This window comes from Parapusillimonas sp. JC17 (assembly GCF_052180245.1).
GTDB lineage: Bacteria > Pseudomonadota > Gammaproteobacteria > Burkholderiales > Burkholderiaceae_B > Parapusillimonas.
In genome coordinates, this window is sequence record NZ_CP197474.1 from 3,562,278 (window position 1) to 3,618,094 (window position 55,817).

The 55,817-nt window shown below is 63.6% G+C and carries 54 protein-coding genes, 3 tRNA genes and 1 pseudogene (2 of these 58 cut by a window edge); 16 read left to right on the forward strand and 42 right to left on the reverse strand.

Annotated features, from left to right (window positions below; translation table 11 throughout):
- The 4 genes from ACSBPU_RS17195 to tkt form a co-directional block, all read right to left on the reverse strand.
- Positions 1–661, reverse strand: partial view of an aldehyde dehydrogenase family protein gene (locus tag ACSBPU_RS17195; protein ID WP_442593102.1) — the beginning only. It extends 773 nt beyond the left edge of the window; the window shows 661 of its 1,434 coding nt (coding positions 1–661); the start codon lies at positions 659–661; its stop codon lies beyond the left edge, outside the window.
- A 161-nt stretch (positions 662–822) separates the two neighbouring features.
- Entirely contained in the window at positions 823–2,013 is a 1,191-nt protein-coding gene (locus ACSBPU_RS17200) for a phosphoglycerate kinase (RefSeq protein WP_442593103.1), read from the reverse strand.
- 75 nt (positions 2,014–2,088) lie between these two features.
- The gene (gene gap / locus ACSBPU_RS17205; RefSeq protein WP_442593104.1) at positions 2,089–3,102 is read right to left on the reverse strand and encodes a type I glyceraldehyde-3-phosphate dehydrogenase; all 1,014 of its coding nucleotides are present in this window, start codon (positions 3,100–3,102) and stop codon (positions 2,089–2,091) included.
- Positions 3,103–3,114: 12 nt separating this feature from the next.
- On the reverse strand, positions 3,115–5,160 hold the full coding sequence (gene tkt, locus ACSBPU_RS17210; protein WP_442593105.1) for a transketolase: 2,046 nt from the start codon (positions 5,158–5,160) through the stop codon (positions 3,115–3,117).
- Between the two features lie 139 nt (positions 5,161–5,299).
- Here tkt and ACSBPU_RS17215 point away from each other — a divergent pair, with 139 nt between their 5' ends.
- Positions 5,300–6,031 (forward strand): 16S rRNA (uracil(1498)-N(3))-methyltransferase, encoded by a 732-nt coding sequence (locus tag ACSBPU_RS17215; protein WP_442593106.1) that lies wholly within the window; start codon positions 5,300–5,302, stop codon positions 6,029–6,031.
- Between the two features lie 161 nt (positions 6,032–6,192).
- On the opposite strand, the gene ACSBPU_RS17220 is transcribed toward ACSBPU_RS17215, so the two are convergent.
- The 4 genes from ACSBPU_RS17220 to ACSBPU_RS17235 all read right to left on the reverse strand — a co-directional run bounded on the left by ACSBPU_RS17220 (position 6,193) and on the right by ACSBPU_RS17235 (position 11,155).
- Positions 6,193–6,657 carry a barstar family protein gene (locus ACSBPU_RS17220; RefSeq protein ID WP_180066566.1) on the reverse strand — a complete coding sequence of 155 codons (465 nt, stop codon included), beginning with the start codon at positions 6,655–6,657 and terminating at the stop codon, positions 6,193–6,195.
- Complete coding sequence (locus tag ACSBPU_RS17225) at positions 6,654–7,877, reverse strand: patatin-like phospholipase family protein (protein WP_442593107.1); 1,224 nt, start codon at positions 7,875–7,877, stop codon at positions 6,654–6,656. Before ACSBPU_RS17225 ends, ACSBPU_RS17220 begins: the two co-directional genes overlap by 4 nt.
- Positions 7,855–10,146 (reverse strand): NADP-dependent malic enzyme, encoded by a 2,292-nt coding sequence (locus ACSBPU_RS17230; protein ID WP_180066570.1) that lies wholly within the window; start codon positions 10,144–10,146, stop codon positions 7,855–7,857. Before ACSBPU_RS17230 ends, ACSBPU_RS17225 begins: the two co-directional genes overlap by 23 nt.
- 82 nt (positions 10,147–10,228) lie before the next feature.
- Positions 10,229–11,155 carry a hypothetical protein gene (locus ACSBPU_RS17235; RefSeq protein ID WP_442593108.1) on the reverse strand — a complete coding sequence of 309 codons (927 nt, stop codon included), beginning with the start codon at positions 11,153–11,155 and terminating at the stop codon, positions 10,229–10,231.
- Between the two features lie 86 nt (positions 11,156–11,241).
- Here ACSBPU_RS17235 and ACSBPU_RS17240 point away from each other — a divergent pair, with 86 nt between their 5' ends.
- Positions 11,242–12,402, forward strand: coding sequence for a pyridoxal phosphate-dependent aminotransferase (locus tag ACSBPU_RS17240; RefSeq protein ID WP_442593109.1), 1,161 nt, complete (start codon positions 11,242–11,244; stop codon positions 12,400–12,402).
- Here ACSBPU_RS17240 and ACSBPU_RS17245 read toward each other — a convergent pair.
- Complete coding sequence (locus ACSBPU_RS17245) at positions 12,399–13,253, reverse strand: transglycosylase SLT domain-containing protein (protein WP_442593110.1); 855 nt, start codon at positions 13,251–13,253, stop codon at positions 12,399–12,401. The genes ACSBPU_RS17240 and ACSBPU_RS17245 overlap by 4 nt on opposite strands.
- 79 nt (positions 13,254–13,332) lie before the next feature.
- Between ACSBPU_RS17245 and ACSBPU_RS17250 the strand changes: the two genes are divergently transcribed.
- Positions 13,333–14,877 (forward strand): UbiD family decarboxylase, encoded by a 1,545-nt coding sequence (locus tag ACSBPU_RS17250; protein WP_442593111.1) that lies wholly within the window; start codon positions 13,333–13,335, stop codon positions 14,875–14,877.
- Between the two features lie 84 nt (positions 14,878–14,961).
- Here ACSBPU_RS17250 and ACSBPU_RS17255 read toward each other — a convergent pair whose 3' ends face one another.
- From ACSBPU_RS17255 to dacB, 6 genes are all read right to left on the reverse strand, one after another.
- Positions 14,962–15,342, reverse strand: a complete 381-nt coding sequence (locus ACSBPU_RS17255; protein WP_180066578.1) for a hypothetical protein — start codon at positions 15,340–15,342, stop codon at positions 14,962–14,964.
- Complete coding sequence (locus tag ACSBPU_RS17260; protein WP_180066580.1) at positions 15,339–15,764, reverse strand: phage holin family protein; 426 nt, start codon at positions 15,762–15,764, stop codon at positions 15,339–15,341. The genes ACSBPU_RS17255 and ACSBPU_RS17260 overlap by 4 nt, the downstream gene beginning before the upstream one ends.
- 53 nt (positions 15,765–15,817) lie before the next feature.
- Complete coding sequence (locus ACSBPU_RS17265) at positions 15,818–16,135, reverse strand: DUF883 family protein (RefSeq protein WP_180066582.1); 318 nt, start codon at positions 16,133–16,135, stop codon at positions 15,818–15,820.
- 43 nt (positions 16,136–16,178) lie between these two features.
- A complete protein-coding gene (locus ACSBPU_RS17270) occupies positions 16,179–16,898 on the reverse strand; it encodes a hypothetical protein (RefSeq protein WP_442593112.1) in 720 nt (239 codons plus the stop codon).
- Between the two features lie 220 nt (positions 16,899–17,118).
- A complete protein-coding gene (gene upp / locus ACSBPU_RS17275) occupies positions 17,119–17,757 on the reverse strand; it encodes a uracil phosphoribosyltransferase (RefSeq protein ID WP_180066586.1) in 639 nt (212 codons plus the stop codon).
- Between the two features lie 35 nt (positions 17,758–17,792).
- Entirely contained in the window at positions 17,793–19,256 is a 1,464-nt protein-coding gene (gene dacB / locus ACSBPU_RS17280) for a D-alanyl-D-alanine carboxypeptidase/D-alanyl-D-alanine endopeptidase (RefSeq protein ID WP_442593113.1), read from the reverse strand.
- 149 nt (positions 19,257–19,405) lie between these two features.
- Here dacB and queA point away from each other — a divergent pair, with 149 nt between their 5' ends.
- The 5 genes from queA to secF are packed head-to-tail and all read left to right on the forward strand — an operon-like array spanning position 19,406 to position 24,906.
- Positions 19,406–20,443: a tRNA preQ1(34) S-adenosylmethionine ribosyltransferase-isomerase QueA gene (gene queA, locus ACSBPU_RS17285; protein ID WP_442593114.1), complete on the forward strand. Its 1,038-nt coding sequence runs from the start codon at positions 19,406–19,408 to the stop codon at positions 20,441–20,443.
- Positions 20,440–21,579, forward strand: a complete 1,140-nt coding sequence (gene tgt / locus ACSBPU_RS17290; RefSeq protein WP_442593115.1) for a tRNA guanosine(34) transglycosylase Tgt — start codon at positions 20,440–20,442, stop codon at positions 21,577–21,579. The genes queA and tgt overlap by 4 nt, the downstream gene beginning before the upstream one ends.
- 54 nt (positions 21,580–21,633) lie before the next feature.
- The gene (yajC, locus tag ACSBPU_RS17295) at positions 21,634–21,978 is read left to right on the forward strand and encodes a preprotein translocase subunit YajC (RefSeq protein WP_180066595.1); all 345 of its coding nucleotides are present in this window, start codon (positions 21,634–21,636) and stop codon (positions 21,976–21,978) included.
- A 60-nt stretch (positions 21,979–22,038) separates the two neighbouring features.
- A complete protein-coding gene (gene secD / locus ACSBPU_RS17300) occupies positions 22,039–23,913 on the forward strand; it encodes a protein translocase subunit SecD (protein ID WP_442593116.1) in 1,875 nt (624 codons plus the stop codon).
- Positions 23,914–23,967: 54 nt separating this feature from the next.
- Positions 23,968–24,906 (forward strand): protein translocase subunit SecF, encoded by a 939-nt coding sequence (secF, locus tag ACSBPU_RS17305; protein ID WP_180066600.1) that lies wholly within the window; start codon positions 23,968–23,970, stop codon positions 24,904–24,906.
- A 98-nt stretch (positions 24,907–25,004) separates the two neighbouring features.
- Here the strand turns inward: secF and sorU are convergent, their stop codons facing one another.
- Together sorU and sorT are read right to left on the reverse strand one after the other, a co-directional pair.
- The gene (sorU, locus tag ACSBPU_RS17310) at positions 25,005–25,343 is read right to left on the reverse strand and encodes a SorU family sulfite dehydrogenase c-type cytochrome subunit (RefSeq protein ID WP_442593117.1); all 339 of its coding nucleotides are present in this window, start codon (positions 25,341–25,343) and stop codon (positions 25,005–25,007) included.
- 10 nt (positions 25,344–25,353) lie between these two features.
- Positions 25,354–26,586 (reverse strand): SorT family sulfite dehydrogenase catalytic subunit, encoded by a 1,233-nt coding sequence (gene sorT / locus ACSBPU_RS17315; RefSeq protein ID WP_442593118.1) that lies wholly within the window; start codon positions 26,584–26,586, stop codon positions 25,354–25,356.
- Between the two features lie 198 nt (positions 26,587–26,784).
- Here sorT and miaB point away from each other — a divergent pair, with 198 nt between their 5' ends.
- The 8 genes from miaB to ACSBPU_RS17355 all read left to right on the forward strand — a co-directional run bounded on the left by miaB (position 26,785) and on the right by ACSBPU_RS17355 (position 32,720).
- Positions 26,785–28,215: a tRNA (N6-isopentenyl adenosine(37)-C2)-methylthiotransferase MiaB gene (gene miaB / locus ACSBPU_RS17320; protein ID WP_442593119.1), complete on the forward strand. Its 1,431-nt coding sequence runs from the start codon at positions 26,785–26,787 to the stop codon at positions 28,213–28,215.
- Positions 28,212–29,225 carry a PhoH family protein gene (locus ACSBPU_RS17325; protein WP_442593120.1) on the forward strand — a complete coding sequence of 338 codons (1,014 nt, stop codon included), beginning with the start codon at positions 28,212–28,214 and terminating at the stop codon, positions 29,223–29,225. The genes miaB and ACSBPU_RS17325 overlap by 4 nt, the downstream gene beginning before the upstream one ends.
- Complete coding sequence (gene ybeY / locus ACSBPU_RS17330) at positions 29,215–29,706, forward strand: rRNA maturation RNase YbeY (protein WP_442593121.1); 492 nt, start codon at positions 29,215–29,217, stop codon at positions 29,704–29,706. The genes ACSBPU_RS17325 and ybeY overlap by 11 nt, the downstream gene beginning before the upstream one ends.
- Positions 29,707–29,800: 94 nt before the next feature.
- Entirely contained in the window at positions 29,801–30,685 is an 885-nt protein-coding gene (locus ACSBPU_RS17335; RefSeq protein ID WP_442593122.1) for an HlyC/CorC family transporter, read from the forward strand.
- The gene (lnt, locus tag ACSBPU_RS17340) at positions 30,682–32,316 is read left to right on the forward strand and encodes an apolipoprotein N-acyltransferase (RefSeq protein WP_442593123.1); all 1,635 of its coding nucleotides are present in this window, start codon (positions 30,682–30,684) and stop codon (positions 32,314–32,316) included. Before ACSBPU_RS17335 ends, lnt begins: the two co-directional genes overlap by 4 nt.
- Positions 32,317–32,394: 78 nt before the next feature.
- A tRNA-Ala gene (locus ACSBPU_RS17345) sits at positions 32,395–32,470 on the forward strand.
- A gap of 68 nt (positions 32,471–32,538) precedes the next feature.
- Positions 32,539–32,614 (forward strand) — tRNA-Glu (locus tag ACSBPU_RS17350).
- Between the two features lie 29 nt (positions 32,615–32,643).
- A tRNA-Asp gene (locus ACSBPU_RS17355) sits at positions 32,644–32,720 on the forward strand.
- On the opposite strand, the gene ACSBPU_RS17360 is transcribed toward ACSBPU_RS17355, so the two are convergent.
- The 25 genes and pseudogenes from ACSBPU_RS17360 to ACSBPU_RS17480 form a co-directional block, all read right to left on the reverse strand.
- A complete protein-coding gene (locus ACSBPU_RS17360) occupies positions 32,679–34,337 on the reverse strand; it encodes a recombinase family protein (protein WP_442598395.1) in 1,659 nt (552 codons plus the stop codon). The genes ACSBPU_RS17355 and ACSBPU_RS17360 overlap by 42 nt on opposite strands.
- Entirely contained in the window at positions 34,334–34,723 is a 390-nt protein-coding gene (locus ACSBPU_RS17365; protein ID WP_051231117.1) for an HVO_A0114 family putative DNA-binding protein, read from the reverse strand. The genes ACSBPU_RS17360 and ACSBPU_RS17365 overlap by 4 nt, the downstream gene beginning before the upstream one ends.
- A complete protein-coding gene (locus ACSBPU_RS17370; protein WP_029074223.1) occupies positions 34,720–35,073 on the reverse strand; it encodes a toxin-antitoxin system TumE family protein in 354 nt (117 codons plus the stop codon). Before ACSBPU_RS17370 ends, ACSBPU_RS17365 begins: the two co-directional genes overlap by 4 nt.
- Positions 35,070–35,390 carry a hypothetical protein gene (locus ACSBPU_RS17375; protein WP_029074222.1) on the reverse strand — a complete coding sequence of 107 codons (321 nt, stop codon included), beginning with the start codon at positions 35,388–35,390 and terminating at the stop codon, positions 35,070–35,072. Before ACSBPU_RS17375 ends, ACSBPU_RS17370 begins: the two co-directional genes overlap by 4 nt.
- A 135-nt stretch (positions 35,391–35,525) precedes the next feature.
- Complete coding sequence (locus tag ACSBPU_RS17380; protein ID WP_029074221.1) at positions 35,526–35,747, reverse strand: DUF2274 domain-containing protein; 222 nt, start codon at positions 35,745–35,747, stop codon at positions 35,526–35,528.
- 2 nt (positions 35,748–35,749) lie between these two features.
- The gene (locus tag ACSBPU_RS17385; RefSeq protein ID WP_029074220.1) at positions 35,750–36,886 is read right to left on the reverse strand and encodes a TrbI/VirB10 family protein; all 1,137 of its coding nucleotides are present in this window, start codon (positions 36,884–36,886) and stop codon (positions 35,750–35,752) included.
- The gene (gene trbG, locus ACSBPU_RS17390; RefSeq protein ID WP_029074219.1) at positions 36,883–37,884 is read right to left on the reverse strand and encodes a P-type conjugative transfer protein TrbG; all 1,002 of its coding nucleotides are present in this window, start codon (positions 37,882–37,884) and stop codon (positions 36,883–36,885) included. The genes ACSBPU_RS17385 and trbG overlap by 4 nt, the downstream gene beginning before the upstream one ends.
- Complete coding sequence (trbF, locus tag ACSBPU_RS17395; protein WP_029074218.1) at positions 37,881–38,570, reverse strand: conjugal transfer protein TrbF; 690 nt, start codon at positions 38,568–38,570, stop codon at positions 37,881–37,883. The genes trbG and trbF overlap by 4 nt, the downstream gene beginning before the upstream one ends.
- Positions 38,567–39,928 (reverse strand): P-type conjugative transfer protein TrbL, encoded by a 1,362-nt coding sequence (gene trbL / locus ACSBPU_RS17400; protein ID WP_029074217.1) that lies wholly within the window; start codon positions 39,926–39,928, stop codon positions 38,567–38,569. Before trbL ends, trbF begins: the two co-directional genes overlap by 4 nt.
- Before the next feature lie 2 nt (positions 39,929–39,930).
- The gene (trbK-alt, locus tag ACSBPU_RS17405; protein WP_029074216.1) at positions 39,931–40,197 is read right to left on the reverse strand and encodes a putative entry exclusion protein TrbK-alt; all 267 of its coding nucleotides are present in this window, start codon (positions 40,195–40,197) and stop codon (positions 39,931–39,933) included.
- Positions 40,198–40,211: 14 nt separating this feature from the next.
- Complete coding sequence (trbJ, locus tag ACSBPU_RS17410) at positions 40,212–40,988, reverse strand: P-type conjugative transfer protein TrbJ (protein ID WP_029074215.1); 777 nt, start codon at positions 40,986–40,988, stop codon at positions 40,212–40,214.
- Entirely contained in the window at positions 40,985–43,477 is a 2,493-nt protein-coding gene (trbE, locus tag ACSBPU_RS17415; protein ID WP_029074214.1) for a conjugal transfer protein TrbE, read from the reverse strand. The genes trbJ and trbE overlap by 4 nt, the downstream gene beginning before the upstream one ends.
- A gap of 13 nt (positions 43,478–43,490) precedes the next feature.
- On the reverse strand, positions 43,491–43,772 hold the full coding sequence (locus tag ACSBPU_RS17420; RefSeq protein WP_029074213.1) for a VirB3 family type IV secretion system protein: 282 nt from the start codon (positions 43,770–43,772) through the stop codon (positions 43,491–43,493).
- Positions 43,772–44,035 carry a TrbC/VirB2 family protein gene (locus ACSBPU_RS17425; RefSeq protein WP_442598397.1) on the reverse strand — a complete coding sequence of 88 codons (264 nt, stop codon included), beginning with the start codon at positions 44,033–44,035 and terminating at the stop codon, positions 43,772–43,774. Before ACSBPU_RS17425 ends, ACSBPU_RS17420 begins: the two co-directional genes overlap by 1 nt.
- Positions 44,036–44,100: 65 nt before the next feature.
- Positions 44,101–45,096: a P-type conjugative transfer ATPase TrbB gene (gene trbB / locus ACSBPU_RS17430; protein WP_029074211.1), complete on the reverse strand. Its 996-nt coding sequence runs from the start codon at positions 45,094–45,096 to the stop codon at positions 44,101–44,103.
- 146 nt (positions 45,097–45,242) lie between these two features.
- The gene (locus ACSBPU_RS17435) at positions 45,243–45,722 is read right to left on the reverse strand and encodes a hypothetical protein (protein WP_029074210.1); all 480 of its coding nucleotides are present in this window, start codon (positions 45,720–45,722) and stop codon (positions 45,243–45,245) included.
- Between the two features lie 10 nt (positions 45,723–45,732).
- The gene (locus ACSBPU_RS17440) at positions 45,733–47,721 is read right to left on the reverse strand and encodes a conjugal transfer protein TraG (RefSeq protein ID WP_029074209.1); all 1,989 of its coding nucleotides are present in this window, start codon (positions 47,719–47,721) and stop codon (positions 45,733–45,735) included.
- A 131-nt stretch (positions 47,722–47,852) separates the two neighbouring features.
- Positions 47,853–48,836 carry a LysR family transcriptional regulator gene (locus ACSBPU_RS17445; RefSeq protein WP_051231116.1) on the reverse strand — a complete coding sequence of 328 codons (984 nt, stop codon included), beginning with the start codon at positions 48,834–48,836 and terminating at the stop codon, positions 47,853–47,855.
- A 27-nt stretch (positions 48,837–48,863) separates the two neighbouring features.
- A complete protein-coding gene (floR, locus tag ACSBPU_RS17450) occupies positions 48,864–50,078 on the reverse strand; it encodes a chloramphenicol/florfenicol efflux MFS transporter FloR (protein WP_029074208.1) in 1,215 nt (404 codons plus the stop codon).
- A gap of 315 nt (positions 50,079–50,393) precedes the next feature.
- Positions 50,394–51,356 (reverse strand): LysR family transcriptional regulator, encoded by a 963-nt coding sequence (locus ACSBPU_RS17455; protein ID WP_029074207.1) that lies wholly within the window; start codon positions 51,354–51,356, stop codon positions 50,394–50,396.
- 12 nt (positions 51,357–51,368) lie between these two features.
- The gene (gene rlmN, locus ACSBPU_RS17460) at positions 51,369–52,442 is read right to left on the reverse strand and encodes a 23S rRNA (adenine(2503)-C(2))-methyltransferase RlmN (RefSeq protein ID WP_051231115.1); all 1,074 of its coding nucleotides are present in this window, start codon (positions 52,440–52,442) and stop codon (positions 51,369–51,371) included.
- Positions 52,443–52,535: 93 nt separating this feature from the next.
- Positions 52,536–53,105: a TetR/AcrR family transcriptional regulator gene (locus tag ACSBPU_RS17465; protein WP_442593124.1), complete on the reverse strand. Its 570-nt coding sequence runs from the start codon at positions 53,103–53,105 to the stop codon at positions 52,536–52,538.
- Positions 53,106–53,209: 104 nt separating this feature from the next.
- On the reverse strand, positions 53,210–54,607 hold the full coding sequence (locus tag ACSBPU_RS17470) for a DUF3363 domain-containing protein (RefSeq protein ID WP_371413031.1): 1,398 nt from the start codon (positions 54,605–54,607) through the stop codon (positions 53,210–53,212).
- Positions 54,608–54,664: 57 nt separating this feature from the next.
- Positions 54,665–55,264, reverse strand: a pseudogene (locus ACSBPU_RS17475) (type VI secretion protein); the annotation flags it as partial.
- A gap of 313 nt (positions 55,265–55,577) precedes the next feature.
- Positions 55,578–55,817 carry the 3' end of a lytic transglycosylase domain-containing protein gene (locus tag ACSBPU_RS17480; RefSeq protein WP_125902098.1) on the reverse strand. It continues 693 nt past the right edge of the window, so 240 of the gene's 933 nt are visible here — the last part of the coding sequence; the start codon falls outside the window, past its right edge; the stop codon is at positions 55,578–55,580.

Here is a 55,817-nt window from a genome sequence, read left to right on the forward strand (position 1 = left end):
CGTGGTCGATGCCGGCATGCTCGGCCAGGGCTGCGCCCGCCTCGATGCCCAGCCCGGTGCAGATATTGAGCGCGCCCGAGGGCAATCCCGCGGCCATCGCGATTTCGGCAACCTTCAGCAACGAAAGGCAGGCGTCTTCCGCAGGCTTGACGACACACGCGTTGCCTGCGGCCAGTGCCGCACCCACGCTGCGCCCGAATATCTGCAGCGGATAATTCCAGGGCACGATATGCCCCGTCACACCATGCGGCTCGCGCACCGTGAAAACGGTATAGCCGTCGGGATAGGGAATCGTCTGCCCATGCAGCTTGTCGACCGCGCCGGCATAGAACTCGAAATAGCGCGCCACGGCCGCCGCATCCGCGCGTGCCTGCTTCATGGGCTTGCCCGTATCTTTCGACTCGATGGCGGCAAGCTCGTCACGCTGCGCCAACAACGCCTGGCTGATGCGCCAGAGCAGGCGGCTGCGGTCGGCCGGCGCCATGCGCCCCCATTCGCCCTCGTAGGCACTGCGGGCCGCACGGACGGCGACATCGATGTCGGCCGCGCCGGAACGGGCGATTTCAGCGAACATCTCGCCGTTCGACGGATCGTATACCGGCAGCGTCTGGCCGGCCAGCGCGGACATCCACTGGTTGGCGATGAAATTCTTGTGAATCATGGTTTTCGTCTCCTGGGGTCAGACCCCGTTTGGGGTCTGACCCCGTGTCGAATGCGGCTTCATTGTGGTGGGGTCAGACCCCGCATGGGGTCTGACCCCGGCCCAGTAACCCCGGCCAGTACAGAGTGGAAGTAAGACCCCGCATGGGGTCTGACCCCGCGTCAACCTCCGCGCTGCTGCAGCGCCTCGACCGCAGGCAGGGTCTTGCCTTCCAGGAATTCCAGGAAAGCGCCGCCGCCCGTCGAGATATAGCCGATGCGGTCTTCGATGCCATACTTGGCAATCGCCGCCAGCGTATCGCCGCCGCCCGCGATCGAGAAGCCCTTGGAGTCGGCGATGGCCTGTGCAATCACTTTCGTTCCATTGCCAAAGGCATCGAATTCGAACACGCCGACCGGACCATTCCAGACGATGGTCCCGGCCTGTTTGAGAATTTCAGCCAGCTGGCTTGCGGTCTCGGGGCCGATATCGAGAATCATGTCGTTCTCGGCAACGTCGGCGGCCTTCTTGACCGTGGCTTGCGCGTCGGCGCTGAAAGTTTCCGCGCATACGACATCCACCGGAATCGGGACATCCGCACCGCGTTTTTTCATGATGTCGATGACAGCCCGCGCCTGATCGACCTGTTCGGCTTCCACCAGCGACTTGCCCACCGGCAAGCCTTCGGCGAGCATGAAAGTGTTGGCGATACCGCCGCCCACCACCAGCTTGTCCACCTTGCCCGCCAGCGCTTGCAGAATCGAGAGCTTGGTCGACACTTTGGAGCCCGCGACGATGGCCACCATGGGATGGGCCGGGTTTTCGAGGGCGCGGCCCAGGGCCTCGAGCTCGGCTTCGAGCAAGGGGCCGGCGCATGCCACCGGCGCATGGAGCGCCATGCCGTGCGTCGTCGCTTCGGCGCGGTGTGCCGTCCCGAACGCATCATTCACGTAGACGTCGCACAGTGCGGCCATCTTGCGCGCCAGCCCGTCGTCGTTCTTCTTTTCGCCCACATTGCAGCGGCAGTTTTCAAGCAGAACAACCCGGCCCGCATCGACCTTGACGCCGTCGACCCAATCGGTGCGCAGTTCGACCGGCTGGCCGAGAAGCTCCGACAGGCGCCGCGCGACCGGCGCGAGAGAGTCTTCGGGGCGCACGGAGCCTTCCGTGGGGCGCCCCAGGTGCGAAGTGACCATGACGGCCGCACCTGCGTCCAAGGCCATGCGGATGGCCGGGACCGACGCGCGCACCCGCGTGTCCTCGGTGATTTCGCCGTCTTTCAACGGCACGTTCAAATCGCTGCGAATGAACACCCGCTTTCCGGCGAGGGCACCGGACTTCGCCAGAGACGAAAGGGTATGTATCTTGGACATATTCAATGACTTCCTTTCGGTCGATCATACACGGCAAGGGCGGGTTGCCCCGCCCTTGCATGGATGACGCCGTTCTTATTTGGCCGTCATCAATGCGACCGTGGTGTCGAGCATGCGATTGGAGAATCCCCATTCGTTGTCGTACCAGGAAGACACTTTGACCAGCGAACCCGAAACCTTGGTCAACCCGGCATCGACCGTGCTGGATGCGGGATCATGGTTGTAGTCGACAGAAACCAGCGGCTCGTCGTTGTACTGCAGAATGCCCTTGAGCGGACCGGATTCGGCGGCCGCCTTCAGGATGCCGTTGACCTCTTCGACCGATGTGTCGCGCGCCGCCACGAAGGACAGGTCGACGATGGACACGTTGATGGTCGGAACGCGGATGGCGTAGCCGTCCAGCTTGCCGTTGAGCTCGGGCAGCACCAGGCCGACCGCCGACGCGGCGCCGGTTTTGGTGGGAATCATGCTGTGCGTCGCCGAGCGCGCGCGGCGCAGGTCTTCGTGATAGACGTCGGTGAGCACCTGATCGTTCGTGTAGGCGTGGATCGTGGTCATCAGGCCACTGACCACGCCCAGTTTTTCGTGCAGGGGCTTGACCAGCGGAGCCAGGCAGTTGGTGGTGCACGATGCGTTGGAAATGACCGTGTCGCTGGCCTTCAGGACGTCATGGTTCACGCCGTAAACGACGGTGGCGTCGACATCTTTGCCGCCTGGCGCGGAAATGATGACCTTCTTGGCGCCGCCCTTGAGGTGGGCGCCGGCCTTTTCCTTGCTGGTGAAGAAACCTGTGCATTCGAGGACCACGTCGACGCCCAGTTCGCCCCAGGGCAAGGCGGAAGGATCACGGTTCGCCAGTACGCGGATCCGGTCGCCGTTCACGACCATGTAATCGCCGTCGACCGTTACCGTACCGGGAAACTTGCCGTGCGCGGTGTCGAAACGGGTCAGATGGGCGTTGGTGTTGGGATTGCCCAGGTCGTTGATGGCCACGATCTCGATATCGTGCTTCTTGCCGTCTTCGTAGTGGGCACGCAGAATATTACGGCCGATGCGGCCATAGCCATTGATCGCCACACGTATGGTCATTGCAAATCTCCTTTATAGAACTCGTTCGACGGCCGCGGCAACATGCTCGGCAGTCAAGCCAAAATACTTGAACAACGCGGCGGCCGGGGCAGATTCGCCGTAGGTGTCGAGACCGACCACGGCGCCTTCCAGGCCAACGTATTTGTACCAGCCCGCGGTTGCGCCGGCCTCCACCGCCACGCGCGGCAAGCCCTTGGTCAGCACCGAGGCCTTCCAGGCGTCGTCCTGGGCATCGAAGACGTTCGTGCAGGGCATGGAGACCACGCGCACGGCAATGCCTCGCGCCGCCAATTGCTCTTGCGCGCCAAGCGCCAGCGAGACTTCGGAGCCCGTCGCGATGATGATGGCCTTGGCATCGCCCGCATCGCGCAGCACGTAGCCGCCCCGGCGGATGCCGTCGATGGCGGCCTCGTCGCGCGGTACGAAAGGCAGGTTCTGGCGCGACAGCAGCAGCGCGCTGGGCCCGCCGTCACGGACCTTCATGCCGACACTGGCCGGGCGCTCCAGCGCCGCTATCCATGCCACTGCCGTTTCAGTCGTGTCGCAAGGCCTCCAGACATGGAGATTGGGAATCAGGCGCAGGCTGGCGGCATGCTCGACCGACTGGTGGGTGGGGCCGTCTTCACCCAGCCCGATCGAATCGTGCGTGAACACGTGTACTACGCGCTGCTTCATGAGCGCGGCCATGCGTATGGCGTTGCGCGAATAATCGGAGAATGTGAGGAAAGTGCCGCCGAAAGGCAGGTAGCCGCCATGCAGCGCCACGCCGTTCATGATGGCCGCCATGCCGAATTCGCGTACGCCGTAATTGATGTGGCGGCCGAAGTGCAGGTGTTTTTCACCCGCGCGCACGGGTTCGACGCCCTTCCAGTCGGTCAGGTTGGAGCCGGTAAGGTCTGCGGAACCGCCCAGCATTTCGGGCAGCGTGTCGACCAGCGCGGCGATCGCCAGTTGCGACGCTTTGCGCGTGGCGACGGTTTCCGCCTTCTGGTTGCTGGCGTCGATGAGCGCCTGCGCGCTGGCCGGGAAGCCGGCCGGCAGTTCGCCCGCGAGGCGGCGGACCAGTTCAGCCGCCTCGGCGGGGAATTCACTGGCATAGGCGTCGAAGCGGCTCTGCCACTCGGCCTGCGCCTTGCCGCCCTGGTCGCGCGCGTCCCAGGCCGCATAGACGTCGGCCGGAATGACGAAGGCCTCGTGCGGCCAATTCATGGCGGCGCGCGTCGCGGCGATTTCCGTGGCGCCCAACGCCGCCCCGTGCACTTTTTCGGTGCCGGCCATGGTGGGCGCGCCTTTGCCGATGACGGTGCGGCAGGCAATGAGTGTAGGCCCCTTGCCCTGCGCGGCGTATGCCTTGGCCTGCACGATGGCAGCGTCGACGGCCTCGACATCGTGTCCGTCGACATCCGGTATCACGTTCCAGCCGTAGCTGCGGAAGCGCTCGGGGGTATTGTCGCCGAACCAGTTTTCGACACGCCCGTCGATGGAGATGCCGTTATCGTCGTAGAACGCGATGAGCTTGGACAGCTTGAGCGTACCGGCCAGCGAACACACTTCGTGCGAGATGCCTTCCATGAGGCAGCCATCGCCCAGGAAGACGTAGGTGTAATGATCGACAATACTGTGCCCGGGCCGATTGAATTCCTGGGCGAGCAAGGCTTCGGCCAATGCCATGCCGACCGCATTGGCGATGCCCTGGCCCAGCGGGCCCGTCGTGGTTTCCACACCCGCCGTAATGCCGACTTCGGGATGGCCCGGCGTACGGGAATGCAACTGCCGGAAATTACGCAGTTCGTCGATGGGCAGGTCGTAGCCCGACAGGTGCAGCAAGGCGTAGATCAGCATGGAGCCGTGGCCGTTCGAGAGCACGAAGCGGTCGCGGTCGGCCCATGAGGGATCGGCGGGATTGTGCCGAAGATGGCGCGTCCATAAGGCCTGGGAAATTTCCGCCATCCCCATCGGTGCGCCGGGATGTCCCGAATTGGCTTGTTGAACCGCGTCCATGGCCAGTGCGCGTATGGCATTGGCTACGGACGAATCTTGGGCAGGCGTAAGACTCATTGTCGACTCGCGGGGGCGCGGCGGCTGAAATGGCCGACCCCATCAGTAGGTTTACAAAGCCTCCGATTTTACCACCGTGCGGCACCTCGCTTCAGAGGCATCCAGTATCATAGTCCGATCGCAAGCCATACCGCCGCCCATGTCCGCCCCACGTTTTTATTGTTCCGCGCCGCTGGCGCCCGATGCCACGATAGAACTTCCCGCCTCCCTGGCGCACCACGCGCTGCGGGTACTGCGCCTCAAGCCGGAAACGGCCATCGTCCTGTTCGACGGCCTGGGCGGCCAATACCCATCAACGCTGCTCATCGACGGCAAACGGGCCTATGCCCGTACAGGCGCTCTGCAACCGATAGGCGTCGAGCTGCCCGGCCACATCACCCTGGCCCAGGGGATACCTTCCGGTGACAAAATGGACTGGGTGATCGAAAAGGCGGTCGAACTGGGCGCCGCCCGCCTGATTCCCATCGAGGCGCAGCGCAGCGTGCCGCAATTGGGCGGCGACAGGCTGCGCAAGCGGATGGAGCATTGGCGCCGCGTCGCTCAATCCGCCAGCGAGCAGTGTGGACGAAACCGCCTGATGGAAATTTCCGAACCGATCAGCCTCGCCGCCTGCCTGAAGAGTCAGGACACGGACGCGCAAACGCTGTTCTGCCATCCGGAAGCGGCCCAGAGCCTGCCGGAGGCGCTGGACCGCAGCACGGACCGCATCCGCCTGCTGGTCGGCCCCGAGGGAGGATGGTCGCCCCAGGAACAAGACCTGGTGGAACAGGCGGGCCTGACGCCCGTGCGCTTCGGCAATCGCGTGCTGCGCACCGAAACCGCCGGCATCGCATTGATCTCGGCCGTCAGCGCGCTTCGAGGCTGGGAATGAGACCGGCCTGTGGGGTCAGACCCCATGCGGGGTCTGACCCCGGGCGGCGGCATCGGAATGAGGAAAGGGGTCAGACCCCGTACGGGGTCTGACCCCCACGCGGCACGGCTGCTGAAGAAGGTCAAGGGGTCAGACCCCGTACGGGGTCTGACCCCCCAAGTTCAGGAATCTCCGCCTGAATACGGCGTCGGCTCTACACCCGGCTCGGGATCGGGATGCTTGCCCGCATGCACGACCCCGTAGGCGAAATGCCGGTCGTTGTTGGCGGCGAAGTCGACGACGTCCTTGCATACCGCCAGGATGGCGACGGAATCCTCGGCCAGCGCGGGGTCCCCGGAATGCAGATTATGGAACCACAGGAACAGGCCCTGCTTGTGATCGAGCACGGTGTCGCACAGGCAATCGTACAAGGCGTCGAGATTGCCGCCGAAAAATTCGGGAAAGTCCACGGCTTTCACTACCGCGCGCAAGACCGCCGAGCGGCTGCGCGCGCGGTCGCAATCGACCACCAACGCCGTCATGCCGGCTGCTTTGGCGGCGGAGATGGCCTCAGACTGAGAGACGGCAGAAACATCGATCAAACCGCCTTTTTGCAATGTAGTCTGCAACGACTGCGCTTGGCTCATTCGGGCGTCTCCTTGAAAAACGCTTTGACTTCTTCAATACGGCTCAGACTGTCAGACCGCCCCAGGCGTATGAGTTCCTGCGTATAGCTTGCTTCGAACAGCAAATACGACAGCAGGGAACCGCCTGTCGTGGGCCCGGAAGCAGACGATACACCGAGAACGCGAAAAAGGGTACGCGCCGCTCGCGGTATCTGCGTGAAATGAGCCAATGCAATTTCGTCCAGGGACCGGCTCGGCGTCACCACCAGCGTGCTCACCAAGCGCAGCGACTCGCTTTTTAATACATTCGCCGGCAGTTGCGCAAGCAAGTGATTGATACGTTGCATACGCTCTACATCCATCGAGACGCTATCCAGGAAAATATTCGACAAGGCATGCCCGCCGATTTGCGCCAGCGTTGGATATTTTGGATCGGTCTGTCGTTCTTCAGTATGCGTGTCGTCCTTGAAGCCGGTGCCGATCACCATGATTTTTTTGGCACCGAGATGTATGGCTGCGCTCATGGGAGCCAGTTGCCGCATGGAGCCGTCGCCGCACCAGTATGTGCGCCCTCCGACCAGGATGGCCTGGGCGGGGAAGACGAAGGGGATGGCGCTGGAGGCCATCAGGTGGTCGACCCCGATACTGCAGGGTACGGCCTGGCGCAGCGAGCGTCTCCAGGGCTTGATCGTGCCTCGTGATTGATAGAAGGTCAAGTGCTCGCCCGTCGTATAGGCGGCGGCGGTCACGGCCAGTGCCTGCAGGATGCCGGAATCGAGATTGGCGCGGAGCTGGTCGAAATTCAGGGTGGCGCCCAGCAGTTCTCCCAGTGGCTCGTTGTCCAGCAATGACCGCGGCTGCCGATTGCGCAAATCGGGAAACAGCCAGCCCACCGCCAGCATGGCGAACCAGCGCAGGCCGGTGCGCGCCAGCCGCAGGGGATCGGCGTGATAGACCTGTCCGGTGCAGATGCTGCCCCACAATGCTTCCAGCCTGTCCAGGCCGGCTTGCGGATCGTGGGCATGACAGGCCAGCGACACGGCGTTGATGGCGCCTGCGGATGAGCCGGTGATGACATCGAACGGGCTGGTGAACTCGGGGCTGCGCCCGGGATTCAGGATCTCCATGACTCCCGCCAGGACGCCTGCCTGATAGGCCGCGCGCGCGCCGCCGCCGGTCAGGACCAGCCCGACCGAGGCTGCGGGTGCGCGAACCCCTTCAGCCGCGCGGTGTGTTGGCATCTACCACGGTCAGCGCGGCCATATTCACGATACGCCGCACCGTCGAACTGGACGTGAGGATATGTACGGGCGCATTGGCGCCCAGCAGGAAGGGCCCTACGGCCACATTGCCGCCCGCGGCCGTCTTCAGGAGGTTGTAGGCGATGTTGCCCGAATCCACATTGGGACAGATCAACAGATTGGCCTCCCCGTGCAGGCTGGTGGACGGGAGGATGCGCTGGCGCAAAGCTTCATCGAGTGCGCAGTCGCCGTGCATTTCGCCATCGATCTCGAGCTCGGGCTCGCGCTCGCGCACCAGCGCCAGCGCCTGCTTCATCTTGGCGCCCGACGAGGAGCTGCCCGTGCCGAAGTTGGAGCGCGACAGCAAAGCGACCTTGGGCTCCATGTTCAGGCGGCGCATTTCCGCCGCGGCCGCCATCGCTATCTCGGCGATCTGCTCGGCATCGGGATTGTCGTTGATGTGCGTATCGGCAAGCGCCAAGGTGCGCTCGGCCAGAAGCAGGATGTTCATGGCGGCGTAGGTCTTGGTGCCGGGCGCCTTGCCGATGACTTCGTCGATGAAGCGCAGGTGATCGGCGTATGCGCCGACGGTGCCGCAGACCATGCCGTCCGCGTCGCCCAGGTGAACCATCATGGCGCCGATCAGGGTCAGGCGGCGGCGCATCTCGACACGCGCCATTTCCTTGCTGATGCCGCGGCGGCACATGATTTCCCAATACGTCGTCCAGTAGCGATGGAACCGTTCGTCGTAATCGGGATTGGTGACCTCGACGTCATGGCCCAGCCGAATGCGCAGGCCGAACTTCTGGATGCGATCGGCCAGCACGGAAGGCCGCCCGACAAGTATGGGGCGGGCCAGTTTCTCGTCGACGACGATCTGCACCGCGCGCAGCACGCGCTCGTCCTCGCCTTCGGTGAAGACGATGCGCGACTTCCCGCCCTCGCGCACGATGCGTCGGGCCGTCGAGAACAGCGGCTTCATGAAGGAACCCGAACGATAGACGAATTGCTGCAGCTGTTCGGCATAGCTTTCGATGTCGGCGAGCGGCCGCGTCGCCACGCCGTCATCCATGGCCGCCTGGGCGACCGCCACGCCGATGCGCACGATCAGGCGCGGGTCGAAGGGCTTGGGTATGAAATATTCAGGGCCGAACGACACGCCATAAGTACCGTAAGCGGCTGCTACGACGTCGTTCTGCTCTTCGCGCGCAAGCTTGCAGATCGCCATGACGGCCGCCTTTTCCATACCGCGCGTAATGGTTGTTGCCCCGACATCCAGTGCGCCCCGGAATATGTACGGAAAGCACAGCACGTTGTTGACCTGGTTGGGGTAGTCGGAGCGGCCCGTGGCCATGACGACGTCGTCCCGCACGGCGTGCGCATCCTCGGGCAGGATCTCGGGATTGGGATTGGCCAGCGCCAGCACGAGCGGCCGCGCCGCCATGCGTGCGACCATTTCGGGCTTGAGCACGCCGCCGGCCGACAGGCCCAGGAATACGTCCGCCCCGTCGATGATCTCTCCCAGCTTGCGCGCGGACGTATCCTGCGCGAATCGCTCTTTGTCGGGGTCCATGAGCGCCGTCCGGCCCTTGTACACCACGCCTTCTATATCGGACACCCAGATGTTTTCCAGCGGCAGGCCCAGATCGACCATGAGGTCCAGACAGGCAAGCGCCGCCGCGCCGGCGCCCGACACCACCACCTTGACCTTGCCGATGTCCTTGCCGACCACTTGAAGCCCATTGATGAATGCGGCCGACACGCAAATGGCCGTGCCGTGCTGGTCGTCGTGGAACACCGGGATGTTCATGCGCTCGCGCAGCTTGCGCTCGACCTGGAAGCATTCAGGCGCCTTGATGTCCTCGAGGTTGATGCCGCCGAAGGTGGGTTCCAGCCCGGCGATGATGTCGACGAGCTTGTCCGGATCGGTTTCGTTGATCTCGATATCGAAGACATCGATGCCGGCGAACTTCTTGAACAGCACCGCCTTGCCTTCCATCACGGGCTTGGAGGCCAGCGCGCCTATATTGCCCAGACCCAGCACCGCCGTGCCGTTGGTGATGACCCCCACCAGATTGCCGCGGCCGGTATAGCGGAAGGCGTTGCGGGCATCATCCAGGATTTCCTCGCACGCGGCCGCCACCCCTGGCGAATAGGCCAGGGCCAGATCGCGTTGATTGGACAACTGCTTGGTGGGAGTGACCGAGATCTTTCCCGGGCGCCCGTGCTCGTGATATTCGAGGGCCGCTTTACGCAGGGTTTCTTCCATGATGGCGTGCTTTTAAAGGTTGTACCAGAGCACATTCTATCGCTTGACCCTGTCCAGGAATATCAAAAATCGCGCTTTGCGTTCATAAATCCTGGCCGGGGAACGGCAATTGCGAAGTCGGGTCGAACATGGACTTTACCCCCGCATCGAGTTCGCTCGCATGCAAGCCGACACCGCAATCGTCCGCGCGCCGGCATGTATAGCGTTCCGAATAAGGCTGTTCGCCCATGGGTTCTGCAAGCCGCTGATCGATGACAACCCATTCGACCCAGCCGAGGTCGCCGCCATGGCCCAGCAAAAGATGAGCCAGATTGACGACCTGCCCCGGCGCCGGCAGCAGCGCATCGAGCCGATAGCGCGCCGGCCAGCGACTCGACTGCCGGCAAGCCTGGGCGTCCGATCCGCCCGCGAGCTGGAACAGCGCCGGTATGAGCCGTTGCAAGCGCGCGCCCTGCAGCGGCTTGGTGTTTTGCTCGCCGAAAGCGCCCAGGCTCACGCTCGACCCGTCGGCAAGCAGCACCGAGGCGTGTACGATGCCGGACTTCGCCGTTGCTCCGGTCTCCCAGTCGCACAGCGTGCGGTCCGCAAGCCATGCGGCCACGGATATATGGCAGGGCATGTCGCTGAACTGGCTCAGTCCGGCCGCTTCCAATTCCCCCAGCAGGCAGCCCGGCTGCACGAACCATTTGCTGCTGCCGGCTTCCAGTTGCCGGCAGGCGCCGAGATCGCGTCCCGGTTCCACCCACAACACCGGCTGTTCATCCAGCCTGGCCGCCTGCGGGACGCCGTCGAGCGCGAACAGAACGCCGTGGTCGGCGCACAGCTTGCGCGCATGGTGGACATCCGCGGCCTGTTTGGGAATGAGTCTTGCGCTGTGTTCCGAGCCTGGTAGTTCAAACTCGAAAAACGAGCCTTCGACCGCATGGCGCATGCCGCGGCAGAACGCCTCCCAGGGAGTTTGGGCGCCGCGGCGCCCCGTCAGGAAAGCTCGGCGAGAGCTGGACTGCATGTCTGTATCCTTTGTACTGAAATCCGCCTGCGCATATTCGGGCACACCGGCTTACAATCTTGCTTTTTGCCTGGAATCTTTGCCTTATGCCCCGCCTTGCCAAGCGCACTGAACAAGTGATGCCATTCTACGCCGTGGAACTATTCAAACAGGCCAGCGTCCTGAACGCGCAGGGCCGGGATGTGATCAGCCTGGGCATAGGCGAACCCGATTTTACGGCGCCGCCACAGGTCGTGGAAACCATGCACCGCGCGGCCCAAGCCGGGCTGAGCGGATACACTCCGCCTTCGGGCATTTCCCCGCTGCGCGACGCAATCGCCCATTACTATCAGCAAAGCTTCGGCGCGGCCGTAGATCCGTCCCGCATCGTCGTCACCTCCGGCGCCTCGGGCGCGCTGTTGCTTGCCGCCATGGCCCTGATCAACCCAGGTGACGAGATCCTCATGCCGGATCCTTCCTACCCGGCAAACCAGAACTTCATCATGGCCGCGGGCGGGATGCCGCGCTTGATTCCGTCCACACCGGAAAAGCGGTTCCAGCTCGATGCCGCCGACGTTCGCGAACACTGGGGCCCCAACACCAAAGGCGTGCTGATCGCCTCGCCCAGCAATCCCACCGGCGCGAGCATCGCGCGCGACGACCTCAAGGAACTGATTGCCGAAGTCAAGCAGCGCGACGGCTTCGTGATCATGGACGAAATCTATCTTGGCCTGTATTACGACGACCGCCCGCTCAGCGCGCTGACGCTCGATGACAGCATCATCGTCATCAACAGTTTCTCGAAGTATTTCCACATGACGGGCTGGCGGCTGGGCTGGATGATGGTGCCGCCCCATATGCTGGCAGCCGTCGAAAAGCTGGCGGCCAGCCTGGCGATCTGCGCCCCCGCCCTTGCTCAGCACGCTGCGCTTACCTGCTTCGACCCCGAAGTCATGCAGGTCTACGAGAAGCGGCGCCTGTCGTTCAAGCAGCGGCGGGACTACCTGCTGCCCGAGTTCGAGCGCCTGGGACTGCATGTTCCGGTCACGCCGGACGGCGCCTTCTATATCTATGCCGACATCCGGCGGCACAGCCAGGACAGCACGGACTTCTCGCATCGCCTGCTGCACGAAGCAGGCGTTGCCGCCGTCCCGGGCATGGATTTCGGCCCTGCGCATGCCGCCCATACCATGCGCTTCTCGTATGCAACCGGCTTGGACCGCTTGCAGGAAGCCATCGAGCGCATCGAGCGCTTCCTGGGCCGTTAACGGCCCACGGGGATGCCAGAGGCCAATGCGATGCGGCGGCGCTCCGCCAGCACCTTGGCGCCGTAGCCGCCGTCGCTGGGGCCCGTGGCGCCCACATAACAGGCAAGACCGCCCTCCAGCGAGCCCCGGCGCTTGATGCAGTCGTGCAGGATCTGCACGCCCACCCGTATGTTCGCGATGGGCGTGAGCGCGGCGATCAGGCCCTCGTCGAAGGATTCGAATTTATCCCGATGCACACTGGTCATGACCTGCATCAAGCCCTGCGCCCCCACATGGCTCTCGGCGTAAGGGTTATAGCGCGACTCGATGGCGATTACCGCGAGGATCAACTGAGGGTCCAGATTTTTTTCCTGCCCCACGATGAAGGCCGTATTGACGATGGCGCCCGCCACGCTCTGCGCAATCCGGTATTTGCGGGCGATATAGCTGCGCAACGCCTGGAACTGCGTCGACGTCATGCCCGTGACATGCTGGCCCGCAATGGAAGCCCTGAGCGCCGCGCTGAAGCTCAGGATCGACGTTGCGGCGGGTTTGAGCGCATCGACGGCGGACACGTCCGCGGCATCCGACCGGGCCCCTTTTTCGTCGGTATAAAAAAGCCCATCGCCGTAGGCCGCACCGTAAATGGACAGCAGGTCCTGCTTGAAGCCATCGGGCCGAAGCGCAAGCACGACCGCATCATAGACCTGCGCTACCTGCAGACGCAGCGAAGGAACCGTCATGCCGAGCACGGCGGTGACCAGCACGGCGATGCCCAGGTAAATGGCGCATACGTGTACGAACTCACCCAGCCAGCTCACCAGCCCTCTTGCGGATCGATTGAGCAGATTCTCGGAATTAACGGCTGCCATGCGCCCCATCCCAATAAAATAGCGACAGTGGATGTTAACCTTCTACGGTTCCGCAATGTAACCGAACGGGCCAATTTCTGTGAAATATCGTGATCTGAGAGACTTCATCGGGCAACTCGAACGCGCGGGCCAGCTCAAGCGCATCAAAACGGCGGTGTCGACCAAACTCGAGATGACCGAGATCTGCGACCGCGTCCTTCGCGCCGAAGGCCCCGCCCTGCTGTTCGAGAACCCGGTCCACGGCGACACGCCCGCCGGCATGCCCGTGCTGGCCAACCTGTTCGGCACGCCGCAACGGGTGGCCTGGGGCATGGGCGCCGACGACACGGCAGCGCTTCGCGACACCGGCGAACTGCTGGCGACCCTGCGCGAGCCCGAGGCGCCGCGCGGCCTGCGCGACGCGCTTGCCACCGTTTCCAAGCTCAAGTCCGCGCTGTGGGACATGAGCCCCAAGACCGTCAGGAATCCGCCCTGCCAGGAAATCGTCCTGGAAGGCGACGACGTCGACCTGGACCGCATCCCCCTGCAGCACTGCTGGCCGGGAGACGTGGCGCCGCTGCTCACCTGGGGCCTGGTCATCACGCGCGGTCCGAACGCGCGCCGCCAGAACCTGGGCATCTACAGGCAGCAGCAGCTGGGACGAAACAAGCTGATCATGCGCTGGCTGTCGCATCGCGGCGGCGCCCTGGATTTCCGCGACCACTCGCTGGCCCATCCGGGTACGCCTTTTCCGATCGCCGTTGCACTGGGCGCCGACCCGGCCACCATCCTCGGCGCCGTGACGCCCGTCCCGGACAGCCTGTCGGAATACCAGTTCGCGGGCCTGCTGCGCGGTTCACGGACCGAGGTCGCGAAAGCGCTGGGCAGTGAACTATCCGTACCGGCATACGCGGAGATCATCCTGGAAGGCCACATCCTACCCTCGACCGATGCCCGCGCGCGACCGCCCGCCGTGCCCGAGGGCAATGCCGGCCCCGCCGACACGCGCTACGAAATGGCGCTCGAAGGCCCCTACGGCGATCACACCGGCTACTATAACGAGCAGGACTGGTTCCCCGTCTTCACGGTCGAGCGCATCACCATGCGTCGCAATCCCATTTTTCACAGCACCTACACGGGCAAGCCGCCCGACGAGCCGGCAGTGCTGGGGGTGGCGCTGAACGAAGTCTTCGTCCCCCTGCTGAAACGCCAGTTGCCGGAAATCGTGGACTTCTATCTTCCTCCGGAAGGCTGCAGCTACCGCCTGGCCGTGGTATCCATGCGCAAGCAGTACCCCGGCCACGCAAAGCGCGTCATGTTCGGCCTCTGGAGTGTCCTGCGGCAATTCATGTACACCAAGTTCATCATCGTGGTGGACGAAGACGTGAACGTCAGGGACTGGAAGGAAGTCGTCTGGGCCATGACCACGCGCATGGATCCGGTGCGCGACACCGTGCTGGTCGAGAACACCCCCATAGACTATCTGGACTTCGCATCGCCGGTGTCAGGCCTGGGCGGCAAGATGGGGCTGGATGCCACCAATAAATGGCCGGGCGAAACGCAAAGGGAATGGGGCACACCCATTGTCATGGACGCGTCGGTGAAAGCGAAGGTGGACGCCATGTGGGGCGAGCTCGGGCTGTAGAAAGGGAGCTGACAAAGGGGTCAGACCCCGTACGGGGTCTGACCCCCTATTTAACGGGTAGCCTGGGTCTGACTCCGCCGACGCTTAAAAGGGGTCAGACCCCATGCGGGGTCTGACCCCAGTATCCTTCCTGGACTTCGCTACTTTGGCCATGCCCCAGCTCAGGAGCAGGCCGCCGGCAATGCGCAGCAGGCGCCGGCGCTTTCCGCGGCCAGACAGCAGCGCGGTGACGCCGGACGTGAGCAAGGGATAGCGGCGGGTCAGGGATACCGCCTGGGCAAGCCAGTGGGAAACCGAGCTTCCCCCGCCCGAAGAAGGCAGAACGCCGCGCAACAGTGCGCCGGGCCGCAGGTCGGCACCGACATCGCGTGCGCTGCGCACCAGGCTCTGGCGTTCAAGCGCCGCGCGTACCCGGGCCAGCTCGATCTTCAAGGCGCGGTCTTTGGCGCTCATACCTTTGCTCATGGAAGCTCCTTCGCACCCAAGGGCTCACGACCCGCCCTGGATGAATCGGACGGCTCGCGCAGACGCTCCGCCAGGGCGAGGTCGCGCCGCAGTTCATCGATGGTGGCCGCAAACGGCATGGCACCATGGACCAGCTTGCTTCGGACGGCCAATAGAAAGCCTATGCCGAGGATGAGATAGCACGCGGCCAAAATGTACAACGCCATATAGCGCTGGTCGGTAGGCCAGAAGTACACGGCCACGGCGATGGAAAAGACCAAGACCGCGAGGGTCAAGAAAAGGAGAGCGGCAGCCGTAAGCCCCATCAGCACGACGAGCCGCCCCTTCTGCTCCGTCGCCTCCAGCGAAAACAGCTCCATGCGCGTTCGGACGATGGACAACAGGGTGCAGGCGAGGTCACCGACTGATTGACGTAGGGCCATAAGCTGCCTCTTTCTTCATGTTGGTGGATACCGCTGGACGCCAGCGGCGCAGATCAACGACGGCAGATCAGCGCGCCGATCAGAACACCGGCCAGGCCCGCCATGCCGATGGCCTGCCATGGATTGTCGTGCACGTAGTCGTCGGTGGCCCGGGCTGCCTTGCGCCCGCGCTCCAAAAGTGCGTCTTGCGTGTCGTACAGCGCCTCGCGGGTACGTTTCAGAGAGCGCATCGCGCTTTCGCGCAGTTCGGTCGCCTTTTCGCCGGTTGCCTCCGCAGCCTCGCGCAGCAGCTTTTCGGCGTCGTCCAGGCTTTCCTTCACGCTTTCGATGAATTCATCTTCTGTCGCTTGCACTCTTTTCTTTGTTGCCATGGTGTACTCCTGAAGGGATGTGGACAAATAATCGGTTGCACCGCTATTGCAACCGGGTGACTTCGACTTGCGAAGCAATTCCATTTTGCCGACTTTCCTGCTTCATGACCATATGCAGGTCGGAACAGAACCAATCGGTTACTTCGGAATCCGTCGCGGGAATGGGCAGCACCAGCCCGCTGAAACTTGCCTGCGTGGCTTCGGTGCGCCGTGTGTAATTGATGGGCCAGCATGATTGCTCGCCCGCCGAGGTCTGGATGACCTGCCTGGCACCCACGGTCTTTGCAGTGGTGTGGACTACGATAGGCTTGGTGTCGACGGCCTTCTTGTCGAGATCGATCTGGAAGCGCAAGGCGGGAAAAGTCTGCCCCTCGCGCAACGAGGAATCGCCATAGGCGAAAAGGCCCAGCATGCGAAGATCGAACTTGCCCTTCACCGGTACCCGTCGGCCCTGATCGTCAGCGCGCTCGAAGCTGGCGTGGCCATCCTTGACGACCATGAAATAATCGAGCGAAGACTTGCCCGGCGGCAAGCCCGCCAAGCCGAAACGCGCCACGCCGCGCACCCGCGCCTGGCAATCGTTGGCCCCCTGCTTGCTGACGTCGGAGAACGTCAGGTCCGCACCCAGCTGCATGGCCCCCGAACCGACCAGCTGGGTTTGCCCGCCGTCGTGCATGAACGGCGCCTGGCAAAGGCCCGCCCAGGCCGGCAACGCCAAGCCGAAAGAAAGAACCGCCGTGCTGATGGACCACCTTAATCGCATGTGTCGAGCCTGTTCGAAAAACCGAATTTCACTATAGCGTATCCAAACCGAAGGACAACATCAAATAACGAATAAACGGTAAGCAAACGTTGTGCCCGGGGTCAGACCCCACATGGGGTCTGACCCCACAACACCTCGTCACAGCTCGCAAATCCCGCATGGGGTCAGACCCCGCACGGGGTCTGACCCCAACACACTTCTTAAAGCAGTGCCATTGGCCTCAGACCGGTTTCTGCCGCGTGCCGAAGATCCGGTCTCCGGCGTCGCCCAGGCCCGGAATGATGTAGCCGTCCTCGTTCAGGTGGCTGTCGATCGATGCCGTATAGATATGGACATCGGGGTGCGCGGCTTCGACCGCCCGTATGCCTTCCGGTGCCGCCACCAGCACAAGGGCGCGGATATTGCGGCAACCCGCTTTCTTCAGCAGATCGATGGTGGCGACCATGGACCCGCCCGTGGCCAGCATGGGATCGACGATCAGCGCCAGCCGCTGATCGAGCTGCCCCACCAGCCGTTCGAGATAAGTCTGTGCCTGGAAGGTTTCTTCGTTCCGGGCGATTCCGACCGCGCTTACCTTGGCTCCGGGAATGAGGTTCAGCACGCCATCGAGCATGCCGATACCCGCCCGCAAGATAGGTACGACCGTCACTTTCTTGCCGGCCAGCTTCTCGACATCCAGGGAACCGCACCAGCCCTCGATGGTGGCGGGTTCCAGCGGCAGATCCTTCGATGCTTCGTAGGTCAGCAGCGAAGCGATTTCCTGGGCCATCTCCCGGAAATTCTTGGTACTGAGATCCGCGCGGCGCATCAGGCCGAGCTTGTGGCGTATCAGGGGATGGCGTATTTCATGTATGGGCATTGAATTTCTTCCTTCATTCTTTCTGCGGAAAAGCCTTAGCGCGCCGCCAGCCAGCTGATCAAGGCGTCGTCGAAAGGCCGCGCGGCGGCGGTGCGTTCGTCATTGACGATACTGACCAGAATATATCGCTTGCCGCTGGCGCCAAGCACATAACCCGCCAAGGCTCTGACGTCGCGCAAAGTTCCCGTCTTGAGATGGGCCATTCCTTTGGCCTGATCATTGCGCAGGCGCCGGCGCACGGTGCCGTCCACGCCGGAAATCGCCAGCGACGATATGAATTCGGGCATCATGGGCGAACGCCAGGCGGCCTCCAGCATGCCGACCAGCCCCCGCGCCGTAAGCCTGCCCTCGCGCGACAGCCCGGCGCCGTTGTCGATGACCCAGCCCCGGGTGTCGACGCCCTGGCCCTTCAGCACCGAAAGCGCCGCAGCGGCTCCTGTCTGCGGGGTTGCGCCGTCGCCGTGCATCTGCGCCCCCAGTGTAAGAAGCAGCGTGCGGGCCATGACATTATTGCTCTGTTTGTTGATCAGCCGGATGGTGTCCGCAAGCGTTTCCGAATCATGCCACACGACCTGCCGCAGTCCGCCGGGCATCTTGCCTTCCTTCACTCCGCGTGCAAGCGTGCCGCCCAGCTCTTTCCACAACATCTGGAACAGGGCCGAAAAGTACTCGGGCTGGGAAATCGCGAGCCGGTACACGCTGAACTCGCCGCAGGATGCCGCAGCGGTCCCGGAGACGTTCACAACGATTTCATTGCCCACGGCGGCAACCTGGGCGGACACGGAAGGCGAGCCGGTGCAGGTTCCGCTGCTCCATTTGATGTCGCCGTTCACCCGATAGCTCTTCAAGGGGGGATCCAGGACCGGCAGCCACTTCTGGGCGGCGCGGTCCGGCTGAAAAAGCACCCTCAAGGCGCCCAAGCCCACCATCATCGCGTCCGGACTGGCGTTATAGGGGCGATCCGGCGCGCCGTCGAATATGCCTGGATCGATGGTTACCGGGCCGAACACGGAACGGTCGACGATGACTTCGTTCAGATTCTTGATGCCGCGCAGGCGCAGTTCGCGCATCAGGCCCCAGAGCTCCTCCATGGTCAACAAGGGATCGCCGGCCGCCTTCAGATAAAGCGGCCCATTGAGCGTGCCCTGTTCGTCGATCCGGCCCCCGTCCTTGGCGTAGAAGGCCGTGCGCCACGTGTAGTCCGGCCCAAGGCCGGCCAGGGCCGTCCAGGTCGTGACCATTTTCATGACGGAAGCGGGATTGCGGGGAGTGTCGGGACTGATGGAAAAAAGCACCGGCCCGTCGGCTTCCTTCACCATCAGGGACAACACCCCTTCGGGAAGGCGCGTTGCCCGCCAGGCGTCGCCCAATTCCTTGGGCAGGCCTTGCGCCACCGCCGACGCGGCCCACAGGCCCGCCAGCACGAAAATGGCGCCCAGACGTTTCGCCCACAACCGGATCCGGCGGCCCAGGCTCAGCCGCGTCAGCAACAGAAACATGAAATACCCGCTCGCGAAAAACCATCAGCATAACCAAACTGCGGCGCGCTTGGATGCCATCGAAGCGGAATTTCCACGCAGCAGCTTAAAATACCGGGACAAAATCATTCCGGGCCCGTCCGGCGGGCCTCCCACAGACCAATTCTCGCGTGAACCCTAGCCTTCATCTTTCACAGTTCGACTACGAGCTCCCCCAGGAATTAATCGCCCAGACACCTGCCGAGCAACGTGCAGGCAGCCGCCTGCTGCACCTGGACGCGCAGGGGGCGCTGCACGACCGGCATTTCATCGATCTTCCCAAGCTGCTACGCTCGGGAGACCTTCTCGTCTTCAACGATACCCGCGTCATCAAGGCTAGGCTGATGGGAAGAAAGGAAAGCGGAGGAAAAGTCGAGGTCCTGGTCGAACGGATCACCGGCGCCACTACGGCGCTCGCCCATGTCAAGGCAAGCAAGTCGCCCAAGCCGGCCAGCAAGCTGGTCCTGGCGGAACAATTCACCGTCGACGTGCTCGGCCGCCAGGGAGAGCTGTTCGAGCTTGCCTTCCCCTCCAGCGTCCTGGACTTGCTCGATCGCCACGGCGCGACGCCGCTGCCTCCTTATATAGAACATGCCGCCGAACAGGAAGACGATGAACGCTACCAGACGGTGTATGCGCGCGAACCCGGCGCGGTGGCGGCGCCCACCGCCGGCCTGCATTTCGATCAGCCCATGCTGGACCGTCTTTCCGCGCTGGGCGTCGCCCGTGCCTTCGTGACGCTGCATGTGGGCGCCGGCACCTTCCAGCCGGTACGTACCGAAAACCTGTCCGAGCACATCATGCACGCCGAGCGCTACAGCGTCCCACCGGAAACGGTCGAGCTCGTGCGCGCCACCCGCGCGGCCGGCGGGAGGGTCATCGCGGTCGGCACCACCAGCGTCCGGGCACTGGAATCCGCCGCCCGGCAGGATCCCGCGCCCGGTCGGTTGGAAGGCGATACCCGCCTTTTCATCACGCCGGGCTACGAGTTCGCCTGGGTCGACGCCCTGATCACCAACTTCCATCTGCCCCAGTCCACACTGCTGATGCTGGTATCGGCCCTGGCCGGCATGGAGCCCATACGCCGTGCCTACGAGCACGCTGTCCAATCCCGGTATCGCTTCTTCAGTTACGGCGACGCCATGTTCATAGAAACACCCAAGCAATGACGACCGGTCTACAGTTCAAACTGCTGGCTACCGACGGCGCAGCCCGCCGTGGAGAAATCACCCTGAACCACGGCGTGGTCCAGACCCCCATCTTCATGCCCGTGGGCACTTACGGAAGCGTGAAGGCCATGCTGCCGCATGAGCTCGAAGAGATCGGCGCGCAGATCGTATTGGGCAACACTTTTCATCTCTGGCTGCGCCCCGGCACCGAGATCATGCAGAAGCACGGCGGCCTTCATGGCTTCATGCAATGGAACAAGCCCATCCTGACCGATTCCGGCGGCTTCCAGGTGTTCAGCCTGAACGGCTTGCGCAAGATCACCGAGGAAGGCGTGAAGTTCGCCTCGCCCATCGACGGCGCAAGGCTGTTCCTGACGCCCGAGGAGTCCATGCGCATCCAGCGCGCCCTGAACTCGGACATCGCAATGGTATTCGACGAGTGCACGCCCTACGCCATCGATGGCAAGCCGGCCACCGCCGAAGAGGCCGCGCGCTCGATGCGCATGTCGCTGCGCTGGGCCAGGCGCTCGCGCACCGCCTTCCAGGAACAGGAAAATCCCAATGCCCTGTTCGGCATCGTCCAGGGCGGGATGTACGAGTCGCTGCGCGATGAGTCGCTGGCCGGCCTGGTCGCCATCGGCTTCGAAGGCTATGCCATCGGCGGCCTGTCCGTCGGCGAACCCAAGGAGGACATGATGCGGGTGCTGGCGCACGTGGCGCCACGGCTACCCCAGCATGCGCCCCGCTATCTCATGGGCGTCGGAACGCCGGAAGACCTGGTGGAAGGCGTCAGCCGCGGGGTGGACATGTTCGATTGCGTGATGCCCACCCGAAACGCCCGGAACGGCTGGCTTTTCACGCGCTATGGCGACATAAAGATCCGCAACGCGCGCTACCGGGACGATACGCGGCCGCTGGACCCGTCCTGCCAATGCCATACCTGCCGGCATTTTTCGCGCGCTTATCTGCATCATCTGCAGAAGTCGAACGAAATCACAGGTTCGCGCCTGAATACGCTGCACAACCTGCATTTTTACCTCGCGATCATGAGCGAGATGCGTACAGCCATCGAAAAAGGCGAATTCAATGAATGGCGGCAAAAATTCGAGCGCGATCGAGCTCGCGGTATCGAATAAGAAAGATATCGCTACAATACAGAGTTAACCAAAAAACCTTCAGGAGTACATTTGATGGCCCCTATCGACACCTTCGCACTGATTACCGCCCAGGCTGCCCCGGGCGGCGAGAACGCCTTGATGGGCATGCTCCCCATCATCCTGATGTTCGTCATCCTTTACTTCCTGATGATCCGGCCTCAGATGAAGCGTCAGAAAGAGCATCGCAACATGGTCTCCGCCCTCGCCAAAGGCGACGAAGTCATTACATCCGGCGGCCTGCTGGGCAAGATCAGCAAGGTCAGCGACAGCTACATCACGGTCGAAGTCTCGGCCCTGGCGGAAAAGCCCGTCGAGGTCATCGTACAGCGCACTGCCGTCACCTCGGTTCTTCCCAAGGGCACCATCAAGGCGCTTTGATCCTTTGCGTGCGCCCCGCAACTGTGGGGCATTTTCTTTGCCATAGCCTGTTGACCGACAATGAATCGCTATTCACTCTGGAAATACCTCGCCGTACTGGTGGCCCTGATCATCGGACTGCTGTATACGCTACCCAATTTTTTCGGGGAGTCGCCTGCCGTTCAAGTCGCGGGCGCCAAATCCACGGTCAAGGTGGACAACAATGTTCTTAGCAGAGTCGAAGGCATTCTTGCGCAAAACAGCATCACGCCGACGGGTTCCTTCTTCGAAATGAACGGCCCGGTGGGCACCGTGCGGGTACGCTTTGAAACGACCGACGTCCAGCTCAAGGCCAAGGACATCATCGAGAAAGCACTCAATCCGGATCCCTCCAACCCCGATTACACCGTCGCCCTGAACCTGTTGCCGGCATCGCCCAACTGGCTGTCCTCGCTGGGCGCTCGCCCCATGTATCTGGGCCTGGACCTGCGCGGCGGCGTGCACTTCCTGCTGCAGGTCGACATGAAAGGCGCCCTGACCGGACGCTACGATTCCCTGGCAAGCGATGTGCGCAACGCGCTGCGCGACGCCAAGGTGCCTCTTGCCGGTGTCGAGCGCAGCGACATGTCGCTGGCCGCTTCCTTCAACAGCGCTGCCGATCGCGACGCCGCCATTTCGGAACTGCGCCGCGCCATGCCCGACATGGCGTTCACGCCCAGCGGCGAGAACGGCGGCCGCTTCCTGCTTACCGGCCGGCTCACCGAAACCGCCGTCACGCAGGTTCAGACCAATGCCCTGAAGCAGAACATCACCACGCTGCATAACCGGATCAACGAGCTCGGCGTGGCCGAACCCATCATCCAGCAGCAAGGCGCCGATCGCATCGTGGTCCAGCTCCCGGGCGTGCAGGATGTCGCCAAGGCCAAGGAAATCCTGGGCCGCACCGCCACGCTGGAAATCCGCATGGTCGACGACTCGCCCTCGGCCATGGCGGCTTTGTCGGCCGGCACCGTGCCCTTCGGCCTGGAACGCTATGAAGATCGCGACGGCCGTCCCTTGCTGTTGCGCCGCCAAGTCATCCTGACCGGCGAAAACCTGCAGGATGCCCAACCCGGGCGCGACCAGCAAACCCAGCAGCCATCCGTCAACCTCACGCTGGACTCGAAAGGCGCACGGATCTTCCGCGATGTCACGCGCGACAACATCAACAAGCGCATGGCCATCGTGCTTTTCGAGCAGGGCAAGGGCGAAGTGGTCACCGCGCCGGTCATCCGCAGCGAGATCCCGGGCGGCCAAGTGCAGATCAGCGGCAGCATGACCGCCCAGGAGGCGGCCGACACCGCGCTGCTGTTGCGCGCGGGCGCACTCGCCGCTCCCATGGAAATCATCGAAGAGCGAACGATCGGCCCAAGCCTGGGCGCCGACAACATCAAGCAAGGCTTCAATGCCACGCTGTATGGCTTCATCGCGATCGTCATCTTCATCATTCTTTACTACCACCTGATGGGCCTGTTCTCGACCATCGGGCTGACGTTCAACGTATTGCTGCTGCTGGCCGTGCTGTCCATGCTGCAGGCCACGCTTACGCTGCCCGGCATTGCCGCCATCGCGCTCACGCTAGGCATGGCGATCGACGCCAACGTGCTCATCAATGAGCGCATCCGCGAAGAACTGCGCAACGGCGCTTCGCCTCAGCAGGCCATACACCTGGGCTTCGACCGCGCGTGGGCGACCATCTTCGACTCGAACCTGACCAGCCTGATCGTGGGCGTCGCCCTGCTGGCATTCGGAACAGGCCCCATCCGCGGCTTCGCCGTGGTCCATTGCATCGGGATCCTGACCTCCATGTTCTCGTCGGTCGTCGGGGTACGCGCGCTGGTGAATCTGTACTATGGCAACAGGCGCCGCCTGCAAAGCATCTCGATCGGCCAGATCTGGAAACCCGGACAAAAATAATGCGAACGCAGGCGCCCGCGGGTGCCTGCGCCATCCAACTACAGGCATAGCAACATGGAATTTTTTCGTATTCATCGCACCATCCCGTTCATGCGGCATGCGCTGGTGCTCAACCTGATCAGCCTGATCACCTTTGTTGCAGCGGTGGTGTTCATCGTCGTGCGGGGCTTCCACCTGTCCATCGAGTTCACGGGCGGCACCGTGATGGAGGTCCATTACCAGCAAGCCGTGCAGGTGGATGACGTCCGCAGCTCGATACAAAGCCTGGGCTACACCGATTTCCAGGTGCAGAACTTCGGCACATCGCAAGACATCATGATCCGCCTGCCCTCGCGCGAGGGCGAGGACGCCGGCCAGCAAAGCGAAAAAGTGATGCAGGCGCTGCAGCAGGCACATCCGGACGCCGAGCTGCGCCGCGTTGAGTTCGTGGGCCCGCAAGTGGGCCAGGAACTCTTGCACAATGGCCTGATGGCGCTGTTGTTCGTGGTCTGCGGCATCCTGATCTACCTGGGCTTCCGCTTCGAATGGAAGCTTGCACTGGCCTGCGCCATCGCCAACTTGCACGACGTGGTGATCATCCTGGGCTTCTTCGCCCTGTTCCAGTGGGAGTTTTCGCTGTCCGTGCTGGCCGGGGTGCTGGCGGTGCTGGGCTACTCGGTGAACGAGTCGGTGGTGGTCATGGACCGGATCCGCGAAAACTTCCGCAAGCAGCGCAAGATGCCCGTGTCGGAAATCATCGACCTGTCGATCACCCAGAACATTTCGCGGACCATCATCACGCACGGCTCCACGCAAATGATGGTGATGTCGATGTTCTTCTTCGGCGGCCCGACGCTGCACAACTTCTCGCTGGCCCTGACCATCGGCATCTGGTTCGGTATTTATTCGTCGGTGTTCGTCGCCGCCGCCATCGCCATGTGGCTAGGGATCAAGCGCGAAGACCTGGTCAAGCCGGTCAAGAAGGATGATCCCAGCGCGGAATTGATGGGGTAAGAGTTAGGGTTGGGGTCAGACCCCATTCGGGGTCTGACCCCCGATCATTAAAAAAGGGTCAGACCCCGCACGGGGTCTGACCCTGATTTTTATTGGACCTACTGCCCGCCCGTGGCGTGAACGACATAAGCGGCCACCGCCTCCCTGGATGCCTCATCCAGGGATTCCGCGAATGACGGCATGGTGCCCGCCCCTTCCACCAGCACCTTCTTGACCCGCTCGAGGTCGGGCTTGAGCTCGTCCAGGTCCGGGCCGATGGAACCGGCCGAGCCCGCGTCCTGCAAGGCATGACAGATGGCACAGGCGGGTACCGCGTCCTTCATGAATATGGCCTTGCCCTTTTCCAGCATGGCCGGATCAGGACCGGCGGCGAGCGCCAGGCCCGCCGCCGAGCACAAGGAAAGGCCCAGCAAACCACGTAATACAAAACGGCTCATCGAAGCTTCCTTATGCGACCTTGATTGTTACCATGTGATCACGCCAGCTATTGTTCAGATAGCCGCGATTGTTTTCCATTCTTTCTTCAGGCTGGGATTTGCCCGCCGTGTTCGTGCTACGGCTGGCCAGCTCGTAGGTTCCTGGCTCCAGCTTGACGGGCAGGACGAATTCGCGCCAGGCGTAGGGGCCGAGATCAGGGCCGACCAATTGCGCGGTTTGCCAATCCTTGCCGCCATTGATCGACACTTCCACGCTCTTGGCGGCTGTCATGCCGCCCATGGCGACCCCGCTGATCACCACCCGGCCCGCCTTGATGGGCTGGTCGGGATCGGCAGGGGTATTGATCCAGGACTTGGGCGGCATTTCCCAGATGGACGCCTGGGTGGGCTCGCCTTTGGCGCCCACCGGCGCCATACGGTAGCCGGTCTGCTGTATCTTGGCCGGAGATTGCTCTTTGGTGAAAGCCAGCCGCTTGATGTATTTGACCGAATTCACGCCGGTATAGCCCGGCACGACGATGCGCAACGGCCCGCCATGCGCCAGAGGCAGTGGCTCGCCATTCAGCTCCCACGCAAGGATGGCGTCTTCGATCGCGGAAATCGGCACCGAGCGCTCCACCATGACGTCCTTGGGATCCAGGCCGGCAGGAATGTCCTCGCCTCCGGTGCTCGTCATGTAGACCATGCCGTCGGACATGCCGCCGACAGCTTCAAGCAGCGCCTTGACTGGAACGCCGGTAAAGATCACGCAGCCTGCGGCGCCGACGGTCCATTGCGTGCCGCTGGGCTTGCTGGGAAACCAGGCCCGGCCATTGCCGGAGCACTGCAGCACCATGGGCACGGCCGTCAGCCCCAGGGTCTTGAGTTCCGCCACGGTGAAGCTGCGCGGCTTGGCAACGCCGTCGACTTCCAGGGTCCAGGCGTCAGGATCCTTGACGATATCCTGTGATGGGGGCGCGATGTTGTTGCGTATGAACAGACGATCTGAAGGCGTGATGACGCTGGAACCGAAGGCCCCGCGCTTGGTTTCTATGGTGTTGGCGCTATGGACGATGAGGGCGTCCGCATTCTTCCATTTCGCGTACTCGGGCAAGGGTTTCGCGGCGGGCGCAGCGGCTGGCGCCGCCGCAGCCGGCGCGCTGGCGGCGTTTGCGCGGTTCATGCCGCCCAGTCCGGCCAAGGCGACGACGCCTCCGGTGGAAGCCAGCATCCGACGACGTGACGGGTTGGTGAGTTCTCTCATTTTGTCTCCTTGTTTACAAGTGATGCCGGCCCCGAGGGCCCGGCCGGGCTGCTTCAATCGAGAAAGTCGCTTACATTATATGCATTATAGATATATTGATATCCATCAATCATATAAGAAGTTGGATTTGCCAGTTGGCAGTACAATACCGGCTTTCCATTTCGGCCCCCGGGATATACACCCGTCACGGCGAACGTCATGCAAGAAACCTCCATCAAGCGGGCCGGCGCACCGTCCGACGACGCCGCTCAGCCCGCGGCATCCGCCTCCTCCTCGACCCGCAAACTGTTCATCCGCACCTTCGGCTGCCAGATGAACGAGTACGACTCCGACAAGATGGCGGACGTCCTCCGGGATGACCAGGGCGTCGAGCTTACGCAAGATCCCGAAGAAGCGGACATCATCCTCTTCAATACCTGTTCCGTACGCGAAAAAGCACAGGAAAAGGTGTTTTCGGACCTGGGGCGCGTACAGCATCTCAAGCAAAGCAAGCCGGGACTCATCATCGGCGTGGGCGGCTGCGTGGCCAGCCAGGAAGGGGAAGCCATCGTCAAACGTGCGTCCTATGTCGACGTGGTGTTTGGCCCGCAGACCCTGCACCGCCTTCCCGAACTCATCGCCCGGCGCCGTGAATCGGGCCGCGCTCAAGTGGACATCAGCTTTCCCGAAATCGAAAAGTTCGACGCCCTGCCTCCCGCCCGCGTCGACGGACCGACCGCTTTCGTCTCCATCATGGAAGGCTGCAGCAAATACTGCAGCTTCTGTGTCGTGCCCTACACCCGGGGCGCCGAAGTTTCGCGCCCCTTCGATGATGTCCTGGTGGAAATCGCCGACCTGGCCGACCAGGGCGTCAAGGAAGTCACGCTGCTGGGCCAGAACGTGAACGCCTACCGCGGTCCCATGGACGGCGGCGGCGAGATCGCCGACTTCGCCATGCTGCTTGAATACGTGCACGAGATCCCGGGCATCGAGCGCATCCGGTATACCACGTCCCACCCCAAGGAGATGACCACCCGCCTCATCGAGGCGCACGGCACGCTGCCGAAGCTGGTTCCTTTCCTGCACCTGCCCGTCCAGGCGGGCAGCGACCGGGTTCTGTCCGCGATGAAGCGTGGCTATACCTCGCTGGAGTTCAAGTCCATCGTTCGGCGATTGCGCGCCGCCCGACCCGACATGACGCTGTCCTCGGATTTCATCGTGGGCTTTCCGGGTGAAACCGAAGAAGACTTCCAGAAAACGCTGACTTTGATACGAGACGTCGGTTTCGACCAGTCCTTCTCCTTCGTGTACTCGCGCCGTCCCGGTACACCGGCGGCCGACCTCGAAGACAACACCAGCAAAGAAGAAAAGCTCGATCGCCTGCACAGGCTGCAGGCGCAGGTGAACGAGCAGGCGGCCGCGATCAGCCGCGGCATGGTCGGCACCGTACAGCGCATCCTGGTCGAAAAGCCGTCCCGGCGCGACCCCAACGAGCTCTCCGGCCGCAGCGAGAACAACCGGATGGTGAACTTCATCGGCAACCCGCGCTTGATCGGGCAGATGGTGGACGTACGCATTATCCAGACCCTGACCAACTCACTGAAAGGCGAGATCGTCATCAACGAATCCGAGGACAGCGCCCGCGCATGACACGACCCACAAAAACGGCCAAGCCCGTGACCGTCACGCTGGAAGGCGACAACATGCATCTCGCCAACCTCTGCGGCCCGCTCGACGAAAACCTCAAGCAGATCGCCGACGGCTGGAATGTCACTCTGAACCGGCGCGGCGAGCATGTGACCATCGCGGGCGACCAGGCCAAGGCCGCGGGCAAGGCGCTGCAGTGGTTTCATCGGCGGGCCACGCACAAACCGCTTTCGGTCGACGACATACAACTGGGCATGGTCGAACTGGGCGTCGGCCGCGAAACGGCGGGCAGCGAATCCGCGCCCGAACCGGCCGCGCTGCCCGAGATTCCACCGGTAGACGATCAAAGCCTCAGCTTGCGCACGCGCAAGTCCGACCTGCGTCCCCGCACGCCGCGTCAGCGCGATTACCTGAACAGCATTCTGCGCCACGATATCACCTTCGGAATCGGCCCCGCCGGCACGGGCAAGACCTGGCTGGCCGTGGCCTGCGCCATCGATGCGCTGGAACGGGAGACCGTCCAGCGCCTCGTCCTGACCCGCCCTGCCGTCGAAGCCGGCGAGCGCCTGGGCTTCTTGCCGGGCGACCTGGTCCAGAAAGTCGACCCATATCTGCGCCCGCTCTACGATGCGCTGTATGACCTGATGGGCATAGAGCGCGTGCAGCGGCTGTTCGAAAAACAGACCATAGAGATCGCGCCGCTGGCTTATATGCGCGGGCGCACCCTCAACCATGCTTTCGTCATTCTCGACGAGGCGCAAAACACGACGCCCGAGCAAATGAAAATGTTCCTGACCCGCATCGGCTTCGGCAGCAAGGCGGTCATCAACGGCGACCCTTCGCAGGTGGACCTGCCGCGCGGCCAGGCCAGCGGACTGCTCCATGCCGTCGACATCCTGGAATCGGTGCAAGGCATCGCCACCACTCGCTTCACCAGCCGCGACGTCGTCCGGCACCCTCTGGTCGCACGCATCGTAGACGCCTATGAGAAAGCCGGCGACCATGTCGCCTGATCTTTCGCTTGCCATTCAGTACGGCTCCCCGGCGCCGGAACTGCCGCGCTGGCGGCTGCGCCGTTGGGTCCTGCGCGCCGTCGAAGCCGTCGTCCACGCCCGGGCCTCGGCCGCAAATCCGGATGCGCCCGCTCCGGCCGCCGTCGCGCTCACGCTCAGGCTGGTCGATGCCGACGAAGGCCGCGAGCTGAACCGCTCGTTCCGCAACAAGGATTACGCGACGAACGTGCTGACTTTCGAGTACGGCATCGATCCAGGCGGTACGGCATCCGGCGACATCGTCCTGTGCCTGCCGGTCCTGCACCGCGAAGCGGCCGAACAAGGCAAGAACCTGCTGGACCATGCGGCGCATCTGACCGTGCATGGTGTCCTGCATGCATTGGGCTATGACCACGTCGATGCCGCGGAAGCCCTTGAAATGGAAGGCCTCGAGGTCCATATATTGAAGAAAATGCGCATCGCCGATCCGTATGGGGATTAGTAAACAGGGGGTCAGACCCCGTACGGGGTCTGACCCCACCCCCTGGCGGCATTTTCGGTTATGCTAAAACTCCTCGTATTCAGTCCTTGGGACAATGTCAGAACCTAGCTCACCCGATGCCGAGCCTCGCCCGGCAAAACCCACTTCAAAATCATTGTTTGAACGCCTGACCGCGTTCATGCGGCCCTCGGAACCCGAAGACCGCGAAGACATCAAGGCGGTACTGGAAGCCGCGCACGATCGGCAAGTGCTCGACGGCGAAGCCTACGCCATGATCTCAGGCGCGCTGGAAGTCGCCAACCAGACCGTCGCCGACATCATGGTGCCCAGGTCGAAGATGGACATGCTGGACATCAGCAAGCCTCTCGACGGCCTCCTGCCGGAAATCATTGAAACCGGCCATTCCCGCTTCCCCGTGTACGAAGACGACCGCGACAACATCGTCGGCATCCTGCTTGCCAAGGACTTGCTCCTGATCATCACGAATCCGGCCATCGACCTGCGCCCTCTGGTCCGCCCGGCCGTGTTCATTCCTGAAACCAAGAGGCTCAATGTCCTGCTGCACGACTTCCGCAGCAGCCGCAACCACCTGGCCATCGTCGTCGACGAACACGGCGGCATTTCCGGCCTGGTCACCATGGAAGACGTCCTGGAGCAGATCGTCGGCGACATCGAAGACGAGTTCGACGAAGAAGCCGAGAAAACCATCTTCCAGACCGGCACCAACAGCTGGCGGGCCATGGGCATCACGGAAATCGAAACCTTCAACGACAGTTTCAATACCGACCTGCCCGACGACGACTACGACACCATAGGCGGCTGGCTGGCGGCCGAGCTGGGACGCATCCCCCGCCGTGGCGACAGCATCAGTCACCAAGGGCTGAACATCACCGTGGTCGGGGCAGACGCCAAGCGCGCGCTCTGGCTTCACATCCAGCACGACAACACCGAACCGGCCGCCCCTTCCGGCGCGGAATGACCTTGAACCTGCGCCACCCATTCGATGGCAGGCTGGCGGGACTGGCGCTGCTCGGCGCCGCGCATGCCCTGTCCTTCGCTCCAGGCCCCCTGCCGCCCTGGGCTCTGCCCTACATACAGACCTTTTCACTGGCCATACTCGCATACCATGCGCTGCGCGCACCGTCCGCCGGGGCGGCCGCCAGGTACGGCTTCGCCTTCGGTTTCGGCAATTTTACCTGCGGCCTGTACTGGCTGTACATCAGCATGCATTTCTACGGCGGCATGGCGCTGCCGCTGGCGATAAGCGCGGTCCTGCTGCTTGCCGCGGCACTGGCGCTCTACGCCGCTTGTGCCACGGCGCTCGCCCGCTGGCTGGCGGGCATATGGTCCGCCTCGTCGTACAGCGGCGTGCGGCAGCTGTTCACGGCCGCGCTGTGGGCGTCAAGCTGGACATTGACGGAGTGGCTGAGGGGCACACTGTTCACCGGCTTCCCCTGGCTGAATATCGGCTATGCGCACATCGAGGGCGTTCTGGCCCCCTGGGCACCCATCATGGGCGTCTATGGCGTGGCCTGGCTTGCGGCCTTCGCCTCGGCGGCCATTGCTTTGCTGGCCTGCGCTAAAGATACGAAGAATGATGCCAAAGCGGCGGTCGGCGTCGGCCTCGCCATCGTCTCGGGCCTAATCGGTATCGGCCTTGGCCATGTGGCCTGGACGAAACCGCAAGGAGATCCCCTGATCGTCAGACTGGTTCAAGGCAATATTCCGCAGTCTGAAAAATTCGACCCCGTCCTGATGAACAGGGGTATCGCCACGTATCTGGAACTGGCCGCCCTGCCGCCCAAGACACCGGACGGGGAGCCCGACCTGATCGTGCTGCCGGAAACGGTCATGCCCTTGTTCCAGGACAGCATTGCTCCCGCGGCCTGGCAAAAATGGCGCGACGTCGCCGCCCAACGAAACGCGGACATCCTCATGGGCGTGCCCCTGCGCGACCAGCGCGACGGCACCATGCGCTACACCAACAGCGCCATTGCCTTCGACGCCTCCACGCCCTTGGCCGCGCTGACGCAAGCCGCGCCGCCCCAGCGCTACGACAAGCACCATCTCGTGCCGTTCGGCGAATTCATTCCGCCCGGCTTCCGATGGTTCGTCGATGCCATGAAAATTCCCTTGGGCGACTTCGATCGGGGCGAAACCCGCCAGCCCGTCTTCCAGATCGAAGGCCAGAGGATCGCGCCCGACATCTGCTACGAAGACGTCTTCGGAGAGGAAATCATCCGATCGGTGCGGGACCACGAAGAGCATGGCCCCGGAGCGACCATTCTGGTCAACCTGAGCAACCTGGCCTGGTTCGGCGACTCCTGGTCTCTGCGCCAGCATCTGCAAATCTCGCGCATGCGCGCGCTGGAATCCGGCCGCCCGATGATACGCGCGACCAATACCGGCATGACCGCCGCCATCGACCCGACCGGACGGGTGCGCGCCCAGCTGGACCCACAGCGCATCGGCGTGCTGGACGTCGAGGTGCAAGGCACGGCCGGCATGACACCTTACGTGAAGTACGGCAACCTGCCTGTCCTGGCCGTCAGCCTGCTGCTTCTTGCCCTGGGCTTTTTCAGGAGGGGTCAGACCCCGCATGGGGTCTGACCCCAAAAAAACACGCCGACTTGCACACAACAAAAAATTCATGCATAATCTCGCTTCTTCGTTAAGCAACACAACAACGGGGGTATAGCTCAGCTGGGAGAGCGCTTGCATGGCATGCAAGAGGTCAGCGGTTCGATCCCGCTTACCTCCACCACCTAACGAAGAAAACGCCGCAAGGCAAAGCGTGTTGAAATATGCTACAATACGCGACTTGTTTGTCCTGTCCCCTTCGTCTAGAGGCCTAGGACACCACCCTTTCACGGTGGGTACAGGGGTTCGAATCCCCTAGGGGACGCCAGTTAATCTGGCAAGGTTGTAAACCGCTGCGGAGCGGTAGTTCAGTTGGTTAGAATACCGGCCTGTCACGCCGGGGGTCGCGGGTTCGAGTCCCGTCCGCTCCGCCACTTCGGAACAAAACCGGGAACGCCGATTCCCGCCGATTTCCCTCCCTTGGCGGCTACCAGCGTCCTCAACAGGACGTTTTTGCTTCCTTTGATGTAGATCGCGTCGTCTGCGACCTCGACGTGTTGGGCGAAGGCCCGGACGTGTTCCCGCCGATAGCCGCCCTTTCCAAGCCGCAGTCGGGTGCGTGCTTCGCTCGCCAGTTCCCGCACGGCTGCCCCGGTGAGGCGCTGGTGGGTAGAGCTTGCGAGCATGGCTTCGATCCGCGTGGCATCGGCCCGCGCCTGATCCCGAAGCGCCGTGAGGCCCGCGATGCGCTCGCCAAGGGAAGACTCGGCCGGGTCGAGCGAACCGGCTTCAATGGCATCGTAGAGGCGCTTGAGGCGGTTGTCGGCCTCGGCCGCGCGATGGTTCAACTCGGCAATATGCTGGCTGCGCCGCTCGACGCCTTCCTGCCGGCGATCCAGAAGCGAGGCGAGAACGTCTTCGATCCGCTCGGGGTCGAGAAGCCTTTCCTCGATATGCGTCACCACCATGCGGTCGAGCTTATCCATCGGGATCGCGCGGCCCTTGCAGCCTGTGTCGCCCTGCCGTGCCCGAATCGAGCAAGCATAGTAGCGATACCGGCCGTTCTTGCCGGTGCGCAGCGTCATTGCGCCTCCGCAATTGCCGCAATGGCAGATGCCGGTCAGCAGGTTCGGGCCGCTGACGACGCGCGGCGGCGTCACCTTCGGATTGTTGACCTTCAAGCGATTCTGCACGGCCTCGAATATCTCAAGGTCGATCAGCGGCGGCACGGCGACGGTGACGATTTCCTCCTCCGGCTTCACCACGCCCTTATTGGAGCGGCGATTGAAGCGATGCTCGCCGATATAGGTGCGCCGGGTCAGGACACGGTGAAGCTGGCCGATGCCCCAACGCCCGCCGTTGCGGGTAAACATGCGGTGCTTGTTCAGGTGATTGACGATGTTCTTGACGCCCATGGGGCCGGACGTGCCGTCGCCTTCCGATGCAAGGCGGAAAATCAGCCGCACGGTGTCGGCATGGAGCGGGTCGATCTCCAGCTTCTTCTTCATCTTCGCGCCGCGCTGCTCGGCATCGACGACACGGTAGCCGATGGGCGGCAGGGAGCCGTTCCAGAAGCCTTGCCGGGCGTTCTCCTTCAAGGCGCGCATGACGTGCTTGCCGTTCTCCTTCGACTGGTATTCGTCGAACAGCGCCATGATCTGCCGCATCATGACGTGCATGGGGTCGTCGCCCATCTCCTGCGTGATGGACACCAGCTTGACGCCGTTCTTGGCGAGCTTCCTGACGTTGAACTCCAGCTCGAAGTGATCGCGGAAGAACCGGCTGAACGAATGGACCACGACGACATCGAAGGGCGCGGGCTTGGACGTGCCGGCCTCGATCATCCGTTGGAACTCGGGGCGGCGGTCATTGGTGGCCGAAGCGCCGGCTTCCACGAAGGTTTCGACAAGCTGGTAGCCGCGCGAGACACAATAAGCCTCGCCCTGCTTGCGCTGGTCGGGGATCGACACGTCATGCTCGGCCTGCCGCGTGGTGGAAACGCGCAGGTAGAGCGCGGCGCGCAGCGCAACATGGGGACTTTGCATATTCATGACCGGACTCCTTCCGCCGTGCGACGTTCTATCAGCGGCAATTCCAGCTCCACGCGGTCATGCAGCACCTTAGGGACGAGCTTCTGGCCCTCGCCGGGGTCCATACGGATCAGGCCGTAGCTCGCCATCTTCTTGAGGGTTCGGGACAGGTTAGGCTTCGCCCGTCCCGTGATCCGCGACAGTTCCTCCAGCGAACCGGGTGACTGCTCGTCGATGACGCGCAGCAACTCGCGGTTCCCGCTCGAAAGGAGCTGCGCGAAGGATTCCATGGATGTGAACCACACCTTCGGATCGTCGGGTGCGGGCTTTTCCTCGCCTTTGGCGATCCGCATGGTGCGCGCCTTCATCTCGTCGTAGTCGGCAATCCCGACTTTCAATGTGGTCATGTTACGCCTCGTTCCTTCAACACCGCGTCCGCCGCCTGCCAGAAGTCGGCCAGCAGCGTGGCCGCATCCTCGTAGGCGTAGGGCTTCACGGTCTGGAGGCGATGCCGGTGGTCCATCGGCTCGCCCCGCCTTCCTCGGCCGACCGGATGGGCGTTATCGAATCCGACCAACCGTTCGCCCGAAGGCCCGTGAAGCGTGAGCGAATAATCGAGGCCGTGCGGCTTTTCCGGCGAGGCCGGAACGCGGGTGACGACGAACTTCACCCAATGGCCGCCCTCGGGATCGACAACGAGCACCTGTCCGTCGAGGTCCAGAAGCGTGTCGAGGCTCGGGTCACGATCCTCGCTCATGGCTTAGTGTTATCATCGGAGGATAACCGTTGCAAGTCCTGATTGCCAGGATCGTCGATTGGGCCGAACAGTCGGTCGAGCACGTCACCGAAATACCGCTCGAAGATTTGCAGTTCTTCCTCGGTGATCGGCACCTTCTCGGGCCAGTCGTCGAAGACAGGCAACGACACCACATCGACGATGCGAAGCGGCGACCTGCGGCGCTCCCGGCCGTCCGGCGTAGGTTCGTCGGCATAGTCGAAAAGATCGTCGGGAAGTGTCTCGGGGACCGGCTGTCGCGGTCGCCCTTTGCGGGCGCGACGGCGCTCTGCACACATGGAATCCTCCTTGGTTCTGGTGGATTCCGGGGCGCTGTAGGCCCCGGAATTGGGCGAACCATGGAGGGCAGTCGGCGGGCTGTAGCGTGCCGCATTTGCGTCTATGCGCTGGCGGCACCCCTGCCGGGATGGGACTCAGTTGGCGGCTCGCCGTGCCTTGGCGAAGCCGCGATCCGTGGCGATGAACCGCTCCAGCATGGGCACGATGAGCCTGACGGGATCGGCGACGGGCTGGCCGCTCTCGCGGGCCAGCACCTCGGCATAGGCGGTCAGATCGCGGTGAAGCGGCGCGGGTAGCTCCACCGTCACCTTCACGGGCTTGTCGTCGGGAAGCGGGCCGAGTTTCAGCTTGGTCATGGTCAACCTCCTGCCGGCTCAAATACAAGGTCGCGGGTGACGATGATCCTGACCGGGAAGCCGGGCCGGATGGTGAGAGTCGGCGCAACCTGCAACTGGCGCTGCACGATCTGCTGGCCCGCCTGATTGACGGTATCCTGCGCCCCGTCGCGGATAGCTCGAACAAGCCGGTCCTCGTCGCTGGTCGCCAGCTCCGTGCCGACTGCGAGCAGCGTGGACAGCCCTGCGGCCTTCATCAGATCCCACCAATGGTAATCAACCCCGTCTTCCAGCCCGGCATAGCCGCTGGCGTCCGCGCCCGGCAGGCGCTCAAGGACGATGGAACGGCCACCGGGCAGGATCAGGCGATTCCACACCAAGAGCACCCTGCGCTGGCCGAAGGTCACGCCGTCATCGTATTGACCGATGATGCGCGTCCCTTGCGGGATCAGGAGCAGGCTGCCGGTCGGGCTGTCATAGACGTTCTCGGTCACTTGCGCCGTGATCTGGCCCGGCAGGTCCGAGCGGATGCCGGTGATGAGCGCGGCGGGGATCACGGCCCCGGCCTGAAGGATGTAGGGCGATGCCGGCGGCGCGACGCGATCCGGCGCGATGGTCTGCCGGTCCACGGGTCCGTTGAGGAAAGCCGCGTGCCGGTCTTGCGTCGCGGGCTGTCCGCCGAGGCCGAGTCCTGCAAGGCCGGGCATGGACGTTCCTGCCGGCGCTCCCGTGCGTGGGCCGGACTGGAAAAACACGTTGCTCAAGCGCGCGGCTTCTTCCTCGGCGCGGCGGCGTTCTTCTTCGGGATCGACGGCGGGCGTCGTCATGACGGGCGGCGCGACCGGCTGTCCCCTGTTCTGCGCGTCGAGGATCGGACGGCCGAGGTCGCCGGGCAGCGCCGGGCCGAGCACCGGCCCCGTATAGTCGCGCGGCAAGCCGGACAGGCCGTCCGCCGTTGGGCGGTTCTCGGTCGAATAGAGTTCTTCGCCTCCCGGCCCTGCATCGCGGATCTGGAGCGCGTAGATCAGTGCGCCGCCGATGCCGAGCAAGGCGACCGCGCCGACGCCTGCCAGCATCTTGCGAGACAGGCGGGTGACGCGCGGCGGTTCGGCGCGCAGGCGCATGGGCGCGATGGTGTCGCTGATGGTGTTGTCGGTCATGACGGGGAGCCTCCGGTCGCGCTGGCGGGCTGTGCGGCAGCGGCCTGCGTCGGGTTGATGCGAACGATCCTGACGACCTGCTGGCGGTTGCCGTTGCCAAGGCGCAGCTCGGCCGCGCCGAACAGGCGGTCCACGATCAGGACGTTCTGGTGGACTCGGCTGTTGACGATCTGCGGTTCGCCATTCGTGCCGAGCACGAAAATCGGCGGCATTTCGCCCTGCACGATCCCGGCCGGGAAGACGACATAGACGCGCCGGCCATCGTCGAACACGGAAGCCGGCCGCCATGGCGGGTTGTCGCCCTGCACGTGCAATGCATAGCGGTAGTTCCGCGCAGCCTCGGCCGGGATGATCGGTGCGGCTGGAACGGTGTGACGCTGGCCGGCAGGCGGTGCGGGATAGGCCCATGCGACGGCCGGCATGTAGAGTGATTCCCGCGCGCGCAACTCGATCATGTAGGTGCGCCGGTCGGTGGTGACGACAAGGTTGGTGGAAATGTCAGGTCGCGTCGGTTTCACGAGGATATGGACGCGGCGGTTCGCACCGCTGCCGCTCTCGGTGTCGCCTATGATCCAGCGGGCGGTGTCGCCGGCCGCAATCGGCCCCGCGCCTGTCAGGCTCTCGCCCGGCTCCAGCGCAATGGTCGTGATCTGCCCGACTGCGGCATAGACCTGATAGAGCGCGCCTTCCGACCACGGATAAATCTGGATTGCATTGTAGTAGCCTTCCCGGCGCGGCTCGACGCGGGCGGCTGCATTGGCGTTCTCGACGCGGCCGGCCGGCGTCCCTGCGGCGGTTCCTCCACGCGCGACGGTCCATGCAGGGGGCACACGCAAAGGCCGGGGCGTGTTATCGGTTGCCGCCGCCTGCACGGTTGGCAGCGGGGGTACGCTGGCGTCATAGCTGAATTGCGGCGTCCGGTTGGTGGCGCAGCCTGCGAGCATGGTGGCAGAAAGCAGCACGGCCGCGATTGTGGGGGTGCGGGTGATCGTCCTCATTGGCTCATCTCCCGCGACCACGAAATTGCGTTGACGTAGATGCCGAGCGGATTGGCGCGCAGCCGTTCGGCATCGCGCGGCGGCTGGATGGCGATGGTCAGGATCGCGGTCCATCGTTCCGTGCTGGAAAGCTGGCCGTTCTCGAAATGGCGTTCGGTCCACGCGACGCGGAAGCTGTTGGGGGACGCCCGGATGACGCTAGACACCTCGACGGCGACCTGTTGACGGCCGACCTTGGCGAAAGGATCATTGGCGCGGGCGTAGTCGTTGAGCGCCGCCGCCCCGCGATCCGTGGTCCATTCGTAGGCGCGAAGCCAGTTCTGGCGGACAATGATCGCGTCGGCCGGGATCGCGCGGACCTGCTCGATGAATCGGCCGAGATGGAAAGCGATCTGCGGGTCGGTCGGGCGATAATCGGCGGCGGCCGGCGCGACGGTCTGCGCCTGTCCAAGATTGTCCACCTGCACCACCCACGGCACCACGGTCCCGCGCGCGGATTGCCAGACCAGCGCCGAGGCGAAGCCGGCCGACAGGATCAGGGAACCGAAGGCCATATAACGCCAGTTCCTCGCCTGCACGCGGGCCGAGCCGATACGCTCGTCCCATGCCTGCGCGGCCTTCTGATAGGGCGTCTCGGGTTCCGGCGATTTGCCGTAGTGGGTTGCTGGTCGTTTGAAGATGCTCATGAGCGGTCACTTTCGGAAAGGTTGATGGAGGAACCGGAGCCGTGGCTGTCGCCGGAGCGCACCGCATGGGCGGCCATGGTCGTGCCGTGGTTCATGGCCTGCGAGCGCCGCATCCGTTGCGCCCATGCGGGCGGGCTGCCGGCCGGGCCGGATGCTGCTGCGGTGGGATCGGCGCTCGCGCCGCCGACCGTGCCTGCGGTGGATGAGCCGCCGGTCACACCGAAGGCGGCGCGTGCGCCACCGGAAAAGCTGGACTTGACGCTCTCGGTGGCTTTCGAGACGGCGCGCTTCAAGGGAGAGACGGCGGCCGAGCCTGCGGCGCGGGCAACACCACCAAGGCCGGAAGCAACACCGACCGCGCCGGACTGGCCGAGCGCGCCGACGCTATAGGCTGCGGTTGCCGCGCCCGCGGCGGTCGCACCGCCGCGGACGGCCGCGGCCCCACCGGAGAGGGCGGCAGCACCGCCCTTGGCCGCAAGCATAGCCCCGCCGCCAGCGGCGACACCTGCACCTGCGACCGCAAGGCCGGTTCCCACGGCCGCGCCCGCGCCGAGCTGCGGGCCGCCAGAGACGATGCCGTTGGCGATGCCGGGGCCGAAGATGCCGAGGCCGAGCAGCGACAGGGCTGCCAGCACAATCGCCATGGCGTCGTCGATGGTCGGGGTTGCCCCGCCGAAACCGGCCGTGAATTGCGAAAATAAGGTGCTGCCGATGCCGATGATGACGGCGAGCACCAAGACCTTGATGCCGGACGACACCACATTGCCCAAGACCTTCTCGGCCATGAAGGCGGTCTTGCCGAACAGGCCGAAGGGGATCAGGACGAAGCCGGCGAGCGTGGTCAGCTTGAACTCGATCAGCGTCACGAAAAGCTGGATGGCGAGGATGAAGAAGGCCAGCACCACCAGCGCCCATGCAAACAGCAGGCACGCGATCTGGATGAAGTTCTCGAAGAAGCTGATCCAGCCCATCAGGTCGGAAATGGAATCGAGAAGCGGACGGCCGGCGTCGAGGCCGGTCTGCGCCACGCGGCCCGGCCGCATCAGATCGGTGACGGAAAAGCCGGTGCCCGAGGCCATGAGGCCGAGGCCGGCGAAACTCTCGAAGACGATGCGGGCGAGGTTGTTCCAATTGCCGATGATGTAGGCGAAGACGCCGATGAACAGCGTCTTTTTGACCAGCCGCGCGATAATGTCGTCATCCGCGCCCCATGCCCAAAAGAGCGCGGCGAGCGTCACGTCGATGACGATCAGCGTTGTGGCGATGAAGGCGACCTCGCCGCCGAGCAGCCCAAAACCACTGTCGATGTAGGAGGTGAAGACTCCGAGGAAATTGTCGATGACGCCCGTGTTGCCCATGGTCAGCGCGCCTCGCTGCGGTCACGGCCGAGGAAGCGGTCGCGGGATTCAGCCCAAGCGGCGAGGCAGTCGGCATCGCTTGCGGCGGCCTCGCCGAGCTGCTGGCAACGGCGCAGGCTGGCGCGCAGGGGATCGGGCGGCGGCTGGAGGGCCGAGGCCGGGAGCGGCGCGGAAGGTTCATCCTTCCGCGCCATGTCGATTGCGGTCACTGTCAAGGCAATCGCAACGAACACCACGGCCCCGAGCCGGGCCAGCATCTTGCCGTCCATGGCGAGCCTCCCGGTCAGTTGTTGCCGTTGTTGAACATCTGCGCGTTGCCCGGCAGGTAGCCGGTGCCGGGTGTCAGGAACCGCTCGCGCTGGATGCGGCCCTGTTCAGCAGCGGTCGCGCGCTCGGCCTCGGTCAGCGCGTCGGCCCGGCCATTGGCCGAGATGACCGCGATCAGGTCGGAAAGCTGCTGCGACTGGAGGGCGAGAAGCTGGTTGCCGGCCTGCGTGGCTTGCAGCGCGCCGGTCGCGCCTTGGCTCTGGCCGACCAGCGCGGCCATTTCGGCGCGGTTGCTGTCGATATTGCCGACCGCTCCCGCCTGCACGCGCATGGCGTCCTGCAAGCTGCCGACCGTGTTCTCCCACCGGCTGCGCGCATCGGCGACAAGCTGGGCGTCGGTCGCCGAAAGCGAGACATTGCCATATTGCTTCTGGAACGCTTGGTCGATCTGGCCGACCTCGAAGGCGATGTTCTGTGCCTGCCCGAGAAGCTGCTGCGTGCGCTGGACGCTCTGCTGGAGCTGCTGGAGCGAGGAATATGGCAGGCTCGCCAGATTGCGGGCCTGATTGATGAGCATCTGCGCCTCGTTCTGGAGGCTCTGAATCTGGTTGTTGATCTGCTCCAGCGTGCGCGCGGCGGTAAGCAGGTTTTGCGCATAGTTGGTCGGGTCATAGACGATCCGGCCGAAGCCGAATTGTGCATGGGCCGGGCTTGCCAGCATGGGCGAAAGCGCGACGGGCATGGCGAGCGCCAGCGCGAGGGCCGAGGCCCCAACGATCTTGGGATAGGTCATGGAAGAATCTCCTGTGTGGGGTGGCTATCGAGCGGGGCCGGCGCGGCGGATTCCGGCCGGTCGGCAAGATTGGTGAGGTTCGGGATCAGGTCGGCCGCCCAATCGACGCCGCGCTCGCGCAGCCATGCGGCGAGGAAGCCGTCGCGGCCGCGTTCGGCGACGATCTGCGCAATGAGGGTCTGGTCGGATTTGGCGGATGCGGCGCAGAGGGCGAGGCCGACTTCGGACAGGCCAAGCTCGAACAGGCGATTGCCGCGCCGTGACTGGCAGTAATAATCCCGCTTGGGCGTGGCCCGTGCGAGGATTTCGATCTGCCTGTCATTGAGGCCGAAGCGGCGATAGATGGCCGTGATCTGCGGCTCGATGGCGCGCTCGTTCGGCAGCAAGAGTCGCGTCGGGCAGCTCTCGATAATCGCGGGCGCGATGTTGCTGCCGTCAATGTCGGACAGGCTTTGTGTGGCGAAGATGACGCTGGCGTTCTTCTTGCGCAGCGTTTTCAGCCACTCACGGAGCTGGCCGGCGAAACCCTCGTCGTCCAGGGCAAGCCAGCCTTCATCTATGATGAGCAGCGTGGGGCGGCCATCGAGCCGGTCGCCGATACGATGGAACAGATAAGCAAGCACGGCAGGGGCCGCGCCGGTCCCGACAAGGCCCTCGATCTCGAAGGCTTGCACGTCCGCCGATCCCAAATGCTCTGTCTCGGCGTCGAGCAGCCGGCCATAGGCACCGCCGACGCAGAACGGACGGAGCGCCTGTTTCAGATCGTTGGATTGCAACAGCACCGCAAGGCCGGTGATGGTCCGTTCCTCGACCGGCGCGGAAGCGAGCGAAGTCAGCGCCGTCCAAAGGTGTTCCTTGACCTCGGGCGTGATCGCCAGCCCCTCGCGCATGAGGATGGCCGCAATCCAGTCCGCCGCCCATGCGCGTTCATAGGTGTCGTGGATGCGGGCAAGTGGCTGGAGCGAAACGGACGCCTCATCTCCTTCCGTGAGGCCACCGCCCAAATCGTGCCAATCCCCGCCCATGGCGAGCGCGGCGGCGCGGATGCTGCCGCCGAAGTCGAAGGCGAAAACCTGCGATCCCGCATAGCGCCGGAACTGCAAGGCCATGAGCGCCAGCAGCACGGATTTGCCCGCGCCGGTCGGGCCAACGACAAGGGTGTGTCCTACGTCGCCGACATGGAGACTTAGCCGGAACGGGGTTGAGCCTTCAGTCTTTCCAAAGAGCAAAGGGGGTGCACCGAAATGCTCGTCCCGTTCCGGCCCCGCCCACACCGCTGAAAGCGGGATCATGTGGGCGAGATTCAAAGTGCTGATGGGCGGCTGGCGGACATTGGCGTAGGCGTGTCCGGGCAGACTGCCGAGCCATGCGTCAACCGCGTTGACGCTCTCGGGCATGACGGTGAAGTCACGGCCCTGAACGATCTTCTCGACCAGGCGCAGCTTCTCTTGCGCCACGCGCGGGTCGGCATCCCATACGGTGACGGTCGCCGTGACGTAGGCCATGCCCGCCACGTCTGCCCCAAGCTCCTGCAACGCCATGTCGGCGTCGAGCGCCTTGTTCGCCGCGTCGGTGTCCACAAGGGCGGACGCCTCGTTGGTCATCACCTCTTTCAAGATCGCCGCGATGCTCTTGCGCTTAGCGAACCATTGGCGACGGATGCGGGTCAGCAACCGGGTCGCATCGGTCTTGTCGAGCAGGATCGCGCGCGTGCCCCACCTGTAGGGGAACGGCAGCCGGTTCATCTCGTCGAGCAGGCCCGGCATCGTTGCGGTCGGGAATCCCACGATGGTCAGGACGCGCAGATGTGTGTCGCCAAGGCGCGGCTCCAGCCCGCCAGTCAACGGCTGGTCGGCGAGCAGCGCGTCGAGGTGCATCGGCACCTCGGGCACGCGCACGCGATGGCGGTTGGTTGAGATGGTGGAATGGAGGTAGGTCAGCGTTGCGCCGTCATCCATCCAACGGCACTCGGGCATGAAGCCGTCGAGCAGCGCCAGCACGCGGTCGGTGCGGTCGATGAAGCCGCGCATCAGCTCCCACGGGTCCACGCCGGTTTTCTCGCGGCCCTCATAGAGCCATGCCTCAGTGCGGGCGGCTTCCTCGGCCGGGGGCAGCCAGAGGAAGGTGAGGAAGTAGCCGGACACGAAATGCGCGTCCGCTTCCTCGAAACCAGCCTTCCGTTCCGCATCGACCAGCGCCGACGCGGCATCGGGAAAGCGACTATCGGGATAGGTCGCCGCCTCGCTGCGCTGTGCCTCGACGAAGATGCTCCAGCCGGAGCCGAGACGGCGCACGGCGTTGTTGATGCGGCCGGCGACGGCGACCAGCTCGGCCGCGACGGCGGAATCCAGATCGGGGCCGCGAAACTTCGCGGTCCTCTGAAAACTCCCATCCTTGTTCAAGACGACGCCGGAGCCGACCAGTGCCGCCCATGGCAGATAGTCGGCGAGTCGGGTGGCGGTGCTGCGGTATTCGGCAAGGTTCATCATCGACGCGCCTCCCTCACACCGCCAGATGGCCGGGGATGCGCAGATGCCTACGCCCGACCTCGACAAAGAGGGGATCGCGCTTTGCCGCCCACACGGCCGCGAAATGACCGATGGCCCAGATGGCGATGCCGACCAGCCAGAGGCGCAGGCCGAGGCCCACGGCCCCGGCCAGCGTGCCGTTCAGAATCGCGATGGAGCGCGGTGCGCCGCCGAGCAAAATATGCTCGGTCAGCGCCCGATGGACCGGGACCGTGAACCCCGGCACCGCGTCGAGCTGTTCGAGGCCGCCCGCCATCAGATGAGCGCCCCGCCGCCGAACGAGAAGAACGACAGGAAGAAGCTCGACGCCGCGAAGGCGATGGACAGGCCGAACACGATCTGGATCAGCTTGCGAAAGCCGCCGCCCGTATCGCCGAAGGCCAAAGTCAGGCCGGTCACGATGATGATGATGACGGCGATGATCTTGGCGACCGGCCCTTCGATGGACTGGAGGATGCTTTGGAGCGGTGCTTCCCACGGCATCGACGAACCGGACGCATGGGCGGCCGGGGCGAGCATGAAGCTGATGACAAGGGTGGATGCGGCGGTCGCGGCGAAGCGATAGCCGCGCGAAATCGTGCGGATCATGAAGATTCTCCTGTGCTGGTGGGGATTGCCAAAGGGATGGGATGCGTGATGCGGTAGTCGCCGTCCGGTCCCAGCCCTTCGACGCGGGCGAGTTCGGCCAGCCGGCGCGCGGAACCGCGCCCGGAAAGGACGGCAACGAGGTCGATTGTCTCGGCGATCAGGGCGCGCGGGACGGTGACGACAGCCTCTTGGATGAGCTGTTCAAGGCGGCGCAGCGCGCCGATGCCGGTGCCTGCATGAATGGTGCCGATCCCGCCCGGATGGCCCGTGCCCCATGCTTTGAGCAGGTCGAGGGCTTCCGATCCGCGCACCTCGCCGATAGGGATGCGGTCGGGGCGCAGGCGCAGCGAGGACCGGACCAGATCGGAAAGCGTCGCCACGCCGTCTTTCGTCCGCATGGCGACAAGGTTGGGCGCGGCGCATTGCAGCTCGCGCGTGTCCTCGATGATGACGACGCGATCCGCCGTCTTCGCCACCTCGGCGAGCAGCGCATTGGTCAGCGTGGTTTTGCCGGTGCTGGTGCCGCCCGCTACCAAGATATTGGCGCGGGATGCGACGGCTTCGCGCAGCGTTTCCGCCTGATCGGTGGACATGATGCCCGCCGCCACATAGTCGTCGAGCGTGAACACCGCGACGGCGGGCTTGCGGATGGCGAAGGTCGGGGCAGCGACCACGGGCGGCAATAGCCCTTCAAACCGCTCCCCGCTCTCGGGCAGTTCGGCCGAGACGCGGGGGCTGCGGGCATGAACCTCCGCGCCGACATGATGCGCGACTAGCCGAACGATGCGTTCGCCATCGGCGGCGGACAGTCGCTCGCCCGTGTCGGAAAGCCCTTCGGATAGCCGGTCCACCCAAAGGCGACCATCCGGGTTCAGCATCACCTCGACGACGGCCGGGTCTTCGAGCAGCCGGGCAATGGCGGGGCCGAGCGCGGTGCGCAACATGCGCGCGCCGCGCGCGATGGATTCCGGTTTTTGGTGGTTGGTGGTCATGTCGGCCCCGTTTCTTCATGGGGCGCGACAGGCAATCCCCAGATCGGGGTCGATTAAGAGAGACCGAAATGCGGCCGGTTCAACAAGTATCTATGAGGCGGCGGTGATCGGCGGCGAACGGCGGTAAATAGGATGGGTCCGAATACTCATTCTTGATCGCCGTTGCTCTCGGACTCGTCCGGCAACTGATCGTCGGGAAGTGAGTCGAGGTCACGCGACAGCTCCTTGAGGAACCTGTCGCCCGTCGCCAGACGCCGGCCGAGATTTTGCATGAAGCCCTCGAACCGCTCCGCGCCTTTCGCTCGGGCAGCGGATTGTGCGGCTCCCGTAAGCGGCGGTGTGATGGTCATCCAGAAATGGATGAACTGCGCGACCGTCTCGCCGAGGACGGCGAGATCCAGGTCGAGCGTGTCGATCTGGCGGCCGAGCTTGTCCATGCGGCGCGACATGGCGGCTTCAAGCTGGTCGTCGGCATCGCCGGACAGGTAAGATATGACCGCCGCCTCCACGATGGCGGATTTTGAGACATTACGGCGCAGCGCCACCGAGCGGCGCAGCGCCATCGCTTCGATCTGCGGAATGAGCGCGGGGTCGAAATAGAGATTCAGGCGGGTTCTGGTTGCCATGGTCGTGTCCTCAAAGGTCGATTCCGTCATCGGGGTTCAATGCGACCTGCCGCGCGACCATCCTCATACGTTGGCGCATGGCGCGGGCCTTGGCCGCGTCAACGTCCGGCTCGTCGTCCACAAACTCGAACTCCTGTTCGGGTGATGGCGGCGGGGCGACGATTTCCTCATGCTCAGGCAGCTCCGGCTCGCGGCGGATGCCAGCATTGGCCGGATCGCCCTCGGCCCCGTGTGCGGCGTCGGTCGCGGAATGGCTTTCCGCCGCGACCACACGGCCGGACCAATCATCGGCGGATGGACTGGGCGCCAGCGGAGCGGCGACCAGATCGGGCGGGGTCAGGATGCGTTCCTGCAACCGCGCGTCCTCGAAATAGCGGGCCTTGGTCGCGCGGATCGGCGGTGTGCCCGCGACCATCACGATTTCATCGGTGGGCGGAAGCTGCATGATTTCGCCCGGCGTGAGTAGCGGGCGGGCCGTCTCCTGCCGTGAAACCATGAGATGCCCAAGCCACGGGGCCAATCTGTGCCCGGCGTAGTTGGTGGAGTCGCGCAGTTCGGTCGCGGTGCCGAGTGCGTCGCTCACCCGCTTGGCCGTCCTTTCGTCGTTCGTGGCGAAGCTGACGCGCACATGGCAGTTGTCGAGGATCGCGTTGTTCGGGCCATAGGCGCGCTCGATCTGGTTGAGGCTCTGCGCGATCAGGAAGCCTTTGATTCCATACCCCGCCATGAAGGCGAGCGCCGATTCAAAGAAGTCGAGCCGGCCGAGCGCCGGAAACTCGTCCAGCATCAACAGCAGCCGATGGCGCTTGCCGGAGGTGGTCAGTTCCTCGGTCAACCGCCTGCCGATCTGGTTGAGGATCAGGCGAATGAGCGGCTTGGTGCGGTTTATGTCGGATGGCGGCACGACCAGATAGAGCGTGACGGGCTGGCGGCTGCCGACCAGGTCGGCAATGCGCCAGTCGCACCGCGCCGTCACCCGCGCCACCACGGGATCGCGGTAGAGGCCGAGAAACGACATGGCGGTGGAGAGCACGCCCGACCGCTCGTTCTCGGATTTGTTCAACAGTTCGCGGGCGGACGACGCGATGACGGGATGAGCGCCTGCTTCGCCGAGATGCGGCGTGTCCATCATCGCGCGCAAGGTTGCCTCGACCGGGCGGCGGGGATCGGACAGGAAGTTGGCGACGCCCGCCAAGGTCTTGTCCTTCTCCGCATAGAGAACATGCAGGATCGCGCCGACCAGCAAGCTATGGCTGGTCTTTTCCCAATGGTTGCGCTTGTCGAGACTGCCTTCGGGATCGACCAGAATATCCGCGATATTCTGCACGTCGCGGACTTCCCATTCCCCTTGCCGGACCTCCAGCAGCGGGTTGTAGGCCGACGATCTGGCGTTGGTCGGATCGAACAGCAGCACGCGGCCATGCTTCGCGCGGAAGCCCGCTGTCAGCGTCCAGTTCTCGCCTTTTATGTCGTGAACGATGGCGGATGCCGGCCATGTCAGCAGCGTCGGCACCACCAGCCCGACGCCTTTGCCGCTACGCGTCGGGGCAAAGCATAGGACATGCTCGGGACCGTCATGGCGCAGATAGTCCCGGTCGTATCGGCCGAGCAAGACGCCATCGGGGCCGAGCAATCCGGCCGCACGGATTTCCCGGTCCTCAGCCCATCGCGCCGATCCGTAGGTGGCGACGTTGCGCGCCTCCCGCGCCCGGATGATCGACATGAAGATGGCGGCGGCGATGGCGAGGAAGCCGCCCGATACCGCGATGATGCCGCCCTCGACGAAGATCGCGGGCGCGTAGGCGTCGAACGAAAACCACCACCAGAAGAAGGCGGGCGGATAATAGACCGGCAGGCCCGCCAGCTCGAACCATGGTGCTCCAAGCTGCGGCTGGAAGCCGAGGCGGAACGCCGTCCATTGCGTCGCTGCCCACACCATCACCAGAACGATGGTGAAGACGGCACCAATCTGCCCCCAAAGGATTCGGCCTCCGCGCATACAGGCTCCAGTCGGCAAAAAAAGACGGAGCCGATCAGAGAGTAGGCAAAATCGGGACGGGCAACAGGAAAGAGGATGCCGGAGGGCTGCCGGATACTATCGGCGGCAAATAGGACGGGTCGCCTTTGCCGTTATCGTGCCGGTCGAGTGCCATCGAGGAAACGATTGGGCGAATCGCCGTCACGCTTCATTTTGCCTGCGAGGTTGAGTAGATTTTTCAGTGCGGAGCTGCGATTGAACGGCGACCAGACGGCTGTAAAGGCAACCGGCTCCGGTTCATCGAGGAAGGGCAGGAAGACGATGCCGGTCGTCGGCAATAATGACGTGGCCTCGCCGACGATAGTGATGCCGAAGCCTTGTCCGACCATAGATAGCAGCGTGCCGCGCCCCACATCAAAGCGCAGGATCGACGGTGCGGGCCAACGCCCGGCAAGGCGCAGCACGATATGGTCATGGACCTGCGGGCCGGTGCCACCATAGCGAACAATGAAAGTCTCGCCGACCAGATCGGACCAAGTGATTGCGGACTGCCCGGCGAGGCGATGCCCATCCGATAGCACCACCACCAGCGGTTCGGTCCAGATCGGTCGGGTATGGCAGTCGGGCATCTCGGGCTTGCCCGCGACGAACGCCACGTCGAGCTGGTCAGCACGAAGCTGCATCACCGCATCGCGGGCCGTGCCTTCGGTTATCTCGACCTCAATGCCGGTATGGGCTTCCCGATAATGACGGATCAGCTCCGTGAGAAAGCTGCGTGGGATCAAGGCATGGATGCCGATGCGAAGCCGGCCACATTCTCCTTGAGCTGTCATGCCGGCGGTCTTCACCGCGTGATCGAGTTGATCGACACCCGCCGTGACACGCTCCATGAAGTGCCTGCCTGCGTCTGTTAGCCGAACGCCCCGCGCATGGCGCTCAAACAGCAGGATACCAAGGTTATCCTCCAGCGCTTTCACACGCGCGCTGACGCTCGACTGGCTGACGCCGAGTGCCTTGGCCGCATGCCGAAAATTCAGATGCTCGGCGACGGCGATGAACTGAACAAGGGAAATGAGCGGTATCCTGCCAGACAGGATACCGCCATTCACGAGGTTTCGATGGTTAGTGCGCCGCATCGGAGCGGGCCTGCCACCAGTCGTCGGTTAGACGACTGGCGACTTCTCGGTGGCAGTCCCACGGAGCCGAAGGAGCGCCAGCCCCAACGACACCAGCACTGCCATCGCCGTGGCGTAACAGATCACCGGCCACGCTGTGTCACCGTTTAACAGCGTCACCGCCAATGTCCCGACAATGCTGACTATCAGGCTTTGAACGCAGAAGTAGAACGCGACCGCTGATCCTGCGATGTCGTCGAACTCTGCCAAAGCGCCGTTCGCGGTAACGGACACAGTGAAGACAATGGCGACCGCCATGACCCACATCGGCACGATGAAGGTGAGGAATGACGGCGAACCGAAGAGTTCGCCGATCCCCAACAGGACCGCCCCGAAAACGAGCAACGCCATTCCACGCGCTACGCATCCCGCGATGCCCCATCTGGTGACAAAGGACTTCGCGAAACGAGTTGTCACGATCATTACAAGCGCGACAGTGGCGAAGGCAAAGCTGAATCCGATCTCGGAATATTCCGCTTGGCCTATGAGCACACGGGGAGCCGTCGAGAAGAAGACGAAGAAGGTGCCCATACCGGCGCTAAAGCCGATGGTGTAAACCCAAAAAGCCGGACTCGCGAAGATCGGCAAAACAGATCGGCGCGTCTTCGCTTGATCCAGAGGGCGGGTTTCGTGCCACCTGAAACCCGCATTTAGGAGTGCGAGCATCGCCAGTATAGCCAAAGCAATGAATATCGCCTGCCATCCCAAGAACTCGCCGATCAACGCTCCGGCGATAGGGCCGAGCGCAGGTACGAACGCCAGCATCGAACTGAAAAGGCCGTAGATGACGACACCCTCAGGACGACTGGCATAAACGTCGCGAACCGTCGCGAACGTCGCCACCAGCATGGCCGACGCGCCGACTGCTTGAAGCAGACGGAAAGCGACAAAGGCTGGTGCAGTTGAAGACCAAGCTGCTCCCAGAGACGCAATGACGAAAGCCGTTGCGCCCGCAAGTAGAATTGGCCGTCGCCCGATGCGGTCTGAGAGCGGACCAAAAATCACCTGGCCCACACCGAGCATCACAATATAGAGGCTCAACGTGAGTTGGATCATGGCGGGCGTCGTGTTCAGGATGCCGGGCATCGCTGGAACGACGGGGAGATAAATATCCATCGCCAGTGAAGCGAGGATGTCGAAGGGAGCCATCAGCAGTAGGGCTGCCGGCAGCGTATAGGCCCATGCAGGGCGTGTGATGGTCATGATAAGTCAACCGCTCGATTAAGAAATCTCGGGCGGCGTCTGCACATCAGCAATCACATGGGATTGGTCTCACAGAGCGCCGCAACAACAATTTTGCTGTTGCGGCTTACTTGTCTGCTGACTTTGGATTTCCCATGCTGACCACTCCACGATCACAAATTTGACTAGCTATCACTTATACGATCAGCTGTTGCCTCGCAATGCCGTATCGCTGGCTCGTAGCCACCCAATCCCCCGCTGTTGACGTTCCCGTCATTCTTGGCCGTATGAAACCCCTATGCCTTGCTTTGGCGGTTGGCTGGAACGGGCAGAGGTTCAGTCGACGCGGATCAGCCGACCCATTTCTTTTGCGAGAGAGAGCAGATCACGGAGCGCGGCGCTTCGATTGAACGGCGACCAGACGGCGGTAAAGGCAACCGGCTCTGGCTCATCGGCGAAAGGCAGGAAGGTGATGCCGGCAGTCGGCAGCAGTGCCGTCGCTGCCCCGACGATGGTAATGCCGAATCCCTGTCCGACCATGGATAGTAGCGTGCCACGTCCTACGTCGAAGCGCAGTATCGAAGGCGCGGGCCAGCGCCCGGCAAGGCGCAGCACGATATGGTCATGAACCTGCGGGCCAGTGCCACCATAGCGGACAAGGAAGGTTTCGCCGACCAGATCGGCCCAAGTGATTGCCGGCTGCCCGGCAAGACGATGCCTATCCGGTAGCACCGCTACCAGCGATTCAGTCCAGACCGGCCGTGTATGGCAGTCGGGCAGCTCTGGTGTGCCAGCGACGAACGCCACGTCCAGCCGGTCGGCACGAAGCTGCATGACCGCATCGCGGGCCGTGCCTTCGGTGATTTCGACCTCGATGCCGGGATGGTTTTCCCGATACTGCCCGATCAGATCGGCGAGGAAGCTGCGCGGAATCAAGGCATGGACGCCGATGCGCAGGCGGCCCCATTCCCCCGTCGCCGCCATGCCTGCGGTCTTCACCGCATGGTCGAGTTGATCGACGCCGGCTGCGATCCGCTCGACGAAGTGGCGTCCGGCTTCGGTCAACCGAACGCCACGCGCACGACGCTCGAACAGGAGGATGCCAAGGTCTTCTTCCAGCGCCTTCACGCGGGCGCTGACGCTGGATTGTGCAACCCCGAGTGCGTTCGCTGCGTGGCGGAAGTTGAGATATTCAGCGACCGCAAGCGTCTGGATCAGCGACAAGAGAGGTATGCGCGACCCGAGCAGCGTTTCACTTGATCGGAAGGCATCGTTCGCATGTCTTTTCGAACGCCGCATCCTAAGCTCCCGCTAGGCGGCCTTTTTTGTGGCTCCGCGTTTTTCGACCGGGATTCCGCGCAGATCGCGCAACCAGAGCTGACCGCATGCCGCCGAAATATCCCGCCCCTGTGTATCCCGCACCACGACCGGCACACCGGCGCGATCCAGCACTTCACGGAAAAGTCCGAGGCTGCGGTCGCCGGTTCGATCAAGCGCGATGCCATCGACAGGATTCCAGCGCATAAGGTTCACACGCGCCCTTCGCTTGTTCATGAGACCGGCAAGCCGTTTCGCATCAGCAAGCGTGTCGTTGATGCCGGGGAGGACCAGATAGACAAAGGTGACGATCCGGTTGTGCCGTTCCGCCCATGACGAAGCGCGCGCGATGACTTCCTTGATGTCGTGCTTACGCGATCCGGGGATGAGACGGTCGCGAACTTCCTGCGTCGTCGCATGCAGCGATATAGTCAGATTGATCGCCAGATGCTCTTCTCGCAATTGCGCTAGAGCCTTCGGTATGCCGATGGTCGAAAGCGTGATTCCCGTGGTGGGAAAATTCATCCCTCGCCGGTCGCGCAGGATACGAATCGCCTTCATCACCTGCTCGTAGTTGTTCAAAGGCTCGCCGATGCCCATGAACACGATCCGGTTGACCTTCGGCCCGAGTTGAACGACCTGTTCGACAATCTCGCCCGCCGAAAGGTTGCGCTTGAGGCCGGCTTGGCCGGAAGCGCAGAACTGGCAGGCGAAGGCACATCCAACCTGTGACGAAATACAGGCGGTGTGTCCGTCGTGACGACGGATCAGAACGCTTTCAACGGCATAACCGTCATGAAGGCCGAAAAGCACCTTCTGCGACCGACCGCCGCGCTCATGCGTGATTTTGCGAAGGCTCCGCAACTGGACGCCCCGAGCCTCTGACCAGTTCCGCAAGGCGCGCGGCAGGTCCATGTGTGGGCAGAACAGGTCGCGATAAGCGATTTGCGGCCCGCTGCTCGCGTTCAACGCATCGAACTCGTCGGCCATGAGGTTCAGCGCCAAGGTTGGCGCAGGCAGTGCTTTTTGTCGTTCGCCCCCCAACGGGCTGGGTTCTTGTATAGGCATGATAGTCGTTCCGGGTTTCCGTGCCCGGCGATACCGTGGCGCACGCCTTATAAATAACCGACACGACTGTTATAAACAACCCTCCAGATGGTGTTACCCGAACACATGGTCGGGATAGAGGACGGACAGAAGCATGTGGGTGCGCTTGGTCATGAAAGCCGCTAGCTCGCCTTCCGGCTCAACGAGCCATTGCATGCAAGACCCCTGAATGACCGTCTGAATCAAGCCGGCGGTATGCTCGGGTGGGCGCGGCCCGGCGGGCAGTCGTGCCTCGATAGCTTTCAGGACCAGTCTGTTCCGCTCCGCCGCAAGGGCGCGAAGCGACGGCTCCTGAACGTCTCCCCACAATAGAAGAAGGTAGCCTTCCGTTCCGGCACCGTCACCCATACCGGCGATGAGGTCCTTGAGCATCGCCCACAGCGGATCGAGGCCCTTTTCGGGACTCGCACCCGCGAAATAGTCGCGCACCTCCTGCGTGTTGCGCTCCATGACCTTTAGATGCAGCGTCGCCTTGTCTTTCAACCGCTGGATCAGTGCAGCCCGCGAGATGCCGACCGCTTCCGCAACATCGGAGAGGGTGAAGGCCGATGGACCTTTCTGAAGAAGGATGCCTAGCGCGGTATCTAGAATGAACTCATCGCTATGAAGTTTCGGTCTCGGCATATCTTCTTTTCTACTGCTCGCTTGAATGATGGCCCCTACAATAGCCGGCATCCAGCGTGAGATACACGGGGCATGATAGATACCGGATGAAACACGCGTATGTGCTAAAGGCCAAGGTCATGCCTTCGCCCCAACTGCCACGACACCGATCCGCCCTGCACGACGCCAGTGATCTCGCGGCCGAGCTGGCGGTCGATCACCGGCCGCCACGGGACAAGCGTGAACTCATGGCTCTTTTCCACCACGGCGAACTTGCCGCTCGATAGCTGAACGGTCCCGGTGAACTTGCCGCTGACGTTCTCGCCGTCCGTGGCGGCACGGAACGGCAACCCCTTGCCCTCGGCCATCTCCGCGCCAATGCGGGCAACCTCCCGCTCGCGCAAGGTGGCGAGAAGGCTGCGCCGGTAGAAGATGCGGCCGTTCCGTGCTCGGGTGGCATCGCCCTGTTCGATGTGATGCTCGCGCCGCTGGTCCATCGCCTCACGCACCTGCTGGCCGAAGCCGGCCGGCGCAAGGTCGGCCGTTTCGCCATGGACCAATCGCCGGTCCAGCCATGTCGTGCCGTCCGATCCGATCTGCTTGCCTAGATCGACCGGGGAAAGGATGCGAACGCTGGCCTGCCGGTCACGGCCGGCGTCATAGGCGGCGGCGCGGCTGACCAGATCATCGGGGATGCGCCATTGGTCGGCGTCGATCCTCTCGACGATCCCGGCGCGGCGCAATGCCTCCAGTCGCCGGACATGGGCATCGACATAGCCCTCATAATCGCCGCCCGGAACGCGGCCCTCGAACTTCGCCTGCTCCAGATGGCGGCTCGGACGATAGATGCCGTCCTCGGTGATGGCGGCAATGGCGCGTTCGGACGGTCGGGCGGTCGCCTCGGCCGGGCCGATCTGGACGACGCTGCAAACGCGGGCGTCCTCCAGCCGCTCGGGCGCGATGCCTGCGATGTGGTGCGTCCTGCCGTCGATCCCGTCCACCACAATGGTCAGGTTCTCGCCCAGCTCGTCCGACAGGTGCTTGTCCACGACGCGGCCGACGATGGGTGTCTCTGGCGCTCCGTCATGGATTTGAAAGCTCATGGGATCGCGTTCGCCTCCCTGCGGGCCGAGCGCCTTCTGCATGGTGCGGATAATGTCGCCGCGCTCGCCCAACTCGCGCAGGGCCGGCTCCATGTCCTTGCTCAACTCCCAAACGCCGGGCGCGTGCTCGGTCGCCAGTCCCATCTTCTCCAGCTTGGCGAGACGGCGCAGGCGTAAGGTGCGCTCGAACTGGCGGCGCGGTGCGGCCGGTTCATGGCGCAGGTCGAGGAACCGGGCATCGGCTTCCTCGGCCATGGCGCGGTCAATCCGGGTGAAACGGTCCTGGTCTATCTCGGCCGACAGCTTGCGGGTCTGCTCGATTTCGGTGACGGGGCCGAGTTCCAGACTGGCAAGCTCGCTGGCGCGCTCCCGTAGGCCGTTGGCGAGGTAGTCGCCATTGATGATTAGATCCTCGCCCATCTCGTCGCGGCCGTTGACGATGACATGCACATGGGGATGGCCGGTGTTGTAGTGGTTGACGGCGACCCAATCGAGTTTCGTGCCGAGGTCGGCTTCCACCTGCTTCATGAAATCGCGGGTGTAGGCCGTGAGGTCCGATAGCTCCGCGCCATCCTCGGGCGAGACGATGAATCTGAACTGGTGGCGGTCGTCCTTGCCGCGATCAAGGAAGGCGTCGCCATCGGCGCGGTCCTCGGTCGCCGAATAGAGCCGGCCCCGCTCGCCGTCGCGTGACGTGCCGTCGCGCTGGACATAGCGCAGATGCGCGCGGGCGCGTGCGCCCTTCCACGCGGCCCGAACGCTGCGCTGCTTGACGATCACGCGGCGGCTGCCGGGCTGGCGATGATGCCATTGGCCGGAGATGTTCCGAGCGCGCACGAAGCTCGCGCCCCGGCCGCGCTTCACGCCCTTGCCGCTGGCGACCACGGCACGGGACCGCCCCGGCGATGACGGGCGAGCGGATGACGGCATGGAAGGATCGCGGGAGGCTGCTGCCTGATGCTGCCGGGTGATCTTCTTGACCTGCGTGAAAAAGCTCTTGGTCTTGCCGGCCTTCGGTGTGTCGGATCGGATACGGCCCGGCTTCGGACGGAAGCGGTTTTCATCGTCGGCGCTCATGGGCGCGACTCCTGATAAAACCACCGAAAAACGGCTGATATGGGCCTATGGTGCCGCTCGAAACCCAGCAAAGCCAAGGCTTTGTGCGAAATCGCGGCACGCGACCCCTCAAAACCATGGTGCCGGAACCGGCCACCTAACCAGTGTGCAGACAACAACAATTTCCAGAAGCGGCCCGATATGGTGCCGTCTTCTTTAATCTTGCCCTCCGCCCTTTCTGTCTTTTCTGCCCCTCCTGCCGGGAATCCTGCCGGGCGCAAACCTGCCCGACCGGATGCCGAAACCAGCGCCGCCGAGCGCGGGAACGCCGCCCTCATGGCGTTCCCCCGTCGCTGGCGCTCGCCACGAAAATGCTGCCGTCCTGCGGCTCCGCACGGGCGGGGTCGCGCGCCGGAACGGCAGCGCGGCCGTCGCTGGATTGCGCCTCGGACGGCGGCGCGGCGGCACCCCGCGTGTCGGCCGGGCGCATGACGAATAGCGGTGCCTCGCGCCAATCGGGCGGCGGTGCCGGTGGTTGCAACGGCGCATCCGATGGAGCCGCGCCGCCAAGGAT

Bases quoted from the DNA above. Each gene is read 5' to 3' on its own strand.
- ACSBPU_RS17445 (WP_051231116.1), bottom strand. From the start codon at position 48,836: ATGCGGCGCACTAACCATCGAAACCTCGTGAATGGCGGTATCCTGTCT.
- trbB (WP_029074211.1), bottom strand. From the start codon at position 45,096: ATGACCACCAACCACCAAAAACCGGAATCCATCGCGCGCGGCGCGCGC.
- miaB (WP_442593119.1), top strand. From the start codon at position 26,785: ATGCAAGAAACCTCCATCAAGCGGGCCGGCGCACCGTCCGACGACGCC.
- ACSBPU_RS17225 (WP_442593107.1), bottom strand. From the start codon at position 7,877: ATGCCAACACACCGCGCGGCTGAAGGGGTTCGCGCACCCGCAGCCTCG.
- secF (WP_180066600.1), top strand. From the start codon at position 23,968: ATGGAATTTTTTCGTATTCATCGCACCATCCCGTTCATGCGGCATGCG.
- ACSBPU_RS17200 (WP_442593103.1), bottom strand. From the start codon at position 2,013: ATGTCCAAGATACATACCCTTTCGTCTCTGGCGAAGTCCGGTGCCCTC.
- ACSBPU_RS17245 (WP_442593110.1), bottom strand. From the start codon at position 13,253: ATGGCAGCCGTTAATTCCGAGAATCTGCTCAATCGATCCGCAAGAGGG.
- ACSBPU_RS17365 (WP_051231117.1), bottom strand. From the start codon at position 34,723: ATGACCACATTGAAAGTCGGGATTGCCGACTACGACGAGATGAAGGCG.
- ACSBPU_RS17465 (WP_442593124.1), bottom strand. From the start codon at position 53,105: ATGCCGAGACCGAAACTTCATAGCGATGAGTTCATTCTAGATACCGCG.
- ACSBPU_RS17375 (WP_029074222.1), bottom strand. From the start codon at position 35,390: ATGTGTGCAGAGCGCCGTCGCGCCCGCAAAGGGCGACCGCGACAGCCG.
- ACSBPU_RS17240 (WP_442593109.1), top strand. From the start codon at position 11,242: ATGCCCCGCCTTGCCAAGCGCACTGAACAAGTGATGCCATTCTACGCC.
- sorT (WP_442593118.1), bottom strand. From the start codon at position 26,586: ATGAGAGAACTCACCAACCCGTCACGTCGTCGGATGCTGGCTTCCACC.
- ACSBPU_RS17440 (WP_029074209.1), bottom strand. From the start codon at position 47,721: ATGCGCGGAGGCCGAATCCTTTGGGGGCAGATTGGTGCCGTCTTCACC.
- trbL (WP_029074217.1), bottom strand. From the start codon at position 39,928: ATGGGCAACACGGGCGTCATCGACAATTTCCTCGGAGTCTTCACCTCC.
- ACSBPU_RS17380 (WP_029074221.1), bottom strand. From the start codon at position 35,747: ATGACCAAGCTGAAACTCGGCCCGCTTCCCGACGACAAGCCCGTGAAG.
- ACSBPU_RS17385 (WP_029074220.1), bottom strand. From the start codon at position 36,886: ATGACCGACAACACCATCAGCGACACCATCGCGCCCATGCGCCTGCGC.
- floR (WP_029074208.1), bottom strand. From the start codon at position 50,078: ATGACCATCACACGCCCTGCATGGGCCTATACGCTGCCGGCAGCCCTA.
- trbF (WP_029074218.1), bottom strand. From the start codon at position 38,570: ATGAGCATCTTCAAACGACCAGCAACCCACTACGGCAAATCGCCGGAA.
- ACSBPU_RS17265 (WP_180066582.1), bottom strand. From the start codon at position 16,135: ATGGCAACAAAGAAAAGAGTGCAAGCGACAGAAGATGAATTCATCGAA.
- ACSBPU_RS17470 (WP_371413031.1), bottom strand. From the start codon at position 54,607: ATGGGCGAGGATCTAATCATCAATGGCGACTACCTCGCCAACGGCCTA.
- trbE (WP_029074214.1), bottom strand. From the start codon at position 43,477: ATGATGAACCTTGCCGAATACCGCAGCACCGCCACCCGACTCGCCGAC.
- gap (WP_442593104.1), bottom strand. From the start codon at position 3,102: ATGACCATACGTGTGGCGATCAATGGCTATGGCCGCATCGGCCGTAAT.
- trbJ (WP_029074215.1), bottom strand. From the start codon at position 40,988: ATGACCTATCCCAAGATCGTTGGGGCCTCGGCCCTCGCGCTGGCGCTC.
- tgt (WP_442593115.1), top strand. From the start codon at position 20,440: ATGACGACCGGTCTACAGTTCAAACTGCTGGCTACCGACGGCGCAGCC.
- ACSBPU_RS17255 (WP_180066578.1), bottom strand. From the start codon at position 15,342: ATGAGCAAAGGTATGAGCGCCAAAGACCGCGCCTTGAAGATCGAGCTG.
- yajC (WP_180066595.1), top strand. From the start codon at position 21,634: ATGGCCCCTATCGACACCTTCGCACTGATTACCGCCCAGGCTGCCCCG.
- ACSBPU_RS17220 (WP_180066566.1), bottom strand. From the start codon at position 6,657: ATGAGCCAAGCGCAGTCGTTGCAGACTACATTGCAAAAAGGCGGTTTG.
- upp (WP_180066586.1), bottom strand. From the start codon at position 17,757: ATGCCCATACATGAAATACGCCATCCCCTGATACGCCACAAGCTCGGC.
- ybeY (WP_442593121.1), top strand. From the start codon at position 29,215: ATGTCGCCTGATCTTTCGCTTGCCATTCAGTACGGCTCCCCGGCGCCG.
- ACSBPU_RS17370 (WP_029074223.1), bottom strand. From the start codon at position 35,073: ATGAGCGAGGATCGTGACCCGAGCCTCGACACGCTTCTGGACCTCGAC.
- ACSBPU_RS17455 (WP_029074207.1), bottom strand. From the start codon at position 51,356: ATGCGGCGTTCGAAAAGACATGCGAACGATGCCTTCCGATCAAGTGAA.
- ACSBPU_RS17235 (WP_442593108.1), bottom strand. From the start codon at position 11,155: ATGCAGTCCAGCTCTCGCCGAGCTTTCCTGACGGGGCGCCGCGGCGCC.
- rlmN (WP_051231115.1), bottom strand. From the start codon at position 52,442: ATGCCTATACAAGAACCCAGCCCGTTGGGGGGCGAACGACAAAAAGCA.
- ACSBPU_RS17420 (WP_029074213.1), bottom strand. From the start codon at position 43,772: ATGGCGGGCGGCCTCGAACAGCTCGACGCGGTGCCGGGGTTCACGGTC.
- dacB (WP_442593113.1), bottom strand. From the start codon at position 19,256: ATGTTTCTGTTGCTGACGCGGCTGAGCCTGGGCCGCCGGATCCGGTTG.
- secD (WP_442593116.1), top strand. From the start codon at position 22,039: ATGAATCGCTATTCACTCTGGAAATACCTCGCCGTACTGGTGGCCCTG.
- ACSBPU_RS17215 (WP_442593106.1), top strand. From the start codon at position 5,300: ATGTCCGCCCCACGTTTTTATTGTTCCGCGCCGCTGGCGCCCGATGCC.
- ACSBPU_RS17435 (WP_029074210.1), bottom strand. From the start codon at position 45,722: ATGGCAACCAGAACCCGCCTGAATCTCTATTTCGACCCCGCGCTCATT.
- trbG (WP_029074219.1), bottom strand. From the start codon at position 37,884: ATGAGGACGATCACCCGCACCCCCACAATCGCGGCCGTGCTGCTTTCT.
- ACSBPU_RS17230 (WP_180066570.1), bottom strand. From the start codon at position 10,146: ATGGAAGAAACCCTGCGTAAAGCGGCCCTCGAATATCACGAGCACGGG.
- ACSBPU_RS17360 (WP_442598395.1), bottom strand. From the start codon at position 34,337: ATGAATATGCAAAGTCCCCATGTTGCGCTGCGCGCCGCGCTCTACCTG.
- ACSBPU_RS17260 (WP_180066580.1), bottom strand. From the start codon at position 15,764: ATGGCCCTACGTCAATCAGTCGGTGACCTCGCCTGCACCCTGTTGTCC.
- ACSBPU_RS17325 (WP_442593120.1), top strand. From the start codon at position 28,212: ATGACACGACCCACAAAAACGGCCAAGCCCGTGACCGTCACGCTGGAA.
- ACSBPU_RS17335 (WP_442593122.1), top strand. From the start codon at position 29,801: ATGTCAGAACCTAGCTCACCCGATGCCGAGCCTCGCCCGGCAAAACCC.
- ACSBPU_RS17425 (WP_442598397.1), bottom strand. From the start codon at position 44,035: ATGCTCGCCCCGGCCGCCCATGCGTCCGGTTCGTCGATGCCGTGGGAA.
- tkt (WP_442593105.1), bottom strand. From the start codon at position 5,160: ATGAGTCTTACGCCTGCCCAAGATTCGTCCGTAGCCAATGCCATACGC.
- sorU (WP_442593117.1), bottom strand. From the start codon at position 25,343: ATGAGCCGTTTTGTATTACGTGGTTTGCTGGGCCTTTCCTTGTGCTCG.
- trbK-alt (WP_029074216.1), bottom strand. From the start codon at position 40,197: ATGGACGGCAAGATGCTGGCCCGGCTCGGGGCCGTGGTGTTCGTTGCG.
- lnt (WP_442593123.1), top strand. From the start codon at position 30,682: ATGACCTTGAACCTGCGCCACCCATTCGATGGCAGGCTGGCGGGACTG.
- ACSBPU_RS17270 (WP_442593112.1), bottom strand. From the start codon at position 16,898: ATGCGATTAAGGTGGTCCATCAGCACGGCGGTTCTTTCTTTCGGCTTG.